This is a genomic window from Nocardia harenae NBRC 108248 (genome assembly GCF_001612885.1).
In the GTDB taxonomy this organism is placed as follows: domain Bacteria; phylum Actinomycetota; class Actinomycetes; order Mycobacteriales; family Mycobacteriaceae; genus Nocardia; species Nocardia harenae.
Map to the genome: position 1 here is coordinate 619640 of NZ_BDBH01000004.1, position 57421 is coordinate 677060.

The 57421-nt window shown below is 71.5% G+C and carries 55 protein-coding genes and 1 pseudogene (1 of these 56 only partly in view); 41 read left to right on the forward strand and 15 right to left on the reverse strand.

Annotated features, from left to right (window positions below; all coding sequences use genetic code 11):
- The 3 genes in view from NH2_RS09015 to NH2_RS09025 are tightly spaced (at most 42 nt apart) and all read left to right on the forward strand, a layout consistent with a single transcriptional unit that may run on beyond the window.
- Positions 1 to 769, forward strand: the 3' portion of a protein-coding gene (locus tag NH2_RS09015) for an acyl-CoA dehydrogenase family protein (RefSeq protein ID WP_067651085.1). 494 nt of this gene lie to the left of the window's left edge; only the last 769 of its 1263 coding nucleotides appear in the window; its start codon lies off the left edge, out of view; its stop codon occupies positions 767 to 769.
- Between the two features lie 42 nt (positions 770 to 811).
- Positions 812 to 1159, forward strand: a complete 348-nt coding sequence (locus tag NH2_RS09020) for an ArsR/SmtB family transcription factor (protein ID WP_067651088.1) — start codon at positions 812 to 814, stop codon at positions 1157 to 1159.
- On the forward strand, positions 1156 to 1830 hold the full coding sequence (locus tag NH2_RS09025) for an SRPBCC family protein (protein WP_067651092.1): 675 nt from the start codon (positions 1156 to 1158) through the stop codon (positions 1828 to 1830). Before NH2_RS09020 ends, NH2_RS09025 begins: the two co-directional genes overlap by 4 nt.
- Positions 1831 to 1936: 106 nt before the next feature.
- On the opposite strand, the gene NH2_RS09030 is transcribed toward NH2_RS09025, so the two are convergent.
- Positions 1937 to 2446, reverse strand: a complete 510-nt coding sequence (locus NH2_RS09030) for a TspO/MBR family protein (RefSeq protein WP_439951740.1) — start codon at positions 2444 to 2446, stop codon at positions 1937 to 1939.
- 218 nt (positions 2447 to 2664) lie between these two features.
- On the opposite strand from NH2_RS09030, the gene NH2_RS09035 reads away from it, so the two are divergent.
- Positions 2665 to 4785, forward strand: coding sequence for a hypothetical protein (locus tag NH2_RS09035; RefSeq protein WP_067651096.1), 2121 nt, complete (start codon positions 2665 to 2667; stop codon positions 4783 to 4785).
- Here the strand turns inward: NH2_RS09035 and NH2_RS09040 are convergent.
- A complete protein-coding gene (locus tag NH2_RS09040) occupies positions 4748 to 5575 on the reverse strand; it encodes a DJ-1/PfpI family protein (RefSeq protein WP_067651099.1) in 828 nt (275 codons plus the stop codon). The genes NH2_RS09035 and NH2_RS09040 overlap by 38 nt on opposite strands.
- Before the next feature lie 85 nt (positions 5576 to 5660).
- On the opposite strand from NH2_RS09040, the gene NH2_RS09045 reads away from it, so the two are divergent.
- The 3 genes from NH2_RS09045 (at position 5661) to NH2_RS09050 (ending at position 7207) form a co-directional block, all read left to right on the forward strand.
- On the forward strand, positions 5661 to 6305 hold the full coding sequence (locus NH2_RS09045; protein ID WP_067651102.1) for a GntR family transcriptional regulator: 645 nt from the start codon (positions 5661 to 5663) through the stop codon (positions 6303 to 6305).
- 132 nt (positions 6306 to 6437) lie between these two features.
- Positions 6438 to 6584, forward strand: coding sequence for a hypothetical protein (locus tag NH2_RS29480; RefSeq protein WP_218021677.1), 147 nt, complete (start codon positions 6438 to 6440; stop codon positions 6582 to 6584).
- Entirely contained in the window at positions 6581 to 7207 is a 627-nt protein-coding gene (locus NH2_RS09050) for an alpha/beta fold hydrolase (RefSeq protein WP_218021678.1), read from the forward strand. The genes NH2_RS29480 and NH2_RS09050 overlap by 4 nt, the downstream gene beginning before the upstream one ends.
- A gap of 122 nt (positions 7208 to 7329) precedes the next feature.
- Here the strand turns inward: NH2_RS09050 and NH2_RS09055 are convergent, their stop codons facing one another.
- The gene (locus tag NH2_RS09055; RefSeq protein ID WP_067651105.1) at positions 7330 to 8082 is read right to left on the reverse strand and encodes a MerR family transcriptional regulator; all 753 of its coding nucleotides are present in this window, start codon (positions 8080 to 8082) and stop codon (positions 7330 to 7332) included.
- A gap of 265 nt (positions 8083 to 8347) precedes the next feature.
- On the opposite strand from NH2_RS09055, the gene NH2_RS09060 reads away from it, so the two are divergent.
- Together NH2_RS09060 and NH2_RS09065 are read left to right on the forward strand one after the other, a co-directional pair.
- Positions 8348 to 9610: a PucR family transcriptional regulator gene (locus NH2_RS09060; protein ID WP_067651108.1), complete on the forward strand. Its 1263-nt coding sequence runs from the start codon at positions 8348 to 8350 to the stop codon at positions 9608 to 9610.
- 75 nt (positions 9611 to 9685) lie between these two features.
- Positions 9686 to 10783: a zinc-binding dehydrogenase gene (locus tag NH2_RS09065; RefSeq protein ID WP_067651111.1), complete on the forward strand. Its 1098-nt coding sequence runs from the start codon at positions 9686 to 9688 to the stop codon at positions 10781 to 10783.
- Between the two features lie 87 nt (positions 10784 to 10870).
- Here the strand turns inward: NH2_RS09065 and NH2_RS09070 are convergent, their stop codons facing one another.
- The gene (locus tag NH2_RS09070; protein WP_245650477.1) at positions 10871 to 11584 is read right to left on the reverse strand and encodes a TetR/AcrR family transcriptional regulator; all 714 of its coding nucleotides are present in this window, start codon (positions 11582 to 11584) and stop codon (positions 10871 to 10873) included.
- A gap of 84 nt (positions 11585 to 11668) precedes the next feature.
- Between NH2_RS09070 and NH2_RS09075 the strand changes: the two genes are divergently transcribed.
- The 7 genes from NH2_RS09075 (at position 11669) to NH2_RS09105 (ending at position 19070) form a co-directional block, all read left to right on the forward strand.
- Positions 11669 to 12148: a PPOX class F420-dependent oxidoreductase gene (locus NH2_RS09075; protein ID WP_245650478.1), complete on the forward strand. Its 480-nt coding sequence runs from the start codon at positions 11669 to 11671 to the stop codon at positions 12146 to 12148.
- Between the two features lie 297 nt (positions 12149 to 12445).
- Positions 12446 to 13075, forward strand: coding sequence for a PadR family transcriptional regulator (locus tag NH2_RS09080; protein WP_369690034.1), 630 nt, complete (start codon positions 12446 to 12448; stop codon positions 13073 to 13075).
- 198 nt (positions 13076 to 13273) lie between these two features.
- Positions 13274 to 14467: an FAD-dependent monooxygenase gene (locus tag NH2_RS09085; protein ID WP_067651121.1), complete on the forward strand. Its 1194-nt coding sequence runs from the start codon at positions 13274 to 13276 to the stop codon at positions 14465 to 14467.
- 108 nt (positions 14468 to 14575) lie between these two features.
- Positions 14576 to 14968: a Fur family transcriptional regulator gene (locus NH2_RS09090; protein WP_281202023.1), complete on the forward strand. Its 393-nt coding sequence runs from the start codon at positions 14576 to 14578 to the stop codon at positions 14966 to 14968.
- 33 nt (positions 14969 to 15001) lie between these two features.
- On the forward strand, positions 15002 to 17227 hold the full coding sequence (gene katG, locus NH2_RS09095) for a catalase/peroxidase HPI (protein WP_067651127.1): 2226 nt from the start codon (positions 15002 to 15004) through the stop codon (positions 17225 to 17227).
- Between the two features lie 254 nt (positions 17228 to 17481).
- Complete coding sequence (locus tag NH2_RS09100; protein ID WP_157103707.1) at positions 17482 to 18135, forward strand: hypothetical protein; 654 nt, start codon at positions 17482 to 17484, stop codon at positions 18133 to 18135.
- Between the two features lie 203 nt (positions 18136 to 18338).
- Positions 18339 to 19070 carry a hypothetical protein gene (locus tag NH2_RS09105; protein WP_067651133.1) on the forward strand — a complete coding sequence of 244 codons (732 nt, stop codon included), beginning with the start codon at positions 18339 to 18341 and terminating at the stop codon, positions 19068 to 19070.
- Positions 19071 to 19074: 4 nt separating this feature from the next.
- Here NH2_RS09105 and NH2_RS09110 read toward each other — a convergent pair whose 3' ends face one another.
- Positions 19075 to 19467, reverse strand: coding sequence for a hypothetical protein (locus tag NH2_RS09110; protein WP_067651136.1), 393 nt, complete (start codon positions 19465 to 19467; stop codon positions 19075 to 19077).
- A gap of 20 nt (positions 19468 to 19487) precedes the next feature.
- Here NH2_RS09110 and NH2_RS09115 point away from each other — a divergent pair, with 20 nt between their 5' ends.
- From NH2_RS09115 to NH2_RS09150, 8 genes are all read left to right on the forward strand, one after another.
- On the forward strand, positions 19488 to 20090 hold the full coding sequence (locus NH2_RS09115) for a TetR/AcrR family transcriptional regulator (protein WP_067651139.1): 603 nt from the start codon (positions 19488 to 19490) through the stop codon (positions 20088 to 20090).
- 197 nt (positions 20091 to 20287) lie between these two features.
- Positions 20288 to 21694 (forward strand): sensor histidine kinase, encoded by a 1407-nt coding sequence (locus NH2_RS09120; protein ID WP_245650479.1) that lies wholly within the window; start codon positions 20288 to 20290, stop codon positions 21692 to 21694.
- Positions 21691 to 22107, forward strand: a complete 417-nt coding sequence (locus NH2_RS09125; protein WP_067651145.1) for a roadblock/LC7 domain-containing protein — start codon at positions 21691 to 21693, stop codon at positions 22105 to 22107. The genes NH2_RS09120 and NH2_RS09125 overlap by 4 nt, the downstream gene beginning before the upstream one ends.
- Positions 22104 to 22466, forward strand: a complete 363-nt coding sequence (locus NH2_RS09130) for a DUF742 domain-containing protein (protein ID WP_067651148.1) — start codon at positions 22104 to 22106, stop codon at positions 22464 to 22466. The genes NH2_RS09125 and NH2_RS09130 overlap by 4 nt, the downstream gene beginning before the upstream one ends.
- Complete coding sequence (locus NH2_RS09135; protein WP_067651151.1) at positions 22447 to 23091, forward strand: GTP-binding protein; 645 nt, start codon at positions 22447 to 22449, stop codon at positions 23089 to 23091. Before NH2_RS09130 ends, NH2_RS09135 begins: the two co-directional genes overlap by 20 nt.
- A gap of 196 nt (positions 23092 to 23287) precedes the next feature.
- On the forward strand, positions 23288 to 24574 hold the full coding sequence (locus NH2_RS09140; protein WP_084505354.1) for a cytochrome P450 family protein: 1287 nt from the start codon (positions 23288 to 23290) through the stop codon (positions 24572 to 24574).
- Positions 24575 to 24594: 20 nt separating this feature from the next.
- Positions 24595 to 25800 (forward strand): cytochrome P450 family protein, encoded by a 1206-nt coding sequence (locus NH2_RS09145; protein ID WP_245650480.1) that lies wholly within the window; start codon positions 24595 to 24597, stop codon positions 25798 to 25800.
- Between the two features lie 34 nt (positions 25801 to 25834).
- Positions 25835 to 27544, forward strand: coding sequence for a RecQ family ATP-dependent DNA helicase (locus tag NH2_RS09150; protein WP_245650481.1), 1710 nt, complete (start codon positions 25835 to 25837; stop codon positions 27542 to 27544).
- On the opposite strand, the gene NH2_RS09155 is transcribed toward NH2_RS09150, so the two are convergent.
- Complete coding sequence (locus NH2_RS09155; protein WP_067651160.1) at positions 27541 to 28431, reverse strand: Sco1979 family transcriptional regulator; 891 nt, start codon at positions 28429 to 28431, stop codon at positions 27541 to 27543. The two genes, NH2_RS09150 and NH2_RS09155, sit on opposite strands and share 4 nt — an antisense overlap.
- A gap of 351 nt (positions 28432 to 28782) precedes the next feature.
- On the opposite strand from NH2_RS09155, the gene NH2_RS09160 reads away from it, so the two are divergent.
- The 7 genes and pseudogenes from NH2_RS09160 (at position 28783) to NH2_RS28650 (ending at position 33201) form a co-directional block, all read left to right on the forward strand.
- Entirely contained in the window at positions 28783 to 29250 is a 468-nt protein-coding gene (locus NH2_RS09160) for a hypothetical protein (RefSeq protein WP_067651163.1), read from the forward strand.
- 133 nt (positions 29251 to 29383) lie between these two features.
- Positions 29384 to 30232, forward strand: a complete 849-nt coding sequence (locus NH2_RS09165; protein WP_067651167.1) for an SAM-dependent methyltransferase — start codon at positions 29384 to 29386, stop codon at positions 30230 to 30232.
- Positions 30229 to 30936: a DUF6081 family protein gene (locus tag NH2_RS09170; RefSeq protein WP_067651170.1), complete on the forward strand. Its 708-nt coding sequence runs from the start codon at positions 30229 to 30231 to the stop codon at positions 30934 to 30936. The genes NH2_RS09165 and NH2_RS09170 overlap by 4 nt, the downstream gene beginning before the upstream one ends.
- Positions 30937 to 31171: 235 nt before the next feature.
- On the forward strand, positions 31172 to 32107 hold the full coding sequence (locus tag NH2_RS09175) for a transposase (RefSeq protein WP_067651173.1): 936 nt from the start codon (positions 31172 to 31174) through the stop codon (positions 32105 to 32107).
- A gap of 183 nt (positions 32108 to 32290) precedes the next feature.
- Positions 32291 to 32404: pseudogene (locus NH2_RS29680) on the forward strand (transposase); the annotation flags it as partial.
- A gap of 69 nt (positions 32405 to 32473) precedes the next feature.
- Positions 32474 to 32782, forward strand: coding sequence for an IS3 family transposase (locus NH2_RS29485; RefSeq protein WP_067652501.1), 309 nt, complete (start codon positions 32474 to 32476; stop codon positions 32780 to 32782).
- Entirely contained in the window at positions 32779 to 33201 is a 423-nt protein-coding gene (locus NH2_RS28650; protein WP_084505356.1) for a transposase, read from the forward strand. Before NH2_RS29485 ends, NH2_RS28650 begins: the two co-directional genes overlap by 4 nt.
- A gap of 806 nt (positions 33202 to 34007) precedes the next feature.
- Here the strand turns inward: NH2_RS28650 and NH2_RS09190 are convergent.
- The 9 genes from NH2_RS09190 to NH2_RS09230 form a co-directional block, all read right to left on the reverse strand.
- Complete coding sequence (locus tag NH2_RS09190) at positions 34008 to 34385, reverse strand: carbohydrate kinase family protein (protein WP_067651176.1); 378 nt, start codon at positions 34383 to 34385, stop codon at positions 34008 to 34010.
- A gap of 69 nt (positions 34386 to 34454) precedes the next feature.
- Positions 34455 to 36188, reverse strand: a complete 1734-nt coding sequence (locus NH2_RS09195; protein ID WP_067651179.1) for a fatty acyl-AMP ligase — start codon at positions 36186 to 36188, stop codon at positions 34455 to 34457.
- The gene (locus NH2_RS09200; RefSeq protein WP_067651182.1) at positions 36185 to 36868 is read right to left on the reverse strand and encodes a 4'-phosphopantetheinyl transferase family protein; all 684 of its coding nucleotides are present in this window, start codon (positions 36866 to 36868) and stop codon (positions 36185 to 36187) included. The genes NH2_RS09195 and NH2_RS09200 overlap by 4 nt, the downstream gene beginning before the upstream one ends.
- A complete protein-coding gene (locus tag NH2_RS09205; RefSeq protein ID WP_067651185.1) occupies positions 36865 to 37623 on the reverse strand; it encodes a thioesterase II family protein in 759 nt (252 codons plus the stop codon). Before NH2_RS09205 ends, NH2_RS09200 begins: the two co-directional genes overlap by 4 nt.
- On the reverse strand, positions 37620 to 38678 hold the full coding sequence (locus tag NH2_RS09210) for an HAD-IIIC family phosphatase (RefSeq protein WP_067651188.1): 1059 nt from the start codon (positions 38676 to 38678) through the stop codon (positions 37620 to 37622). The genes NH2_RS09205 and NH2_RS09210 overlap by 4 nt, the downstream gene beginning before the upstream one ends.
- Before the next feature lie 14 nt (positions 38679 to 38692).
- Positions 38693 to 39850: an acyl-CoA dehydrogenase family protein gene (locus tag NH2_RS09215; RefSeq protein WP_067651191.1), complete on the reverse strand. Its 1158-nt coding sequence runs from the start codon at positions 39848 to 39850 to the stop codon at positions 38693 to 38695.
- Entirely contained in the window at positions 39850 to 40107 is a 258-nt protein-coding gene (locus NH2_RS09220) for an acyl carrier protein (protein WP_067651194.1), read from the reverse strand. The genes NH2_RS09215 and NH2_RS09220 overlap by 1 nt, the downstream gene beginning before the upstream one ends.
- A gap of 51 nt (positions 40108 to 40158) precedes the next feature.
- Positions 40159 to 41001: a 3-hydroxyacyl-CoA dehydrogenase family protein gene (locus tag NH2_RS09225; protein ID WP_067651197.1), complete on the reverse strand. Its 843-nt coding sequence runs from the start codon at positions 40999 to 41001 to the stop codon at positions 40159 to 40161.
- A complete protein-coding gene (locus NH2_RS09230; RefSeq protein ID WP_067651200.1) occupies positions 40998 to 45773 on the reverse strand; it encodes a type I polyketide synthase in 4776 nt (1591 codons plus the stop codon). Before NH2_RS09230 ends, NH2_RS09225 begins: the two co-directional genes overlap by 4 nt.
- Before the next feature lie 200 nt (positions 45774 to 45973).
- Here NH2_RS09230 and NH2_RS09235 point away from each other — a divergent pair, with 200 nt between their 5' ends.
- From NH2_RS09235 to NH2_RS09280, 10 genes are all read left to right on the forward strand, one after another.
- On the forward strand, positions 45974 to 47170 hold the full coding sequence (locus NH2_RS09235) for a 4-hydroxyphenylacetate 3-hydroxylase N-terminal domain-containing protein (protein WP_084505359.1): 1197 nt from the start codon (positions 45974 to 45976) through the stop codon (positions 47168 to 47170).
- A gap of 36 nt (positions 47171 to 47206) precedes the next feature.
- Positions 47207 to 48220 carry a methyltransferase gene (locus tag NH2_RS09240; protein ID WP_067651206.1) on the forward strand — a complete coding sequence of 338 codons (1014 nt, stop codon included), beginning with the start codon at positions 47207 to 47209 and terminating at the stop codon, positions 48218 to 48220.
- Complete coding sequence (locus NH2_RS09245) at positions 48213 to 49190, forward strand: arginase family protein (RefSeq protein WP_067651208.1); 978 nt, start codon at positions 48213 to 48215, stop codon at positions 49188 to 49190. The genes NH2_RS09240 and NH2_RS09245 overlap by 8 nt, the downstream gene beginning before the upstream one ends.
- Entirely contained in the window at positions 49183 to 50301 is a 1119-nt protein-coding gene (locus tag NH2_RS09250; protein WP_067651211.1) for a pyridoxal phosphate-dependent aminotransferase, read from the forward strand. Before NH2_RS09245 ends, NH2_RS09250 begins: the two co-directional genes overlap by 8 nt.
- A 94-nt stretch (positions 50302 to 50395) precedes the next feature.
- On the forward strand, positions 50396 to 51427 hold the full coding sequence (locus NH2_RS09255; RefSeq protein WP_067651213.1) for an ATP-grasp domain-containing protein: 1032 nt from the start codon (positions 50396 to 50398) through the stop codon (positions 51425 to 51427).
- A 77-nt stretch (positions 51428 to 51504) separates the two neighbouring features.
- The gene (locus NH2_RS09260) at positions 51505 to 52104 is read left to right on the forward strand and encodes a GNAT family N-acetyltransferase (protein ID WP_067651216.1); all 600 of its coding nucleotides are present in this window, start codon (positions 51505 to 51507) and stop codon (positions 52102 to 52104) included.
- Complete coding sequence (locus NH2_RS09265; protein ID WP_169811466.1) at positions 52085 to 53377, forward strand: cytochrome P450; 1293 nt, start codon at positions 52085 to 52087, stop codon at positions 53375 to 53377. The genes NH2_RS09260 and NH2_RS09265 overlap by 20 nt, the downstream gene beginning before the upstream one ends.
- Entirely contained in the window at positions 53377 to 54360 is a 984-nt protein-coding gene (locus NH2_RS09270) for an NAD(P)-dependent oxidoreductase (protein WP_067651222.1), read from the forward strand. Before NH2_RS09265 ends, NH2_RS09270 begins: the two co-directional genes overlap by 1 nt.
- The gene (locus NH2_RS09275) at positions 54342 to 55541 is read left to right on the forward strand and encodes an MFS transporter (protein WP_067651225.1); all 1200 of its coding nucleotides are present in this window, start codon (positions 54342 to 54344) and stop codon (positions 55539 to 55541) included. Before NH2_RS09270 ends, NH2_RS09275 begins: the two co-directional genes overlap by 19 nt.
- Entirely contained in the window at positions 55538 to 56854 is a 1317-nt protein-coding gene (locus NH2_RS09280) for a cytochrome P450 (RefSeq protein ID WP_067651227.1), read from the forward strand. The genes NH2_RS09275 and NH2_RS09280 overlap by 4 nt, the downstream gene beginning before the upstream one ends.
- Positions 56855 to 57421 lie beyond the last annotated feature (567 nt).

Sequence of the window (57421 nt, forward strand, 5' to 3'; positions counted from 1 at the left end):
CATGGAGACCACCGCCGTGCGCGACGGCGACGACTGGGTCATCACCGGCGCCAAGACCTGGAACACCGGCATCCACCGGGCCGACACCGACCTGATCTTCGCCCGCACCTCCGGCGAGCCCGGCGACGGCACCGGCATCACCGCCTTCCTGGTCCCGGTCGACAGCCCCGGCTTCACCGTCGAGGAATTCCTCTGGACCTTCAACATGCCCACCGACCACGCCCGCATCTCGCTGGCGGCGGTGCGCGTGCCGGACTCGGCGATCTTCGGCCGCGAGGGCCGCGGGCTCGCCGTCGTGCAGCACTTCTTCAACGAGAACCGGATCCGGCAGGCCGCCTCCAGCCTCGGCGCCGCCCAGTACTGTATCGACGAAGCCGTGGCCTACGCCAACGAGCGCCGCACCTTCGGCAAGCGGCTCGCCGCCAACCAGGCCATCCAGTTCCCGCTGGTCGAGCTGCACACCCAGTGCGAGATGCTGCGCGCGCTCATCCACAAGACCGCCTGGACCATGGACCGCGACGGCGCCTTCACCGTCTCCGCCCAGGTCTCCATGTGCAACTACTGGGCCAACCGGCTCTGCTGCGAGGCCGCCGACCGCGCCATGCAGGTGCACGGCGGGCTCGGCTACTCCCGGCACAAGCCCTTCGAGCACATCTACCGCCACCACCGCCGCTACCGCATCACCGAGGGCGCCGAGGAGATCCAGCTGCGCCGGGTCGCCGGGTACCTGTTCGGCTTCATGAAGCAGCAGGCGCCCAAGGGAGTTTAGTTCAGTCTTGACTTATATAAGTTCTTCCTGAAGTATCGGGACGTGCACGCGTTCGATGTTCTCGGTGACCCGGTGCGCCGGCGGCTGCTCGAGCTGCTGGCCGGCGGGGAGCGCTCGGCCGGTGAGCTGGCCGAGCGGGTGCGGGCGGAGTTCGGGATCAGCCAGCCCGCCGTCTCCCAGCACCTGAAGGTGCTGCGGGACAACGGCTTCGCCTCCGTCCGCGCCGACGGCACCCGGCGGCTCTACGCCGTCGAGCCGGAGCCGCTGCGCGAGGTGGACCGCTGGATCGGCCACTTCCGGCACTTCTGGGCGAGCAGGCTGCTCGCCCTCGACACCGAGATCGCCCGCGGCAAACGCATCCGGCGAACCGAGGAAGGAACCACCCCATGACCGATGATCAGGTCACCGCTCCCGTCGATGTCGACCGTCAGCTGCACGAGGTGCGGCGCGGCGTCACCATCGGCGCGCACGAGGCCGGTGCGGCCGCCGTGCCGACCATCGTCGAGCTGAGCGAGGTGTACGCGACCACCGTCGAGGATCTGTGGGACGCCTGCACCACCGGCGAGCGGCTGCCACGGTGGTTCGCGCCCGTCACCGGGGAGCTGCGGCTGGGCGGGCGGTTCCAGGTGGAGGGGAACGCGGGCGGAGTGGTGGAGGAGTGCGAGCCGCCGCACTCGTTCCGCGTCACCTGGGAGTTCGGCGGCGCCGTCACCTGGGTCGACGTCGCGCTCGAGGCGGTGGGAGACGATGCGGCCCGGCTCACCCTGCGGCACTCCGGCGACACCCCCGCCGAGATGTGGGACCAGTTCGGGCCCGGCGCGGTCGGGGTCGGCTGGGATCTCGCCTTCCTCGGGATGGCCTCGCATCTGACCGGCCACAACCTGCCGCCCGAGGCCACGCAGTGGGAGCAGAGCGACGAGGCCAAGCGGTTCATGCGCGAAGCCGCGGCGGCGTGGGGGCGGGCGGCCGTCGAGGGTGGGTCGCCGGAGCAGGCCGCGCTGGCGGCCGCCGAGCGGACCACGGCGTTCTACCTCGGGGAGGGCCCGGGCGCGGCGGGCTGAGCCGAGGCCACCACGCCCGGCGCCCGCTCGGGCGCGGGCCGTGGTGCGGACTCTGGCCGGTCCGCTGCCAGGTCGGGGCGCGAAGTGCCGGCGGCGCGACCCGGTGTCAGTGGCGGTTGCGGCCCCAGAGCGCGGCGGACAGCACGGTGGCGAAGGCGCACCAGGCCGGGTAGGCGGCCAGCGCGCGGCCGCGTGGATCCGCCGCAGCCACCCGGCGGGTCAGGTCCGCGCTGCTCGCGGTGAGCGCGGCCGCGGTCAGGGTGGCGGCGCCGAGGCGGTGCGCGCGGAAGAAGACCCAGCTCCAGCCCGCGTTCAGCACCAGGTTGGCGGCCAGCGCGCGCTGCACCCGCTCGGCGTAGCGCTCGTCGGGGGCGTTCTCCACCGCCAGCGCCGAGGTGACCGCCAGATCGGCGTAGAGCAGCGTCCACGCCACCGGGAAGGCGGCGGGCGGCGGCTGGAACCGCGGCTTGCGCAGCTGCTGATACCAGCCGCTGCCCGGCGTGGTCGCCGCCGAGCCGACCACCGCCGCGGTCGCCACCCCGAGCGTGGTCCTGGCCAGCGCGGCGGTCGCCGGCCACCGGCTCGGCCTCTTCTTCGCGTGCGCGATCGTCGCCACCTCGCTCCTTCCCGTCGTCCTGTCCGTCGCGTACCCGGAGACCGAGTACAGCAAACTGTGAGCGACCATCGGGACCACGCGACGACCCCGCCAAGACGCCGCCCTTGCGCCGCCGTATTACCGCCACCGCGGGGGAAGGCACTGGAAACGCTGCCGGCAGGGCATCGTATTCTGTTGAGGCACTGAGCCGTTCGACTTTCCCGTCCAGGGGGCGCGAGATGATCGTGATCGCGCGGGACAGCACGTTCTCCGGTCCCGAGAAACTTGTCCGGCGATGGTTCGAGAGCTGGCACGGCCCCGATCGGGGGCTCGGCGGCCTCGCCGTCTTCGGCTGCGAGCTTCCCGGCGTCGCAGGCGGGCCCGGCCGCAGGGCCGACGTCCTGGTATGGACGCCGGGGCACTGCACCGTCGTCGAGATCGCGGGGCTGCGGCGCAGTCAATCCGGGGTGCTCGATACCGGCGAGCGGTGGCGGATCGGCTCCGCCCCCGCCGATCTCGACCTTCCCGTCGCCGGCCTCACCCCCGACGTCCGTGCGGCGCAGACCGCCACCGGGCTGCGGGCGCGGCTGAAGCGGGCCGGGCTGCCCGACCTCGTCGGTGAGCTCGCCGTTCTGGTGACCGCGCCCGGCTCGGCCGTGACGCACCCCGAGCCGCTGGAGCCGGTCGGGGTGATCGTCGCCGGGCGTGCGGATCCCGACGCGGTCGAGCGGTACTTCCGGCGCCAGGGTGCGGCGCTCTGGGATGTCGCCGCGCTCACCGCCGCCTTCACCGAGCTCGAGCTCGGGGACCTGCTGCCGCCCGTCGAGGTGCTCGAGCGCGAGGGTTTCACTGCGGCAGGGGAGATTTCGGCGGCGGAGGTGGCGGCGCAGGGGGCCGGCACGCCTGCCGCCGAACCAGCGTCGGGAGGGGGTGGGGTCGCCCCTCCCGGCTCGGACGCCGGTGGTGGTCAGGGAGTGGTCGCGGAGCCGTCTGCCCGGGTCGCCGGCGAATCGGACGATGTCGCGGCCACTCCGGCCACGCGGGTGCTCGCCGACGACGCCCGCGATCCGGCTTCCGCGGACGACGACCGCGAACCGGCCTCCCCCGACGACGACATCGAACCGACATTCGCCGACGACGACCTCGAACCGGACGATCCGCGGCGGGCGAATTCCGCGGCACCGGAGCGGGTTCCGGCCATGGCCGTTGCCGCGCCCAGCCGTCCGCCGTGGCTCGCGCCGATCCCACCGCTGCCGGAGCGGCCGCGCCGCGCCGCCGCCCGGATGGCGGAGCCGAGCGCGATCACCGAGGTGGATACGCCGCGTCCCGCGCCGTCCGCGGCAGGCCGTGCCGAGCCCGTCCCCGGGGCAGCCGCGGCCGGGCAGCCCGGGTGGGCCGGGGCCCGGAACGCCGCGCCGGCGCAGACCTGGCGATCGCAGCAGGCGGCGGCCGGACCTGCGCAGTCGGCAGCGGACGCAAGCGGGGTGGCAGCGCGAGCGCCGCTCACCGGCACTGCGTCCGTACCGCATTCCACGGCCCGACCACCCGCATCCCCACCCTTCGCCCAGCAGAAACCCCACGCCAACGGCGTCCGCCTCACCCGGAACCCGGACCCCCAACCCACCCAGCGCCCCCGCCCCACCCCACCCCCCGCCGAACAACGCCCACCCCGTCGCTTCGAGTACAGCGCCGACCCCCGACCCCTGCGCCCCAGGGCCCACTACTCCCCACCACCCACGCGCGGCGCGAAACTGCGCGCGGCCTTCGACACCGAATCCTGGCCCCGCTTCCAGATCGGCGGCACCGCCGTGCTGCTCGCCCTCGCCGCCGTGGTCGCCGTCTTCTTCGTCGTCGTCCACGTGGCCGGGGAGAACCGCCCCGCACTCGCCGACTACGCGGCCATGTGCGACGAGCCGCGGCCCTTCGGCGGTGCGGCCGAGCCGAAACCGGGCCCGGTCGGGGTCTACGCGGCACGCGACCTCAACGCCCTGAGCCCGCCCAACGACCCCGCCCTGCCCCGCGCCGCCCGCCCCGAGGACGTCCAGTGGGTGGCCTGCGCGACCCGCACCGGCATCGGGCAGCCGGTCGCGACCTGCCGCAACCAGGACGGCTCCGAATTGGCCCTGATCGCGGGCCGCTACCGGCTCACCGTCTACGAGGCCCGCACCGGCCGCACCGTGTCGAGCGCCGACGTCCCCGGCGACTGGTTCGCTCCGGGCACCATCCCCATCGGCGATCCCTGCGCGGCCGCGGCAGGAGCCTCCCCCGACCAGCCGGGCCAGCGCTTCGGGCGCCCCGCACCCGGCCAGCTGCGCCAGTTCCTCACCGACGCGGCGCGGACGCGGGGGCTTCCGTCCTGACCCCGTCGAGCCCGGCACGCTCGGCGGCCCGCAGCTGCCGGGTGAAGACCGCGCCGAACTCGCGCGCCGAGTACGGGTCCTGGCCGGTGACCAGCTCCCGGTCGACCACCACCTTGCTGCCCATGGGCAGCAAGGTCTGCTCGACCTCCGCGCCCAGCTCGCGCAGCAGCCGCGCCGGGTCCGGCTCGAAGAGCCTGCCGGGGAAGCGCCGCGCCAGCGGGATCGTCTGCAGCATCGTGTCCACCACGGTCTTGAAGCAGGTCATCCGGTAGCCGGCGTAGAGCCAGCGGCCGTCCTCCTCGGGCGCGGCCGCGAGCGCGGCGGGGGCGTGGCAGATGAGCCCGGTCGGCTTGCCCGCGGCGTGGAAGTGCGCGAGCAGCGCGCCGAAGTCCCCGTTGAGTGCGGCGCCGGTGTGGGCGTCGCGGTAGAGCAGGTCCACCAGCGGGGCGTGGCCGCCGGGCACGAGGAGGCCGTCGTACTGGTCGACGGTGTGCAGCTTCTCCAGCGGGACGGGGGTGCCGAGCCCGGCGTCGAGCAGCCGCGCGAAGGTGGCGAAGGCGGCATCGCGCGCGGCCCGGGAGAAGCCGAAGTAGGCGAGGCTGCACGAGGTGCCGTCCAGCGTCGGCACCCGCCCGCCCGGCGTCGCGAAGGAGAGCCGCACCCCGGCCGCGCGCAGCGCCGCCGCCGGCGCCACCAGCTCGCCCAGGTAGACGCCGGTCGGGGCGTCACCACCGCCCTGCAGCGGCAACCGGTCGGCGGCGGAGACGACGACGAGCACGTGGCTGGGCATGGCGGGATCCTCTCGAGGGCGGGCTTTCCCCGGGGCTACCCCATCGCTTCGCCCCCACGCAGCGCCGCCTCGCTACGCTCATCCCGTGACCGCCGCACCCGACCCCGCGCCGCGGGACGCCGTGGCCGACGCGGTGCGCGCCGACATCCTCGCCGGGCGGCTCGCCCCCGGCGACCGGCTGCGCGAAACCGACCTCGCCGAGCGGTTCGGGGTGTCCCGCATCCCGGTCCGCGAGGCGCTCTCCCAGCTGCGGAACGAGGGGTTCGTGACCCTGGTGCGGTACCGGGGCGCCACCGTCTCGGTGCCGTCCGGCACCGCGGCCAGGGAGCTGGTCCAGGTGCGGCGCGGGCTCGAGGTGCTGGCCGCGCAGCTGGCGGCGCGCAGGCGCGGTGGCGAGGTCGCGGCCGAACTCGCCCGCGTGGTGGAGCTCGGCCGCGACCTCAGCCACTCCGCCGCCGCTCGCGCCGAGCTGCCGCCGCTGGTGCTGCGCTTCCACGAACTGGTGGCCGAGGCGTCCGGCAACAGCCAGCTGCGCCAGTTGCTCGAGCAGCTGCTCGGGCGGGTGTCCTGGCTCTACGGCAGGCACCTCGACACCCGCAGCGAGCAATCCTGGAGCGACCACGCCGCCATCGCCCGCGCCATCCTCTCCGGCTCGCCGGTGCAGGCCGGCTTCCTCATGGACGAGCACATCGCCAGGGACGAAGCGCTGCTCGACGAACTGGACGACTGATTTTGTATACAAACACGCCGAAAACGCCGCACCGCCCACGGTGAGTTAACGCGATTCACCCGGACGGAAATCGGCACGCAACAGAAGCTGTATACGAAATGGGCGTAGCTCAGCAGAAACCCGGAGGTCCCCGTGTCCGTACTCGCCTCGGCGGAATCCCCGTCCGCCGCCACCCTGCTCTTCGGCCTGCGCCACCCCGTGCTCGCCGACCCCGACGTGCCGGAGAGGCCGCCCGGCGGTGGCGGGATCACCGTGGTCTTCGAGGTGCCCGGCGCGTGAGGGTCGTGCTGGTGCACGGCACCGCCACCGACGGCCGGGTGTGGGCAGGAGTCGTCGCCGCGCTCGGCGACGGGTTCGAGGTCGAGTGCCCGACCCGGCCGCAGTCCGGTGATCTCGGCACCGAGATCGGATTCCTGGCGCCGCGCTGCGCCGGGGCGGTCGTGGTCGGGGTCAGTGGCGGTGCCACACTCGGGCTCGAGCTCGCCGCGCTCGGCGTTCCGTTCGCTGCCGCGGTGCTGCACGAACCGGCTGCCGGGGCGCTGGCGCCCGGGCTGCTCGCGCCGGTCGCCGCCGCCTTCGCCGCGGGCGGGACCGGCGCCTTCGCCCGGGCGCTGTACGGGGATTCCTGGCACGAGGGGCTCACCGTCGCCACCCCGGCGACCATCGCCGCCGAGCTGCGCATGTTCCGGGCCTTCGAGCCCCGCCCGCTGCCCGGCGGGGTCGCCGCACGGGTGCTGCTGACCGTCGGCGCGGACTCCCCGGAGCCGCGCTACCGAGCGAACGCCGCCCTCACCGGGCTGCTCGGGGTGCGCAGCCGGGTCGTGCCCGGCGCGCACGCCCTGCATCTCGACCACCCGGCGGCCATCGCCGACCTCGTCCGGGAGGTCGCCGTACCGAGCTGACGACGCGGCTACGACGGCCGGTCCCGCCACCCGCACGAGGCGCTCGCCTGCCTCGCCGCACGGCCCGACGGCCGGCTCGGCACCAGCGACGAGATCGCCACGCACTGGCGCGCGAGCGTCGGCTAATCGCTCTCCTTGCCCGCCGCCTCGGCGATGAGCTGCGTCATCTCGGCGATCTCGCGCCGGATCCGCCTGCGCATGGCCCGCCCGAACTGCTCGTCGGCCACGGTGCGGGCCACCGGGCGCAGCTCGGCGACGGCGCCGATCAGCCGCTCCAGATTCTCCGGGGTGGGGTCGTCGAGCATGCGGTCCAGCACGTGGTTGCGGAAGGCGTGCACGAAGGAGAAGGCCATCCGGTCGAAGGCCGCCTCGATCTCCCAGCTCATGGCCAGCACCGTGCGCAGCGGGATGCCGGCCGCCACCAGGGTCAGCGTGGCCTCCAGCAACCGGGCGCTCGGGTGGCGGTAGTGCTCGCCGCGGCGGCGCAGGTACCCCAGCTCGATCGCCTCCGCGAGCACGTCGGGGGTGAGCTGCTCGCCGAAGCGCGCGCGCAGCTCGGTGGCGGTGAGCTCGACCGGGTCGCTGCGCGCCCAATCCACGGTGGCGGCCGAGCCGAAGCCGAGGATCTCGGCGAGCCCGCGCCCCTTCTGCGCGGCGGTGAGCAGCTCCTCGATGCCGTCCAGCCGGTAGCCGCGGGCGACCAGGTCGCCGATCAGCCGCAATCGCTCCAGGTGGGCGCCGCTGTACCAGGCGGTGCGGCCCTCGCGGCGGGGCGCGGGTAGCAGCCCGCGCTCCTGGTAGTAGCGCAGCGTGCGCACCGGGATCCCGGCCAGCTCGGCCAGTTCGGCGACCCGGTACTCACGCTGCTCGTCCACCGGCCATCCTCGCGTCGCTCGATCCTGCTGCCGCGCCGCGCCGCCCGCGGTGCCGCCCGATCCTGCCACCGGGCGCCGGGGACGGCCACCGACCGGCAACCATCCCACCACGAAGTGGCAGCAAACTCTCACTTACCATAGCGTTCACTACGGAAAACCCGGAAACGAAACCTGTTCCGCCTCGGTGGACGATCACGTACCCTTCAATCGTGACAGTTGCCACTGGCTGATCAAGTCGATCGGCGACCCCGGCAGGAGGGCTACGGTGATCGAGAACGCGCCCGCCACGGCGGATCTGCTCGTATCGGGGCGGCCCGCATCCGCCCACCTGCGCGATGTCCGAACCCTGGCACGCCGCCTGGTCGGGCACTTCGCCGACAATGTGGTGCCCTGCGGCACCCTGCCCGGTGACGCGCTGAGCGGCGAGATCACCGTGGTCACCCGGATCTGCCTGGAGCTCGCGCTCGACCTGCTCGACGGCAGGGAATCCGCGGAGAAGACACAGCGGGTCCAGGAGGCCGCCGCCGACTGGGCGCGCGAGGGCATCCCGATCGACGCCATCCACAACGCGGTGCACGAGGGACTGCGCATCGGCTTCGACCTGATCCTGGCCAAGGCGGGCGCGCAGGACTCCCCCGCCATGGTCGACCTGGCGCGCCGGTTCATGGGAATTCAGGACCGGATCACCCGCGCGGTCTCCACCGCATACGTGCGCGAGCTGAAATCGGTTGTCTCCGAGCATCACACCGCCGTGCACACGCTCACCTCCGCACTGCTCGGCGGGCGCAGCACCTCCACCATGGCGCGGGAGAGCGCGGTCGCCATCGCGGACTCGTACCACGTGCTCGCGCTTGCCGTCCCGCCGCACCGCGACGAGCACAATATCGCCCTCGACGCCCAGGTCGTGGCGCGGCGCAAGCTGCGCAGGCTGCAGGCCGCGCTCGCCGACCGCTGCGGCGGCGACGCGCTCGCCCTGCTCAGCGTGGACGGCGGCACCGTGCTGCTGCCCACCGACCGCTGCACCGAGCAGACCCTGGACTCCCTGATCGACCAGCTCTCGGTCGCCGCCCAGGTGCCGCTGGTCGCCACCACCGTGCGGGCCGAGCGGGAGAGCATCCCGCTCGCCACCGACCAGGCACACGAACTGCTCGACGTGGTGCAGCGGCTCGGCTGGCCGCACCGGCTGCACCGCTTCGACGACCTGGTGCTCGAATACCAGCTGGCCCGCCCCGGCCCCGCGCGCACCGTGCTCGCCGCCGCGCTGGAACCGCTCGACGAACAGCCGGACCTGCTGCAGACCCTGCGCACCTACATCGCCAAGGACCTGAACCGGCAGCGCACCGCCCGCGCGCTGCACGTGCACGCCAATACCGTCGATCACCGCTTCCGCCGGATCGGGCAGCTCACCGGCTTCGACCCCGGCCAGGCGCACGGGCTGTGGTATCTGCGCTCGGCGCTGATCGCCCGCGCCTTCGAAGCCGGTGCCGCCGATCCGGCGCGCCGCACCCCGGATTCCGCCGCCGGATAGCCCGCCCGGCTGGAACGATGGCCGCGAGAGCCACCGGCGGGTGCGCGGTGGGAGCGGCGAGGTGAGGAGGGCGCGGTGCAGGCAGCCGTCTACTACGGTTCGGAACCCCGGCTGGTGATCGAGGACATCCCGCGCCCGGCGCCCCGGCGCGGGGAGGTGCTGCTTCGGGTCAGCGCCTGCGGGGTGTGCCACACCGACCTGCACGTGCTGCGCTCCGAGGTCGCCTTCCCCACGCCCGCGGTGCTCGGGCACGAGGTCTCCGGCGTGGTCGCCGAACTCGGGCCGGACGTCGATGGCGTCGCCGTCGGCGACGAGGTGGTGTGCAGCTTCATCATGCCGTGCGGGGATTGCAGGCACTGCGTGCGCGGCATGGAGGATCTCTGCGAGAAGTTCTTCGCCTACAACCGGTTGAAGGGCGCTCTGTACGACGGGGAGTCGCGGCTCACCGCCGCCGACGGCTCACCGCTGGCCATGTACTCCATGGGCGGGCTCGCCGAGTACTGCGTGGTACCGGCCACCGACGTGTTCCGGGTGCCGGACGGGGTCGCGCTGAACCAGGTCTCCATCCTCGGGTGCAGCACCTTCACCGCGCTCGGCGCGCTGCGCACCGCCGAACTCGGGGTCGGCGCCCGGATCGCGGTGGTCGCCGCGGGCGGCGTCGGCTCCTCGATCGTGCAGCTCGCCGCCGCGGCCGGGGCCGCACAGATCATCGCGGTCGATCTCGGCGCGGAGAAGCTCTCCGCGGTGGCCGAGCTCGGGGCGACGCACACCGTGGACGCCGCCACCGAGGACGTCGTCGCCCGGGTCAGGGAGCTCACCGACGGGCACGGCGTCGACATCGCCTTCGAGGCGCTCGGCAATGCCGCCACCTTCGGCACCGCACTCGACATCCTCGACGACGGCGGGCGCGCGGTCGTGGTCGGCATCGCCCCCGCCGGCTCCACCGGCGCCGTCGACCTGGCCCGGCTGGTGCGCCGCAAGCTGGAGATCCGCGGCTCCTACGGCGCCAAGGCCCGCACCGACATGCCCGCGCTGCTGCGCCTGGTCGCCGCCGGCTCGGTCGCCCCGCAGGAACTCATCACCCGCCGCTACCCGCTGGCCCAGGCCGACGAGGCGTACCAGGCGCTGGCCCGCGGCGAGATCGTCGGCCGGGCCATCATCGAGATGGGCTGAACCGTCGGCGCTGCCGCGCGGGCCGCTATCGAGCCGACAGCGACCCTGCGGCGGGTCGGCGGTCGAGCCGCTGATCCCGGGTGCCGGTCACGCCGGGTGCCGCGACCGGTTTCCGGTGCCGGGCGGATAGGGACGGGTAAGACGGACCATCGCCCGATAGAGAGCCCGTGGTTCCGGTGGCGGGGGTAGCGGGGGCAGTTCGGTGCCCGGTGTGGCGAAGGAATGCAGCAGGTAGCCGACGAGGCGTTGCCAGGTGTCGGGGGCGGCGTCGCCGGTGGCGGCGATGACGCCCGCGTTGGCCATCAGCAGGATCACCATGTCCCGATCGGAGAATTCCGGGCGCAGCTGCCCGCCGGCCTGGGCGCGGGTGATGAGTTCGAGCAGGCCGTTGTAGGCCTGGGCGCGGCGGGCTTCCAGAGGTTTGGCGGCGGGAAAGGTCATGGTGAGCACGTCGGCAAACCCGCGGTCGGCGGCCTGCATCGCGCAGACCGCGTGGACGTAGCCGACGAACCCGCGCCAGGGGTCGGGGTCGGCCAGTGCGGTGTCGGTCGCGGCGGCGTAGGCGTCCATGCGGTCGGCGAACACCGCGGTGATCAGCTCCTCGCGGCTGGCGAACCGCCGCGACAAGGTTGCCTTACCGACCCCGGCCTCGCGGGCGACCGCGGCCATCGACACTCCCAGGCCCTCGCACGCGAACAGGGTTCGTGCGGCGGCCAGGATGCGTTCGCGGTTGCGTTCGGCATCGACGCGCAGTTCGCGCTGCTCATCGGAGCCGGCGGCCGAGGGTTCGGGGGATGTCACAGTCACTACTCTACCCAAGTGGAACACCCTACCCACTTCCGTGGTTACACTCACCGTGCGAATCGGGAAGCCGGTGCCACTTCCGTGCTGCAACCGATGGACCAGCGAAAATCGCCGGTTGGCCATGCCCGCCATCCGCAACTGACCGAAACGAAAACCCCCGGAAAGGAACCCATGAACACCGTTCCCGACACCCACCGCGACCTGATCGACGGCGCACACATCGCAACCCTGAGCACTGTCGGCGCCGACGGCACACCGCAGGTCACCGCCCTGTGGTACCTCGCCGACGGCGACACCGTCGCCACATCCCTGATGACCAGCCGCCAGAAATACAAGAACATCGTCGCCCACCCGAAAGCGACCCTGTTCATCGTCGACCCGGCCAACCCGTACCGGACCCTCGAGATCCGCGCGACCGCGGCCATCGAACCCGACCCCGACCTCGCCCTGTTCGACCGCGTCGTCCGTCATTACGGCCAGGATCCCGACACCTTTCCCGCCCCGCGCGAGGACCGTGTCGTCCTGCGGCTCACCCCGACCCGAGTGGTCGCCCAAGGCTGAAACACGCGCCCGGAGAACACCGTTCACGGCTCGTCCGGGGCGTCGGGAGCGCGCGGCGGCCGACGTGTTTCGCCGAGATCGGGTAGATGGAAGCTGTCATGCCGTCGATGACGATGTCGACGTGCGCTCCGGCCCGGGGCAGGAGCTCGTCGTCTACCACGCCGAGCCGGGCTCGGCGAGCAGCGAGGCGCTCACCCTGCTCGGGACGCCGGCGGCCGCGCGCGGCTGGGGGTTTCCCCGGATTCCGCTTCTTTACTCGCGGGCGTATATTCGTCTGCGAGTACAGGAGGCGGGATCGTGGGAGCGCGCAAGGTCGACAATCTGCTGGCGTTGGCCGTGCTCTCGGTCATGGTCGAGCGGCCCATGCACCGCTACGAGATCGCCGCCACCCTGCGCTCGCACGGCAAAGACCAGGACATGGACATCAAGTGGGGCTCGCTCTACACGGTGGTCCGCAATATGGAGAAGGCCGGTTTCCTGGAGGTCGTGGGCAGCGAGCGCGCGGGCGCCCGCCCGGAGCGGGTGATCTACCGGATCACCGAGGCGGGCCGCTCCGAACTCGTGGAGTGGACCCGCGACCTGGTGGCCCGCCCGCAACGCGAGCAGAGCCGCTTCGTGGCGGGGCTCTCGGTACTCGCCGTGCTCTCCCCCGACGAGGTCGTGACCCTGCTCGAGCAGCGCGCCGCCGCGCTCGAGGAGACGCTGGCCGAGATCCGCGCGCAGGTCGGCGCGGTCGAGGGGCTGCCTCGGCTGTTCCTGATCGAGACCGAGTTCGGGGTCGCCATGCTGGAGGCCGAGCTGAGCTGGGTGCGCGGGCTGCGCGCCGAGCTCGCCGACGGCACCTTCCCCGAGGTCGACACCTGGCGGCAGCTCAACCGCGCCCTGTTCGACCCCGCGGCCGAGGGGTGGTCGACGGAACGAGGCTGAGCGGAAGTCACCGCGCGGGCCGCCGCCCGCGAACATCGCACACCGGGCCCGGCAACGGTGCGGCAACACCGAAGCCGAGCCCGGATCAACCGTCTCGAACCGCGCCCGCAGAGCGCACCCGGCCACGAGGCTGGCACCACGAGGATATCCGGGTGGGCGCGCGGGACGGTTCGGGCTGCCCGAATCAGGAGAATCCCCATGTCCACTTCCGCAATCCGCACCGCGATCGTCGCAGGCGGCGGCATCGCCGGAACCGTCGCCGCCACCGCCCTGCGCATGGCCGGTATCGACGCCCGCGTGTACGAGGCCCATCCGGCCGACGCCGCCTGGCCCGGCTCCGGGCTCGCGCTCGCCCCCAACGGGCTGGCCGCGCTCGACATCATCGGCGCCGGTGACGCCGTGCGCGCCATCGACGTCCCGGTCCAGCGCACCCGCATGTCGGTCGGGCGCCACACCCACGAGCTGCCCGGGCTCGACGACCTGCCGCCGCTTTCCCTGGTCGACCGCGCCGGGCTGGTCCGGGTGCTGCGCGAGCACGCGGCCGCCGCCGGTGTGCCGTTCGAGTTCGGCGCCAGGCTCACCGGCGCCGACGAGCACGAGGACGGTGTGGCTGCCCGCTTCGCCGACGGCCGCACCGCCACCGCCGACATCCTGATCGGCGCCGACGGCATCCGCTCCGCGGTGCGCGGGCTGATCGACCCGGCCGCGCCGGGCCCGGAGTACACCGGCATGCTCGGCTTCGGCGCCGTCGTGCCGTGCGAGGTCGGCATTCCCGCGGGCACCATGCAGTTCGCGTACGGCAAACGCGCCTACTACCTGTACTGCCCGCTCGGCGACGGCCGGGTCATGTGGGGCGCCAACCTGCCACACTCCGAATACCTCACCTCCGCCGAGGCGAGGGCGATCCCCGCCGAGCAGTGGCTGCGCACCCTGCGCGAGACCTATGCCGAGGACACCCCCGGCGCCGCGCTCACCCGCGCCACCACCCCGGAGACGCTGGAGGTCTGGGGCGCGCTGCACATCATGCCGCCGGTGCCGCACTGGTACCGCGACCGTCTGGTCCTGGTCGGCGACGCCGTGCACGCGCCGTCGAACAGCTCCGGCCAGGGCGCCTCGCTCGCCATCGAGAGCGCCGTCGAACTCGCCCGCTGCCTGCGCGACCTGCCCACCCCCGGCGCCGCCTTCGCCGCCTACGAGGCGCTGCGCCGCCCGCGCGTCGAGGGTATCGCCGCGCGCGCCGCGAAGATCAACCACAGCAAGGCGCCCGGTCCGGTCGCCCGGGTCGTCATGAACCTGCTCATGCCGATCGCCATGCGCATGATGGACCCGGAGAAGATGCTCGGTACCGAACAGCGCCACCGCATCGACTGGAACCAGCCCATCACAGCCTGACCCGCCGGGGGCGAGTCTTACGAGCCGACAAACTCGAGCAAACCCTTGACTGAATCCAAAGAAAGAACGAGACTCTCGGTTGTGCCGACGGCGACCGAGTTCCAGCAGATGCTGCGGGGCGTGTCGCTTCGGGTGACCGCCCCGCGCATGGCGGTGCTCAGCGCGGTGCACGAAAACCCGCACGCCGATACGGATTCCATCATCCGCGCGGTGCGCGACCGGCTCGCCGCCGTCTCGCACCAGGCGGTCTACGACTCGCTGCACACCCTCACCGCGGTGGGGCTGATCCGGTGCATCCAGCCCCTCGGATCGGTCGCCCGCTACGAGACCAGGGTCGGCGACAACCACCACCACGTGGTGTGCCGCGACTGCGGCGCCATCGCCGACGTCGACTGCGCCACCGGCCCGGCCCCGTGCCTGACCGCGACCGACGACCACGGCTTCTCGATCGACGAGGCCGAGGTCATCTACTGGGGCCGCTGCCCCGCCTGCAAGTCCTGATCGCAGCCCATCACCCCCTCAGGAAGGAACGTCGTGACATCCGATAGCCGTCCGCCCGCTCCCGACACTGCCACCAGCAGCAACAGCGAGAGCGAGAACCCGGCGCTCAAGTCCCCGACCGCGCACCCCGAGCGCCGCCCGCACACCAACCAGGACTGGTGGCCGGAGCAGATCGACCTCTCGGTGCTGCACGCGCACTCCTCGAAGTCGAACCCGCTCGGGCCCGACTTCGACTACGCCAAGGAGTTCGCGAAGCTCGACGTGGACGCGGTCAAGGCCGACGTCACCGCGGTGCTGACCGATTCCAAGGACTGGTGGCCCGCCGACTTCGGGCACTACGGCGGGCTGTTCATCCGGCTCAGCTGGCACGCCGCGGGCACCTACCGGATCGCCGACGGCCGCGGCGGCGGCGGGCAGGGCGCGCAGCGCTTCGCCCCGCTGAACAGCTGGCCCGACAACGGCAACCTGGACAAGGCGCGCCGGCTGCTGTGGCCGGTCAAGCAGAAGTACGGCAACAGCCTCTCCTGGGCCGACCTGCTGGTCTTCGCGGGCAACGTGGCGCTGGAATCCATGGGCTTCCAGACCTTCGGCTTCGGCTTCGGCCGCCCCGACGTGTGGGAGCCGGAGGAGGTCTTCTGGGGCCCGGAGGACACCTGGCTCGGCGACGAGCGCTACAGCGGCGAGCGTGAACTCTCCGGCCCGCTCGGCGCGGTGCAGATGGGGCTCATCTACGTGAACCCGGAGGGCCCGAACGGCCGCCCGGACCCGCTGGCCGCCGCCAAGGACATCCGCGAGACCTTCGGCCGGATGGCGATGAACGACGAGGAGACCGCCGCGCTGATCATCGGCGGCCACTCCTTCGGCAAGACGCACGGCGCGGGCAACCCCGATCTGGTCGGCGCCGAGCCCGAGGGCGCGCCGATCGAGCAGCAGGGGCTGGGCTGGAAGAGCACGCACGGCAGCGGCAAGGCCGGCGACGCCATCACCTCCGGGCTCGAGGTCATCTGGACCTCCACCCCGACCCAGTGGAGCAACGGCTTCCTGCAGAACCTCTACGGCTACGAGTGGGAGCTGCACAAGAGCCCGGCGGGCGCCTGGCAGTGGAAGCCGAAGGACGGCGCGGGCGAGGGCACCGTCCCCGACCCGTTCGACGGACCGCGGCGCGCCCCCGGCATGCTCACCACCGACCTGGCGCTGCGCGAGGACCCGATCTACGGCGAGATCACCCGCCGCTGGCTCGACCACCCCGAGCAGCTCGCCGAGGCGTTCGCCAAGGCCTGGTACAAGCTGCTGCACCGCGACATGGGCCCGATCAGCCGCTACCTCGGCCCCTGGGTGCCCGAGCCGCAGCTGTGGCAGGACCCGGTCCCCGACGTCGACCACGAGCTCGTCGACGAGCAGGACGTCACCGTGCTCAAGGCCACGGTGCTGGAGTCCGGGCTCTCGGTCGCGCAGCTGGTCAAGACGGCGTGGGCGGCGGCGTCGAGCTTCCGCAGCACCGACTTCCGCGGCGGCGCCAACGGCGCCAGGCTGCGGCTCGACCCGCAGAAGAACTGGGAGGTCAACGAGCCGGCCGAGCTGGCCAAGGTGCTCCCGGTGCTGGAGCAGATCCAGCAGGACTTCAACGCCTCCGCGAGCGGCGGCAAGAAGATCTCGCTGGCCGACACCATCGTGCTCGCGGGCAACGCGGCCGTGGAGAAGGCGGCCCGGGACGCGGGTCACGAGATCACCGTGAAGTTCTCCCCCGGGCGCACCGACGCCACGCAGGAGGACACCGACGTGGAGTCGTTCGCGGTGCTCGAGCCGCGCGCCGACGGCTTCCGCAACTACGTCCGCCCGGGTGAGAAGGCGCCGCTGGAGCGGCTGCTGCTGGACCGCGCCTACCTGCTCGATGTCACCGCTCCCGAGCTCACCGTGCTGATCGGCGGGCTGCGCGTGCTCGGTGCCAACTACGCCGGCAAGGAGCACGGCGTGTTCACCGACCGGCCGGGTGTGCTGTCCAACGACTTCTTCGTCAACCTGCTCGATCAGGACATCGAGTGGAAGGGCTCGAAGTCCGAGGAGAACGTCTACGAGGGAACCCGCGGCGGCACCCCGGTCTACACCGCCACCGCCAACGACCTGGTCTTCGGCTCGCACTCGCAGCTGCGGGCGCTCGCCGAGGTGTACGCCCAGAACGACGGGGCCGCGAAGTTCGTGAACGACTTCGCCGCCGCGTGGGCCAAGGTCGCCGAGAACGATCGTTTCGACCTGCGCTGATCGTCGCTCATCAATGCCGGGCCGGTCCTTCGGGGCCGGCCCGGACTCGTTCCGGCTCACCGGCGGAACACGGCGCGCACGCAGCCGTCGTCCTCGCCCCCGAGCGGATCGTCACCGCCCACCGCGGAGGTTTCCGTGGCCCGAGCGGGGGCAAGCGGGGTGCATCCGCGCCGGTTGCCGACCGGCGACCACTCGCACACCCGGAGGCTCCTGTGTTCGCTCGCCGTCTCGTCCTCGCCGGTCTCGTCGTCGGCGTGTGTTTCACCGGGGCCCCGGCGGCGGGCGCCGACCCGGCCGCCGACGGCGTCCCCGCGCGCACCGCCTTCGCCCTGCGCACCCCGCTCGGTGGCTGGGGTACCGGGAACGAGACCCAGCCGCGCACCGCGCTCTCGCTGGCCAAGCTCTACCTCGCCGACTACGCGGTGCGGCACGGCGTCCCCGCCGACCTCGCCGCCGCCGAACGCGCCATCCGCTTCTCCGACGACGCCGCCGCCGACACCCTCGGCGCCCGCTACCCGCAGGCCATCGGCGCGATCGCCGCCGAATACGGGCTCGCCCGGACCGCGGGCGAGTACTGGGGAACCGTCACCACGAGCACCGCCGACGTCGCCACCTTCCTGCTCGCCAAGCAGACCACCGACCCGAACTCCCCGCTCCTGCTCTGGATGGCCACCGCCGCCCCCACCGCGGCCGACGGCACGGCGCAGAACTGGGGCACCGCCGACGTCCCCGGCGTCATCGGCTCCAAGTGGGCCTGGTCCGACACCGGCACCCCCGAGGTCGCCTCCGCCTCCTTCGGCCCCGGCTTCGTGGTGGTCGCGCACACCACCGGCGGCACCGGCGAGCACACCGCCGATGTCTTCGCCGGGATCGCGGCGGCCGTGGCGGACACGGTGCTGCCCGGCTGAGTATGCCGGGGCCGCTGCGTCATTCGCCGCCCGAGCCGGATCGTGCTACCTTGCATCGGAGTTCGCCATCGCGGCCGAACTTCCGCGCAGCGGCACCGTGGGGGGCCGCGCCGGGGTTTCGCCGCGGCGAAACCGGGCATGCGGTCTGTACTCACCCGCGGTGACCCACCGGCACGCGTCACCGATTTCCGCCGGAGGTTTCCGTGCCTGCTCGACTGCTCTGTATCGCGCTCGCCGTCGCCGCGTCCTGTGTCCTGCCCGCACCGGTCGCCGGTGCCGAGCCTGCCCCGGTGACCGAGCCCGCCCCGGTGACCATCGCCACCGACGAGGTGCCCGCCAGGACCGCGTTCTCGGCCCGCACGCTGCGCGGCGACCGGTGGGGCTCGGCCAACGAGAACGAGCCGCGCGCCGCGCTCTCGCTGGCCAAGCTCTACCTCGCCGACTACGCCGTGCGGCGCGGCGTCCCCGCCGACCTCGCCGCCGCCGAACGCGCCATCCGCTTCTCCGACGACGCCGCGGCCGACACGCTCGACGCCGCCTACCCGAATGCGGTGGCCGAGATCGCCGCCGAGTACGGGCTGACCAACACCGGGGGCGGCTACTGGGGCACCTCGACCACCAGCACCGCCGACGTGGCCACCTTCCTGCTCACCAAACTCTGCACCGACCCCGGCTCACCGATCCTGGACTGGATGGCCGACGCCGCGCCGGTCGCCGCCGACGGCACCGAGCAGAACTGGGGTACCGCCGAGGTACCCGGCGTTCAGGGCACCAAGTGGGGCTGGTCCGACACCGGGATCTCGGAGGTGGCCTCGGCCTCGTTCGGCGCGGGCTACGTCGTGGTAGCCAACACGATCGGCGACACCGGCGAGCACACCCAGGACGTCCTCGCCGGGGTCGGCGCCGCCGCGCTCGAGGCCGCGAACTCGCGCTGAATCGTCAGGCCCGGGTCACCGGGATGCCCGGCAGCGCGGCGCCGATCCGGCGCAGCATCTCGCGCACCACGATCCGATGCCCGCCGGAGCCGATGACCAGCGCCCGGTAGACCGTCCCGTGCAACCCGGGGAACTCCGCCCAGCTCTGCGCGCGCACCCGGGTGCCATCCGGACCGAGGTCGTCCAGCTCGAAGATCAGCTCGTACCGGGAAAACCAGTGCTGGCCGCGCAGCGCGAGCCGGCGCGGCGCATCCGCCTCGCCGAGCCGGAACCCGAGCGGGACGGTCGCGGGGTCGTCGGGGTCGCGGCAGACCATGGTCAGCAGCGCGCGCCACACCCGCTCGGGCTCGGCGGCGAAGGATCTGGCATGCTCATCGATATAGGGTAAACGCTCCATATAGAAGGAACGTACTAGTAGTGGCACCTCCCCGCAAGCACGACACCGATGTGATCCTCGACGCCGCCCGCGCGCTCGTCCTCGGCGACGGCCCGCGGGCGGCAAGCGTCGCCGCCATCGCCGCGGCCAGCGGCGCCCCGGTCGGCACGCTCTACCACCGCTTCGGCAACCGCGACGGCGTGCTGGGCGCGCTCTGGCTGCGCGCGCTGGAGCGCTTCCAGCGCCGGGCGCTCGCCGCCGCCGCGGCCGCCGATCCCGTCCAGGCGGGTATCGCCATGGCGCTCGCCACCCTGGAGTTCGGCCGCGACCTGCCCGACGACGCCCGGCTGCTCCTCGGCGTGCGCCCGGCCGACCTCCTCGACGGCGGCCCCGACGCCGCCTTCCGCGCTCGCCGCGACGAACTCAACGTCCCGCTCTACGCCCGCCTCGACCACCTCGCCACCGCCCTGACCGGCGCCGCCGGCGCGCGCGCGGTCGAGGCCGTCAGCCGCGCCGTCGTTGACCTCCCCTACGCCGCGCTGCGCAGGCACTCCCCCGCCCCGCCGGAGTGGCTCGCCGAGGATCTCGCCGCCGCGGTGCGCGCGCTGCTGACCGTCCCGAACCTGGGCGTCCGACAAGGTTGATTCACCTTTCCCGCCCCGTGGGCGGTGCCCGCCCCGGTCACGGAATCTCGAGTGGCGGCTTTACCCCGTGGCCGCTATTCTCAACCGCGAAATTTTCGGATCTGCTTGCCGGGCTGCGACTTCGGTTATCCAGATCGCCGCAGCAAGGGTCGGAGGCGCCGACACGACGCCCTCCGGCGAGCGCGAAAGTGCAGGACGTGTCGGATTCTTCCAAGCCGCGGGCCGACGAGCCCGCGAGTCCAGGGTCGCGCCCCCTCGTGGTGGCGCTGCTGTCGATCGTGGTGGTCATCGTCGGGCTCGTGGTCCCGCCCGGCGTGCTGACCTCCGGTGATACCCGGGTCATCCTCTCCGTGGTCGGCGCCGCGGGCGGGCTGCTGTTCACCGTCGCGGTGCTCGTCGGGCTGCGGTTCCACCGCAAGGCCGCCGAGGCCGCCGCCGCGGCCGCGGCCGCGCAGGCCGCCGTCGAGGCCGGGAACGCGGAGGCGAAGGAGCGGATCGCCGAGGCCGAGCACCGGGCGGCCGGCGCCGAGGCCATGCGCGCGCAGGACGGCGCCGCCACCGACGACGCGGTCGGCCGGGCCAGGGAGAGCGAGCACCGCAGGGCCGCCGCCATGGCCGCCTTCGCCGGCGCCGCCGGGCGCATGCAGGCCATGACCACCAGCATGCTGGCCGAGCTGCGCGAGATGGAGCACAAGCACGCCGACCCCAAGGTGCTGGCCGACCTGCTGCACCTGGACCACCGCACCGCGCAGGCCGGGCGGCTCGCCGACAGCATCGCGGTGCTCTCCGGCGCGCGCTCCGGGCGGCGCTGGGCCAAGCCGATCGCGATGGAATCCATCCTGCGCGGCGCGATGGGCCGGGTCTCCGGGTACCAGCGGGTGCGGCTGCGCGCCGTCGCCGACGTCGGGATCGCCGGGCACGCCGCCGAGGGCGTCATGCACGCGCTCGCCGAGCTGCTCGACAACGCCTGCAACTTCTCCCCGCCCACCACCGAGGTGCACGTCTACGCGGCCGAGGTGCCCGCAGGCGTCGTCGTCACCATCGAGGACAGCGGCCTGGTGATGAGCGAGTCCGCGCTGCGCCGGGCCGAGTTCGCGGTCTCCGGCGCCGGCGCGGGCGGCCGCGGCATCTCCTCGGCCGACCTGGCCTCGCTGACCGGGACCAGGCTCGGCCTCGCCGTGGTCGGGCACCTGGCCCGCAAGCACGGCCTCACCGTCTCCTACCGGCCCTCGGCCATCGGCGGCACCGCCGTGGTGATCGTGGTGCCGCGTGACCTCACCGCGCGGGTCGACCGCACCCGCCGCCCCCAGCTCGCCCCCGCCGGACCGGCGGAGGCAGCACTGGCCGTCGAGCGCGCCGAGGCCGAACCGGCCGCGCTGCCCGCCGGCGACGCGCCGCTGCCCAAGCGCCGCCGCGGCAGCACGCTCGCGGCCGTGCACCCCGCCGGGATCGGCGCCGATGCCGCCCCGGCGAGGGCCGCGAGCGCCGCGCACAAGGTCGAGCCCTCCGCGCTCGGCGCCTTCCAGCGTGCGGTGACCGGCCGCGACGATGCCGTCGCGCCGCCGCACTCCTCCCCCTCACCCGCCCTGGAGAACGATCGATGACTACCTCCACACCCGCGCAACTGGGCTGGCTGCTGGAACAGCTGCTCGCCCGCACGCCGCACGCCAGGCACGCGCTACTGCTCTCCGGTGACGGGCTCAAGATCTGCCACACCCCCGAACTCTCGGTCGACAAGGCCGATCAGCTCGCCGCCATCGCGGCGGGCATCCAGAGCCTCTCGCACGGCGCCTCGGCCGAGTTCGGCGACGGCCGCAGCGGGGTCAGGCAGTCGATGACCGAGTTCTACGGCGGCATCCTGTTCATCGTCGAGGCCGGGCGCGGATCGCACATCGCGGTGCTCGGCGACGAGGAGGCCGACGCCGGGCTGGTCGGCCACAATATGCGCGAGATCGTCGAGCAGCTCGGCGAGCACCTCGCGATGGCACCGCGGGTCACGGGAGCGAGCCTGTCGTGACCAGGCCAGGTCGCGACGACGACCCCGATCGGCTCTATACGCTCACCGGCGGCCGCACCCGCCCGGACTCCGACGCCTTCGATCTGGTGACCCTGGTGGTGGGCGAGTGCGACCCGGCGCCGGGCATGCAGTCCGAGCACACCGCCATCCTGGAGCTGTGCCGGGCGCCGATCGCGGTGGTCGAGATCGCGGCCGAGTTGCGGCTCCCGGTCGGCATCACCACGATTCTGCTGTCGGATCTGTTGCACGCCGGGAAGATCACGGTGCGCCATCCGCACGGGGCGGACGGCGCCTACCGGATGCCGCCCGCAGACTCGACCACTCTGGAGAAGGTGCTCGTTGGACTCCGCAATCTCTGACCACCGGCCCAGCCGCGCCGACGCCCCGCTGCTGGCCAGCACCAATCAGGGGCTCAAGATCGTGGTGGTCGGCGGATTCGGCGTCGGCAAGACGACGCTGGTGCGCGCGGTGAGCGAGATCCGCCCGCTGGACACCGAGGCCACCATGACCGACGCCGGGCTCGGCATCGACGACACCACCGGCGCGCCGGGCAAGACCACCACCACCGTCGCCTTCGACTTCGGCCGCATCACCATCGACGCCGAGCACGTGCTCTACCTGTTCGGCGCGCCCGGCCAGGAGCGGTTCTGGTTCCTCTGGGACCGGCTCTTCGCCGGCGCGCTCGGCGCCATCGTGCTGGTCGACCGGCGCCGGATCGCCGACTCCTGGTACGCCATCGACCGGCTGGAGGCGCAGCGCACCCGATTCGTGGTGGCCTGCAACAACTTCGGCGGCGCGTCCCGGCTGGAGGAGGTGCGCGACGCGCTCGACCTCGACCCGCACGTCCCCCTGCTCGACTGCGACGCGCGCTCCAGGGATTCGGCCAAGCACGTCCTCATCGCCCTGGTCGAGCACCTGCACGGCACCGCCACCGGCGTGGCGTCGCCCGGACGCGGCATCGTCGCCCCCGGGGCGCGGTTTTGACCCACGCCGAACACCGGGCGGTGCCGCCGGTCGGCCCGCGCCTCCACACCGACCCGCAGCGGCACTACCCCCGCCCGGTGAGCGGCAGCCCGACCCCACCCCCTCAGCTGCGGCCGCCCGGCCGCCGGACCCGCCGGAGAACCATGGTGCCCGACCTCGTCCCAGCCCTGGCCGCACCGGTGCGCGGAGCGCGCCCGTGACGCGCCCGGAGAACACCGCCAGGATGGCGGGCTGCCCGGTGAGCCCGCAGGCCGCGGTGCCGCTCAGCGGCCCCCGCTTCCACACCGACCCGCACCGGCTCTACGGCGAGATGCGCCGCGACCACGGCCCGGTGGTCGCCGTCGAGCTGCCGGGCGGGGTGCCCGCCTGGCTGGTCATCGGCTACCGCGAGCTGCACCAGGTGACCAGCGACCCCGACCTCTTCCCGCGCGACGTCGGGCTCTGGAACCAGTGGCCGAACATCCCCGAGGACTGGCCGCTGCTGCCCATGGTCGGGCGGCCCATGCCCTCGATCTACTTCAGCGCGGGCGCCGAGCACCGCAGGCACCTGGCCATGGTGGAGCCCGCGCTGGAGGCGGTCGACGGGTTCGGGCTGCGCCGCACCTGCGAGCTGCTCGCCGACCGGCTCATCGACGGCTTCTGCGGCCGCGGCGAGGCCGACCTGGTCGCGGAGTACGCCGAGCCGCTGCCGGTGCTCGCGCTCGCCTGGATCCTCGGCTTCCCCGACGAGGACGGCGCCCAGCTGGCCTGGACCATGAAGACCCTCGCCGACGGCGGCGCCGACGCCCAGGCCGCCTACGGCGCCTTCGGCGAGCTCATGCAGAACCTGCTGGCGCTGGCCAAGTCCCGGCGCGGCGACGACCTGGTGGCCCGGCTGCTGCAGCACCACGAGCGCTTCACCGACGAGGAGTACGTGCTCGACCTGATGGCGATCACCGCCGCCGGGCACCTGCCCACCGCGGACTGGATCGGCAACTCGGTGCGGCTCATGCTCACCGACGACCGCTTCGCCGCCGCGCTCGGCGCCGGGCGGCACAGCATCGGCCAGGCCATGAACGAGGTGCTCTGGGAGGACACCCCCACCCAGATCCTGGCCGGGCGCTGGGCCGCCCGCGACACCAGGCTCGGCGACGAGACCATCAGGGCGGGCGACATGCTGCTGCTCGGGCTGGCCGCCGCCAATGCCGACCCGCACGTGCGCCAGCACGCCGACGGCGCGGGCGGCAGCACCGACCCGACCCACTCCGGCAACAACGCGCACTTCGCGTTCAGCCACGGCGAGTACCGCTGCCCGTACCCGGCGCAGCAGATCGCCGAGATCATCGCGCGGACCGGGCTCGAGGTGCTGCTCGACCGGCTGCCCGACCTCGATCTGGCCGTCGCCCCCGGCAGCCTGGTGCGCAGGCCGTCGGCGTTCCTGCGCGGAATGACCTCGCTCCCGGTACATTTCACGCCAGTCCCCGCAGTCGGAGGTTTTCTGTGAGTTCATCCTGCCCGCATGCCGTGCCCATCGATCCGATGGTCGGCGATCTCGCGGGTGAGACCGATCGGCTGCGCGCGGCGGGCGCGCTGACCCGCATCGAGCTGCTCGGCGTGCCCGCGTGGACGGTGACGCAGCACAACCTGGCCAGGCAGCTGCTGACCGATCCCCGGCTGGTCAAGGACATCGGTGCCTGGAAGCTCTTCAGCGACGGCGTGGTCACCAGGGAGTGGCCGCTGATCGGCATGATCGATGTCAAGCGCTCGATGTTCACCGTGGACGGCGCCGAGCACCGCCGGCTGCGGATCAAGACCACCCAGGCGCTCTCCCGGCGCAGGCTGGACGCGCTGCGCCCGATCGTCGAGCGCTACGTCGCCGAGCTACTCGACGACCTGGAGGCCGCCGGTGCCACGGGCGAGCCGGTCGACCTCAAGCAGGTCTTCGCCTACCCGCTGCCCATGCGCGTGGTGAGCGAGCTCATGGGCGTGCCGCGCACCGACCACGAGCAGCTGCTCACCTGGTACAAGGCGTTCTTCTCGCTGCTCACCCCGCAGGACGAGCGGCTCGCCACCATCGACCGGCTCACCACCTACTACACCGCGCTGGTCCGGGAGAAGACCGCCACCCCGGCCGACGACCTCACCTCCGCGCTGATCCACGAGAACGGCGACGGTGAGGAGCCGCTCACCGAGGAGGAGGTGATCGGCAACCTGGAGGCGCTGGTCGCCGCGGGCCACGAGACCACCGTCAACCTGATCCTGGCCACCGTGCGCGCACTGCTGAGCAACCCCGAGCAGCTGGCGCGGATCCGCGCCGACGAGGTCTCCTGGGCCGACGCCGTCGAGGAGACGCTGCGCTTCGACGGCCCGGTCATCCACCTGCTCATGCGCTTCGCCACCGAGGACATCGTGCTGGACGAGGGCACCATCCCCGCGGGCGACGGCGTGGTGATCTCCTACCGGGCCATCGGCCGCGACACCGGCGTGCACGGCGTGGACGCCGACGTCTACGACAGCGCCCGCCCCACCGCGCACCGCAATATCTCCTTCGGTTACGGCCCGCACATCTGCCCCGGCGCCACCCTGGCCCGGCTGGAGGCGACCCTCGCGCTCCCCGCGCTCTTCGCCCGCTTCCCGAATCTGCGCGCGGCGGGCGATCTCGCGGCGCTGCCGAACATGCCGGTGCTCACCCAGAACGATCTCTCCGCGCTGCCGGTCCTGCTCAGCTGAGTTTCGTTGCCGCGCAAGCGGGAAATGCCCGGCGGTGCCCCGAAACGACACCGCCGCGCAGCGACGCGAACGAGGCGTCGCCGCACTCTGGCGCGCGGGAAAGGCCGCCGTGCGGCGCGGCAAGACCGGTCCGGCCGCGCGGCGGCGCGAACTCTGCCGGGTCGCGAAGCGAACCTTCGGCTGGCCGGAGCTGCGCGCCGCCCAGCTCGACGCCATGCTCCCGCTCACCGCGGGCCGCGACGTGCTCGCGGTCATGCCGACCGGCGCCGGGAAATCCGCGGTCTACCAGGTGCCGACGCTGCTGCTGGACGGCCCGACGCTGATCGTCTCCCCGCTCACCGCGCTGCACCGCGACCAGGTCCAGCAGCTGGCGCGGACCGACGCGCCGCTCGCCGTCGCGATCAACGCCACCCAGTCCGCCGCGGCCACCGAGCAGGCGTGGGCCGCACTGGCCGACGGCACCGCGAAGTACCTGTTCCTCGCCCCCGAGCAGCTCGCCAAGGCCGAGCTGCTCGACCGGGTGGCGGCGCTGCGCCCCGGGCTCTTCGTGGTGGACGAGGCACACTGCGTCTCGGCCTGGGGCCACGACTTCCGCCCGGATTACCTGCGGCTCGCGCACGCCGCCGAGCGCGTCGGCAGGCCGCCGGTGCTCGCGCTCACCGCCACCGCCAACGGCCCGGTCCGCGAGGACATCACCCGCGTGCTCGGCCTGCGCGACCCGGCCACCATCGTCGCCGGTTTCGACCGGCCCAACCTCGCGCTCTCGGTGCGCGCCACCCACACCGCCGACGACCGCGACGCCGCCGTGCTCGACCTCGTCAGCACCGGCCCGGCCCTGGTCTACACCGCCACCCGCCGCGACACCGAGCGGCTGGCCGCCGCCTTCCGCGAGCGCGGCGTCGACGCCGCCGCCTACCACGCGGGGATGAATGCCGCCGAGCGCAACGCGGTGCACGAGCGCTTCCGCACCGACCGGGTCGCGGTGGTGGTCGCGACCTCGGCCTTCGGCATGGGTATCGACAAACCCGGCGTCCGCGCCGTCGTGCACGCCGCCGTCCCGGACTCGCTGGACTCCTACTACCAGCAGATCGGCCGCGCGGGCCGGGACGGCGATCCGGCCGAGGCGATCCTGTGCTTCCGCGCCGAGGACCTCGGGCTGCAGCGCTTCCTCACCGGCCGCCGGGTGGACACCGACGGCCTGCGCGCCCTCGCCCGCACCCTGCACCGCAGGCCGGACCCCGCGACGCTCGCCGAGCTCACCGCGGCGAGCGACCGCTCGCGCCGCCGCACGCTCAACAACCTGAACCTGCTCGAGGCGGCCGGGCAGGTGGAGAGCACCGCGGACGGCCGCTTCCGCGGCACCGGCGCCGACCCGGAGACGGCGCCCGAGCGCGCCGCCGAGATCGCCGAGCGCCGCGCCCGGCTCGACCGCTCCCGGCTGGAGACCATGCGCGCCTACGCCGAGACCCCGCTGTGCCGCAGGCAGTTCCTGCTCGGCTACTTCGGCGAGGTGCGCGAGGAGCGGTGCGGCAACTGCGACACCTGCCTGGCGGGCACCGCGCCGCCGATCGAGCGCGTCGCGGGCCCGTTCCCGGCGGGCGCGGCGGTGCGGCACCCGGAGTTCGGCGACGGCGAGGTGGTCCGGCGCGAACCGGAGACGGTGACGGTGCTCTTCACCGAGGCCGGGTGCCGCAGCCTCTCGCTGGCCGCGATCGAGGAGGGCGACCTGTTGCACGAGCGCTAACCCCTCCGCATCTCGCGCAGCAGGTCCTCCAGGAAGCCGGTGCTCTCCGCGGGCGAGAGCGCCTGCACCGCGAGCCGGTTCATGACCGCGAGGTACAGCTCCACGTCGCGCTGCTTGTCCAGGTAGATGGAGCTGGTGAGCTGCTCGGTGTAGACGATGTCGGGCAGCTCGGGCTCGGGGAAGCGCAGGATGCTGAACGGCCCGCCCGCCGCCGAGTGCCCGCCCGCGGCGTAGGGCAGCACCTGGATCCGCACGTGCGCGTGCTCGGCCATCGCCACCAGGTGCGCCACCTGCTCGCGCAGCACCTCGGCGCCGCCGACCGGGCGGCGCAGCGCGTTCTCGTCCAGCACCGACCACAGGGTCGGCGGGGCGGGCCTGGTCAGGATGCGCTGCCTGCGCATGCGCATGTCCACCCGGCGATCGGTCTCGTCGGAATTGCCCAGCTCGATGACGGCGCGGGCGTAGTCCGGGGTCTGCAGCAGCCCGGGGATGAACTGCGCCTCGTAGGTGCGGATGGTGGTGGCCGCCTGCTCCAGCCCGATGTAGGTCTCGAACCAGCTGGGCAGCAGGTCGCTGTAGCTCTGCCACCAGCCCGGGTCGTTGGCGCGCTTGGCCATCTCCAGGAACGGCTCGCGCGCCACCGGATCGTTCACCCCGTAGAGGGTGAGCAGATCACGCAGGTCCCGCTCCTTGAACCCGGTGCGCCCCAGCTCCAGCCTGCTGATCTTGGCGTGCGAGCCGCGGATGGCGTACCCCGCCGCCTCCCGGCTGATCTCGCACTCCTGGCGCAGCTGGCGCAGCCTGCTCCCCAGTGCGACGCGCAGCACCGTCGGCCCCCGCTCGGCGGCGAGGAACTCGGCGAAGCCGCTGTTGTCGTCGTTGGTCATGGACCGCCTCCGGCCGGTGAACGAATACCCCTGCACGCGAAAGTCGCTTCCGGCACCCGCCATCCCCCGCGTCGCGCGCCGATACTACCGCCTCGCACCGCCCCCGGAGCGCCCGGTTTCCCTTGGTATTAGCGTGAATTCGCGTACCGGGTGTTTTCGAGGACGTGTCCCGTACCGACCGGCCCGATTGTCGGCTACCGCGAAACCCGCTCTCCGGCAATGCGATCGGTTCCCCGGTTATCGAGCGGAGCGCGCGGCGGGTGCGTAAAGTGCCCGGCAAGCGGTGCCGGGGCGGGGTACTCGGGCATTCTCACCGCAGCTCTACCAGGATCGAGTGCCAGGGGGCCGACCGTGACGTCGAACGAACTCCAGCTCACCGATGGCGAGGTGGCCGAGCGGCTGTCCGCCATCCTGACCAGCACCAGCATCGATCTCGCCACCTCGAGGGCGGGCGCGAACTGGTGCTCCACCGCCTTCTTCGCCGAGCGCTCCGGCGATCCCTTCCGGCTGCTGATCGTGCTCGAGGCGGGCGGCCGCACCCTCGACGCGCTGCGCGCCAACCCGAGCGTCGGGGTGAAGGTGGTGCCCACCGGCTTCCTCGGACCCTTCGCCCAGGGCGTCGGCACCGCGGCGGTGCGCACCGAACCGGAGACGCGGGACGAGATATTCCGCACAGTCGTGGCGAAGGAGCCCGCGCTGCGGCCCTTCCTCGCCGCCCCGGTCGAGGCGGTGGAGATCACCGTGGACTGGTGGCGGGTCACCCACGTCGGCGGCGGCCTGCTGCCGGGCCGGGTGCTGGAGCGCCCGGCGCCGCACTGATGTCGAACCCGAATCAGCAACTCGCCCAGCACATTCGGCTATTGCCGCGGTGTCGGCGGCGCTTCTAGGCTGAGCCCGCCGCGGCGCATCGGCGCCCGAGCCCGCGGCCTCGCACCCGCACAGAGAGGTCCCCATGCCCGAAGCCACTCCGCAGACCGGCGTCCGCGCCCCGGTCGGCGTGGACACCACGAGGGCCAGCATCGCCCGCGTCTACGACGCCACCCTCGGCGGCAAGGACAACTACCCGATCGACCGCGAGGTACGCGACCGGGTCGCCGAGGTCGCGCCCCGGCAGAGCGACGTGGCCAGGATGAATCGCCGCTGGCTGCACCGGGTGGTGCGCTACCTGGCGGGCACCGTGGGCATCGACCAGTTCCTCGACATCGGCGCCGGGCTGCCCACCGTCGGCAATACCCACGAGATCGCCCAGCAGCAGAACCCCGAGGCCACCGTGGTCTACGTGGACAACGACCCGGTCTGCAACGCGCACGGCCGGGTGCTGCTGGAACAGAACGAGTTCACCCACTTCGTCCCGGCCGACCTGACCGAGCCGGACACCCTGCTGCGGCACTCCGAGGTCACCGCGCACCTCGACCTGCAGCGCCCGCTCGCGCTCATCCTCTGCGGCATCCTGCACCACGTGGACGACGCGCTCGACCCGGCAGGCATCATGCGCTCCTACATCGAGGCGCTTCCCCCCGGCTCCTACGTCGGCATCACGCACTTCTACGACCCCGCCGACGGCGGGCCCGCGCACGACATGGCGCTCGAACTGCAGCGCCGCTTCACCGAGATGGGGCTCGGCTCCGGCTGGTACCGCACCGCCGAGCAGATCGCCACCTACTTCGGCGACCTGCAGATCGTCGAGCCGGGGCTGGTCGAGCTGGACGACTGGTGGCCGCCGGGCCCCGCGCTGCGCCCCCGGCTCACCGAGGAGCGGCTGCTGCTCGGCGGCCTCGGATTCAAGCCGGGCGCGCGATGACCGGCTACGACGACTTCGCCGGCGGCGCCGTCGACCCCGCGCGCTGGCAGTTCCTCGAGGTCCCGACCGGCCCCGGCGAGGCATGGCGCTACGCCGACCCGGCCGCCGAGGTCACCGTCGCGGGCGGCGCCGTCGCGGTGCGGATCCCGGAGTTCACCCTGGCCTGCCCGGCGGCGCAGATCCTGGACAACCCCAAGTTCCTCATGGTCTCCACCGCGGAGTTCGACCTCACCGCCGGGCCGCGCACCTTCGGCGTGCGGATGGCCGCCACCAATCTCGGCGCGGACGGCGCCGACTACCGCGACGGCTTCGCCGCCTTCAATGTCCTGGACATGGCGACCGCGCAGGTCTTCGACGCCATCGCCACCGGGCGGCACGCCTACGCCATCCACGAGCGGCTCTTCGTCCCCGGCGTCGTCGACCCGGCCGACGCGTTCACCCACGTGGTGCACGCCCCGCTGGTGGGCGAGGCGGTCAAGGCCGGGGAGTTCCAGCACTACGCGGTCACCATCGACCGCGCGGCCGAGCGCGTGGAGTGGCGGGCCGCCGGCACCCCGATCTACGCGGTGCGCGCGGCCGCGCTGCCGGAGCGGGTGCGGATCGGCTTCGGCATCATCACCCTGCACCCGCTCGCCGACGGCCGGAGCACCTCGCTGCGCGGCCAGGGGCTCGCCGCCGCCTGGCGCGACTTCACCGTCGACTGACTGTGATGATGATCTTGGTGACGCTGCGGGCGGGTCTGACCCTCCGACTGACTGACGTCTTCGACTGTCCGGTTTGGGATTTGTCGACTCGCTCGGGCGTCACCACGCACGCGGCCGGACGGGTGCTTGTGACTTCATAGGAGCTTGGTCCAGAAGCCCCGCCACAGTCTTGTCCACCCGCCCGACCGGCGCGTGCCGCCCTCGGAACGGATGAGCAAGGACGGACACGACAAGCATGACCCACAACGACATCGCGGTCACCGGTGGAGTCGATACCCACGGTCTCACCCATCACGGCGCAGTGATCGACTCGGTAGGAAGGCATCTGGCCGATCGGGAATTCCCCGCCACCATCGGCGGGTACCGTGCGCTGCTGGGTTGGATGCGGGGCAAGTCGGACCCGATCGACGCCTATGCCGCCGCCACTGCCGTGTTGTCAGGCCGGGCTACCGGCATTCCGAAAAGCCGCGACGGCATCGTCGAATCCGTGCGAGTGCTTCGGGCCGCACCCCGCAGCGCGGTCAAGGCCCGCACCCAGGCCGTGAACCAGATCCGGGGACTGCTCGTCTCCGCGCCCGCGAGGCTGCGCGAGCAGACCATGGACATGGACCGAGCCACCCTGATCCGCACCCTCGCCGCACTGCGCCCCGGATCCGACCTGTCCGACCCGCTCACCGCGACACGGGCGGCCCTACGCCGACCGGCGCGCCGCCATCTCGGGATGGACACCGAAATCACCGAACTCGACACCCAGATCGGTCCACTGGTCCGCCAGGCAGCCCCCGCCCTGCTGGACATGTTCGGCGTCGGCGCCGAAACCGCAGGACAGCTGCTGGCCACCGCTGGCGACAACCCGCAACGCATGCGCTCAGAAGCCGCGTTCGCCCACCTCGCGGGCGTCGCGCCCATCCCCGCGTCCTCCGGACGCACCCACCGCCACCGCCTCAACCGCGGCGGCGACCGCGCCGCCAACAACGCCCTGCACACCATCGTCCTGGTCCGCATGCGCCACGATCCACGCACCCGCGCCTACGTCGAACGCCGCACCAAACATGGAATGTCGAAGAAAGAGATCATGCGATGCCTCAAACGATTCGTCGCACGCGAGGTCTACCGCATACTGACCAGCCCACCCACCGAAACCATCAACAAGCCCGCTCCAGCCGCTTGACATCTATAGGAGCATCCCCGGCCGGTCAGGCGGCGCCGGGCTGTCGACGGCAGGTGAATACTGGATCTGGCCCAAATTTCGTGATGCCGGGGTTCGTCAGTTGCTGAGAGCTCCTAACATGATCGTCTGAGTGGCGGCGAGTGTCGTTGTGGTGCAGCATGTTCGGTCGTGGCAGCACCTTGGATCGTGGACGACGAGTTGTGGGCAGTGATCGAACCGCTACTGCCGATCAAGCCGGCGGGAACACCAGGCCCGGCGCGGATGGACGATCGGCTGGTGTTCCAGGGCATCTTGTTCGGGGGCTGCTGCACGGATGGGTGACATCGATCTGGCTTGCCAAGAGGCCGGCCTGGAAGGATGTTCATCGTGCCCAAGCCCTACCCCCGAGAGTTCCGTGACGACGTGGTCCGGGTCGCCCGCAACCGCGAGGACGGGGTGACCCTGGAACAGGTCGCCGCGGATTTCGGGATCCATCCGATGACGCTGTCGAAATGGATGCGCCAAGCCGACATCGACGAGGGCAACAAGCCCGGAACCAGCAGCAGCGAGTCCGCTGAGCTGCGGGAACTGCGGCGCCGGACCCGATTGCTCGAGCAGGAGAACGAGGTCCTGCGCCGGGCCGCAGCCTACCTGTCCCAGGCGAATCTGCCGGGAAAAGGCTCTACCCGCTCGTGAGCGAGCTCGCCGCCGACGGGATCCCCGTGGTGGTGACGTGCCGGGTACTGAAGCTCGCTCGCCAACCGTTCTACCGGTGGCTGGCCCGACCGGTCACCGCCGCCGAGCTCGGTGAGGCCTATCGCGCGAACGCCTTGTTCGACGCTCACCGTGACGACCCGGAGTTCGGGCACCGGTTCCTGGCCGACGAAGCCGAGACGGCGGGTGAGCCGATGGCGGTGCGGACCGCGTGGCGGATCTGCTCGGTCAACAGGTGGTGGTCGGTGTTCGGCAAACCCCGCCGCGGCAAGAGTAAACGGCCGGGTCCACCGGTCCATGACGATCTCGTCCTCCGTGATTTCACCGCTGACCGTCCGAATACGTTGTGGCTCAGCGACATAACCGAACACCGGACCGCTCCGATGCATCATCCGTCATGACAACACCTTGTCGCTCAACAGCGTGGGTACCGGCCAGGATATGGGCGATCCGGTCGGCAGCCGGGAGTCGTAGGTGGCGGCGATGCGCCGATGCCCGCTCCCGGCGTCCCAGGACCAGCTCTGCGGGCCGATTCGGGGATGACGACAGCGACGGCGCAGCCGAGCTGCGCCGCGGAGGTCAGGTCACCGACGCACAGGCGGACATCCAGGAACCCCGGCGCGGAAGGCATGGCCCGGCCCGGTCGGATCTAGCCGTTCCGCCGATCAGGCCCCCGGATGGCCGTGCCGTCCAGGAAAGGGGTTCCGGTAGTAGTCGCCGAAAATCGGGCGGATATGGCGGTGCTGTCGGTCAGCGGCGGCGGTCGGCTCCCGGTCCCAAGATCGAGGTCAGCTCGCGCATCGCCTGTGGGGATGGTTTGAAGTATCGGCGCAGGTTCTCGGCTTTGCGGTGCCGGGATTTGGCCATCAGTTCGAGCAGGCCGGCGCCGGATTCGCCGAGGTGGGTCAGGCCCGACTGCCGGAGTTGGTGCAGATCCCATCAGGTTCCTGGCCCGTGTGTCGCGGTGGCGGCGTCGAGCAGGTCGCGGGGCTCGGCGGCCCATCGCGGCCAGGAACCGGCGCCGCTCCGCGGGCAGCATCGACAGATCCAGACGATCCGCGCCCAGCCCGCGCCCCGACCGCGGCCCGGGTCCACGAACGCCAGATCCGCCCGAGTCAGCGTGAAGAACCGGAACAACGCCTCGCGACTGATCTCCGGGCCCCCGCAGACGCTCCAACTCCTCGTCCGCGAACATCCGGCCAGCCAGCTACGCCATATCCGCCCGATTTTCGGCGGTTACTACCGGAACCCCGGAAAGCCAGCCGCTGCGCCGGGTCCGCGGCGAACGAAATACCGAGGCGGCGGCAGTCGGCGGTGTGCCGGAGACCGCCGGATCATTGGCGTCGATCACCACCAGCTCCGGCGGCCCGTGCCGGTCGGCGGGTTCGGCCACCGATACCTCGGCCGCCCGCGCCATCGCGCCGGGGTACATGCCGGCCAGCTGCGCCATATCGACATCGGTCGTGCAGGTGAACCGTGCCGTGTGCGCGCCGCCTATCAGCCGGACTCCGTCGAGAGCTACCCCGCGCGCCGCCAATGCTCGTGCGTGCGGCGCGAAGTCCGGGCCGACGCCGCCGAGCAGCATCGACGGCCTGCCGAGTTCGGCCAGGCCGTAGCACCTATCGGCACCGACGGCAGCGGGTTCATGGTTCTCCTAGGGGTCGAACGGCCGGATGTGAGGCAGATCGGGGATCGCGCCGTCGCGATACCGTTCGCGCACGGCGAAGCGGCGCACCTTGCCGCTCGAGGTCACGGGAATGGAGCCGGCCGAGGTGAGGACGACGTCATCGAGCCGCAATCCGTGGCCGGCGCCGACGGCGGCACGCACCGCGGCGACGATACCGGCCGGATCGATGGTATCGGCGGCGTAATCCCGGTTCAGCTCGGCGACCACGACGAGGCGGGGGCGTTCGTCGTCGAGCACCTGGAAGGCCGCGCATCGATCGGCCCGCAGCGCCGAATGTGCGGCCGTCGCGGTGTTCTCGATATCGGAGGGGTAGTGGTTGGCGCCGTCCACGATGACGAGATCCTTGAGCCGCCCGGTGACGTACAGCCGGTCCTCATACACGAATCCGAGATCGCCGGTACGAAGAAACCGCCCTCGGTAGCCGGTCACGGTAGCGCCGAAGGTCGCCGCCGATGCCTCCGGCGCATCCCAGTACCCGAGACCGATACTGTCTCCGCGCAGACAGATCTCACCGACCCTGTCCGCCGCGGCGGGTGTATCGGACCCGGGATCGACCAGGACGAGGTGGTAGCCGTCGTCGGGTCGCCCGCTCGCCACCAGGGTGCGGCCGCCGCCTGCGACCGGCAGTACCCGGCCTCTGGTCAACGCGAGCGGATCGACATCAACGGTGCTGAGTCCGGTGCCGCGCGGGCCGCCGCTCACGAACAGCGTCGCCTCGGCGAGGCCGTAGCAGGGGAACAGGGCGGCGGGATCGAATCCGGCAGGCGCGAAGTGTTCCGCGAATCCGGTCAGCGTGTCCGGGCGGACGGGCTCGGCGCCGCACAGCGCCACCCGCAGCTGGGACAGGTCGTAGCGCTCCACCCGCGCGGCCGTTACCCGGCGGGCGGCGAGGGCGAAGGCGAAGTTGGGCGCGACCGTGTGGGTGGCCCGGAAGCGCGACATCGCGGCTATCCAGCGGGCCGGGCGCTGCACGAAGGCCAGCGGCGACATCCCGATGACGGTGGAGTCGCTATATACCGGGTACGTCACCATGGTGAGCAGCCCCATATCATGGAACACCGGCAGCCAGCTCACCCCGACCCCCGGCCCGATCCGGGCGGCGACCATGCTCAGGTTGGCGAGCACATTGCGATGGGTGAGCACGACCCCTTTCGGCTCCCCGGTCGATCCGGAGGAGTACTGCAGGTAGGCCACCCGATCACCGGTGATACCGGGGTCCCGGTAGCGATCCGCCTCGGCCCTGTCGATTCGGTCGGTGACGACCATCCGCAGCCCGGCGAACTCCTCCGCCGCCAGGATCGCGGTCACCGGTTCAGCGATGTCCGAGGCCGTGAGCAGCAGGCGGGCACCGGAATTGCGGGCGATCGACGCCAGCCGGGCCAGCCCCGCCTCCGGTTTGCCCGGGTGCGGGGGCGCGACCGGAACCGCGATCACCCCGGCGTAGAGGCAGCCGAAGAACGCGGTCAGGAACTCCAGGCCGGGTGCGTAGAGCAGCAACGCGCGATCCCCCGGCTGCGCCGTCTGCCCCAGGTGCGCGGCCACCGCGCGGGCGCCGAGCTCCAGCTCACCGAACGTCAGCGCCGCAGTGGATTCGTCGCCGTCACCGAGGAAGCGGAACCGCACCTCGTCCGGGGTGGCCGCGGCGCGGGCAGCGAGCAATTCGACCAGGGTCGCGATCCCGACGGGGGAGACAGTGGTCATCCGCGTGCTCCTGACGTGCGATGGAATTCCGCCGGGCGTGGCGAGCTGTACGGAACGTGGTGGTCGTAGACGAAGGCCCCGACGTAGCCCGCGCCCAAATCGAAGTGATGGAGGTAGCCGGTTCGGAGTCCGCCCTCGACCTCGGTCACCACGGCGCGCCCCTCGGTGTCGAGCCCCGTTTCGAGCGTGTCCGGCGCGATCGTCAGCCCGCTCCCCAGCCATTTCAGGTAGCTCTCCTTGGCCACCCAGTACCGAAGGAAGCGGCGCCGGTCGGTGCCGGCGGCAGCGGCTTCCCGTGCCGTGAGCACCCGCGGCGCCAGCCACACCGGGACCGCGCCGGAGTCGACCGCCTCGACGTCGACACCGAGTGATCCGGTCGCGGCGACCGCGACCACGGCGAGCCCCCGGGTATGGGTGAGGTTGAAGCTGACCGCACGGTCGGACAATTCGGGCTTTCCGCGCTTCCCCTCGGTGAAGACAAGGTCATCGGGCCGGCGTCCGGTGCGGTCGGCGAGCACGTGGCGCAGCATCGCCCGCGCACGCACGAAATCGGCCGCGTGCTCGGCTGACCAGAACCGGGTGCTGCGCGCGATCTCGGCCGGGGACAGCACCCGGAGATCGGCGGCCGCGTGTGTCCCGGTCAGCGCGCACCACCGGAGCTCGACGTCGCCCCCGGTCACGCCGGGCTGCCCAGCGAGTGCCGAATGTGCCCGATGACGGCGTCTTGGTGGGTGATCGGGAAGAAGTGCCCGCCGGGAATCATCCGGATGTCGACCCCCGCCACGCCGTACTCCGACCACTGCAGGAGTTCGGCGGGCAGCACGTGGGTGTCGCCACTGCCGCCGAATACGGTGATCGGCAGCGCCAGCGGCGGCCCCGGCTGATAGCGGTAGGACTGGTCGACCGACAGATCCGCGCGCATGAGCGCGAGCACCGAGCGGCGCATCCGATCGTCGCCGAGTATCTCATCCGGGGTGCCCCCGAGCGCGCGGACCACATCGAGCACGGTCGATTCCGGCGCGGTGCGCAACGGCGGCAGCCGGGACGGCAGGTGTGGCGCACGCCTGCCGGAGATCAGCAGCCGCACCGGCCGTGGCCCGCGGGAAACCAGCAGCCTGCGAGTGAGTTCGTAGGCCAGCAGCGCGCCGAGGCTGTGGCCGTACACCGCGAACGGCTCCCGCCAGTGGCCGTCCATCGCCGCCACCAGATCATCGAGCAGATGGTCGATGTGCTCGAAGGGTTTCTCGCGCAACCGGATCTCGCGGCCGGGTGGTTGCAGCGGCACGACGTCGACTCCGGGGGCGAGCTGCCTGCGCCACGGGAGGTAGGCCGAGGCGCCCGCACCGGCGTGTGGCAGGCAGTACAGGGCGGTGGCGCCGCTGCCTGCGGGCGGGTACGGCATCCACCGGCGAATATCGATCGCCGACGCGTTCACGCCCCACGCTCCAGCGCGGGCGTTTGCACGATGAGGTAGGGCGGTGGTGGCGGCGGCGGGCCGGGCGGCGCGGCGAGCAAGGTGATGCCGTCGTGCTCGCCCGCCTCTTCGAACCCGGCGAACCGATAGGTGATGTACATGATCCGATTACGCTCGGTGCCGACGAATTCGGCGATCAGGCGGGCCCCGGCGGCGCGGGCCAGAGCCGTGACGTGGTGCAGCAGCACCGTCCCGACGCCGCGCGAGATCACCCGGCACGACATCAGCAGCAGCTTCAGCCGCCACTCACTGATCCCGCGCTCCGCCAGCGCCAGGCCGATCTGGCCGTAGCTCCCGTACCGATCCTCCAGCTCGGCCATCAGCAGGACGTGCTCATCGGAGTTCGCGTAGGCCGCCAGCTCGTCGGCGGAGTACATGATCCCGGTGGAGTTCAGCTGGTTGGTCCGTACCACCAGTTCTTCCGCACGGCCGATGTCCGCGGCGGTGGCGGGGCCGATCGTGAAGCGCATCCCCAGGGTGGCCAGGAATTCCTCGCTGGTGCCGGTGAACTGTTCCTCGGCCTCGGTGCGTTCGATGCTCGCCCGGTACAGGTGCCGCCTGCGCCTGGCGTCCGCGCTCACCGCGCGCGGCCGGAGCTCCGCGCGACCGGCCAGCCCTGCGGCCTCCTCCGCGTCGATACACAGCACCTCGGGATGGGCGAACCGCACCTCGTCCCGTTCGAGTTCCTGGTCGTCGACGAAGGCGAGCGTGTCGATGCCGATACCGAGCCGCTCGGCAATCGTCGCTACCGACACCGATTTGCTCTGCCAGCCGATCTGGGGGTACAGGAAGTAGTCGGCGATGCCGAGCTCGGCCAGCGTGGCCGCGACGGCGCTGGGATCGTTGCGGCTCGCGATCGAGTGCAGTATGCCGCGCTCGTCCAGGGCGACGAGCGTCTCCCGGATTCCGGGCCGCAGGTCGGTGATCTCGGCTCCCTCCAACAGGGTTCCGTCCCAGAGAGTGTGGTCGAGATCCCAGACCACGCACTTGATCTGGCGCTGACGTATCGAATTCATCGCAAGCCCCCGCTTCACTCGACGATGACCACGCGGGCCCGGTTGCGGCATGCGTCGTCGGCGATCAGGACATGCTGCATCTGGGTGCTGCCCTCGATGATCTCCATGACCTTGGCATCGCGGAGATAGCGCCCGACGGGGTAGTCGTCGCTGCACCCGCGGGCGCCGTGCAACTGCACCGCGTCGTTGGCCGCGGCCACCGCCGCGGTGGCGGCGAACTGCTTGGCGATGCAGGTCGCCATGATGGTGTCCGGGCTGCCCTCGTCCTTGAGCCGCGCGGCCTGCCCCACCAGGGCGCGTGCCGCCCTGGTGTCGACGGCCATGGCCGAGATCAGCTGCTGGACGAGCTGGTGGTCGCGGAGCGGCGCACCGCCCTGGCGCCGGAGGCCGGCGTAGTCGACGCAGGCCCGCAGGCAGGCCTGCAGGATGCCGACGCAGCCCGCGGCGACGCTGAACCGCCCGATGTCGAGTACCCCGGTGGCGACGGCCAGCCCCATGCCTTCGGGTCCGACGATGGCGTCGAGGGGCAGCTCGCAGTGGTCTAGCACGATCTCGGCGACCTGGCTGCCGCGGGTACCGGTGACCCCGGGAACCGGGATCCGGCGCACGCCCGGGTTCGCGGCGTCTACCACGAACGCCGCGGGCCCGGTCTGCGTCCGGGCGAAGACCAGCAGGACGTCGGCGAGCTGACCCCCGGTCACCCACAGCTTGTGGCCGTCCAGGATCCAGCCGTCCCCGCGCTGCCGGGCGGAGGTGCGAATCGCGGCGAAGTCGCTGCCCGCCTCGGCTTCCGTCAAGCAGAAGGCGCCGAGCGCTTCACCGGCAACCAGCGCCGCCTGCCAGCGCTGCCGCACGCCGTCGGTCCCCCACCGGTGCAGCGCGTACAGTGCCATGGAGTGCACAGTCAGCAGGCTGCGCAGGGCGGAGCAGCCCCGGCCGGCCTCCTCGTGTAGCCGGGCCAGCGCCACCATCCCGACGCCGGTGCCGCCCTGGGCGACCGGCAGCACCGCGCCCCACAGCCCGCGTGCGGCGCACGCCGACAGGACATCCGGATCGATCCGGCCGGTGCGATCGGCCTCGGCGGCACGCGGCGCCACCACCTCGTCGACGAATGCGCCGAGTTCGCCCCGCGACCACGCGAAGCCGGACTGCACACCGGTATCGACCGCCATCACACCGCCTCCGCCGCGTCGTGGCGCAATCGGCGGACGAGCGCGGCCATCACGTCGATGGTGCGGAAGTTGTCGAGCATCAGGTCGTCGTTGGGGATTCGCGCGCCCAGGTGCTGCTCGATGAACATGACGAGCTCCATCGCGAACAGCGAGTTGACAAAGCCGCTTTCGAAGATGTCGCGGTCGTCGCGGAGCAGGTCCTCGGGCACTCGCTGCGCGACGAATTCACGGATCTGGGCGTGGGCGTCGGTGAACATGGGCTGCGGTCCTGTCGATAGCGGAGGCGGAGGTCCGGGTAGCCGAACCGGCTAGGGGTAGGAGAAGAAGCCGCGGCCGGATTTTCGACCGAGCAGTCCGGCGTCCACCATCTCCCGGAGCAGCGGGCAGGGCTGGAACCTATCGTCGCCGTAGTGCTCCCGGAGCCCCTCGATGCTGTACAGGATGGTGTCCAGGCCGATGAGGTCGGCCGTCTCCAGCGGGCCGGAGGCGTGGCCGAAGCACGAGCGGAAGACGTCGTCCACCGAGCCGGGCTCCGCGACGCCGTCCCGTACCAGGGCGATCGCCTCGTTGATCGTGAGCATCAACACCCGGTTGGACACGAAACCCGGCATATCGCCTACGAGGATGCCCCGCTTGCCGATCTCGGCGAGCAGGGTCAGCGCGGTCGCGACGGTGGAATCGGAGGTCCGGCTACCGCGGATCACCTCGACGGCGGGCTTCATCGGGACCGGGTTCATGAAGTGCATCCCGATAATCCGATCGGGGCGTTCTGTTTCGGCGGCGATCCTGCTGATCGGAATGCAGGAGGTGTTCGCCGCGAAAACCGTTTCGAGCGGGCAGATCCGATCCAGCCGCGGATACAGCTCCGCCTTGCGCGACCAGTCCTCGGTGATGTTCTCCACCACGAATTCCGCAGCACCGAGATCGTCCAGCTCGGTGCTGTACCGCACGCGCTGGGTGAGGTCCCCGTGCTTGCCGGTGTCGTGCCCGAACAGCCGCCCGGTGCGGTAGTACCGGACGACCTCGGCCTCCGCGCGCTCCAGCTGGGCACGCACGTTGTCGACCAGGACGACCGAGAAGCCGTGCGCCGCCAGCGTCTGCGCGACACCGGCTCCCATCACGCCCGCACCGACCACTCCGAACAGTTTCATACCCGGGACTTCCTTTCCGTCGCGGTCGCCGTGCGCAGGTACTCGGCCATGTCCGCCACCGTCGGAGCCTCGAAAAGCGTCTCGGTGGGAACGGCCACCCGGAACTGCCTGTTGATCGCGGTGACCAGTTGCAGTCCGACCAGGGAATTGCCGCCGTACTCGAAGAAGTCGTCGTGCGGGCCCACCCGGTCGATGCCGAGCGCGTCCTGCCACAATCGTGCGAGCCGCTCCCGGTAGGCGTCGATGCCCGTCGGCACCCCATCCGGCGCCTCCGCGACGGGTGCTTCGAACGGGTCGCCGCCCGCCCACGCATCCAACCGCTCGCGCAGTCGGCCCGCGGAGACCACCGCTCGGGCGGGCCCGTCGGCCACGAGCCGGTCCAGCACCGCCAGCGCCGCGTCCGGGGGGAAGGAATACTCGGTCAGCGAGCCGGGTGTGCCGCCGTCCCCGGCGGGGCGGACGGTGTCCTGCCAGGTGTCCCAGCACGCCGCGCGCCATGCGGAGCCGCCGGGCAGGTTGCGCAGGGTGACGAAGTGGTCCTGGAACGCGTTCGCGGCCGCATAGGTGGCGAAGCCGATGCCGCCGAGCACCGCCGCCATGGACGAAAGCAGGACCACGAAATCCGGGCGTTCGCCGTGCAGCGCGGCGGCCAGCGCCAGCGTGCCGTCCACCTTGGCCCGGAAGTGCGCCGCCCTGAACTCCGGCCGGGACGCCGCGATGGTGGTGAAGGCTTCCGGTGCCAGCACTCCCGCGGCGTGCACCACTCCGTCGATCGGACCGTACCGGCGCCGGACGGCGGCGACGGCGGTGGCCGCCGCGGCGGCATCCCCGATATCGCAGGGCACGACCTCGACCCGGGCGCCGGACTCGCGGAGTTCCCGGAGCGCGAGCGCCCGGGCCCGGAGCTGCTCCGGCGCGGCGCCGAGCTGCTCGTCGTCTTCCGGCAGCGGGCTGCGCGCGAGCAGTACAAGCGCGATATCCGTGGCCGCGTGAGCCAGCCGCGCCGCGACCCGGAGCCCGATCTGTCCGGTGCCACCGGTGACCAAATACACGCCGCCGTCGCGGACGTAGCGAGCGGGCGGGTCCAGCGCCAACGGCCGAAAGCGCCGCGCCAGCCTGCGTCTGCCGCGCTGGGCGAGCACCGTATCAGTTCCAGGCCAGCAGGTTTCGCCCACCACGGCGGCGGCGACGGCGGGCCACGAAACGGCCGGGTCGTCCACCGGCGTCAGCACGTCGAGCAGGCGCACCGACAGGCCCGGGTGCTCCTGGCCGGCGACCAAGGCGGGCCCGATGACGGTTGTCTTCCCGGGATACAGCACGTCCGCCGGGTCGATGAGCTGCGCGTGGTCGGTCACGACCAGGACCCGGCACCCGTCCACGCAGTGCCCGCCGAGCGGCGGGACCAGCGCCATCAGGCTGTCGAAGCCGCGCCGCCGGTGCGCGTTCACGCCTTCTGCAGTCACCGGGTCCACCCGCGTGCCGCTCACCGACCACAGGTGGATCACGGTCGCGGGCAGCAGATCCCGCTCTGCGAGTGCGCCCAGCAGCAATTGGTGATCGGCCGCGTTGTCCGGCCGGACCCGATACCCGTCGGAGCCGTTCTCCTCGAAAGCGGTGCCGGGAACGACGGTGACGCAGTCGGCACCGTCCAGTTCCTGCAGTACCAGTGCGGCGAGTCCGACCGCGCGGGTGCCTGGGTCGGTGAAGACGAGGTAGGGCCCACGACCCGGCACCGCGCTTCCTGTCGCGGGTGCCGCGGCCCAGTGTGGTTCGAGCACCTCCGGCCCGCTGCTCGCGGCCGCGACCGCAGGCCCGGCATCCGGCCAGAACCTCTGGTGCTGAAACGAGTAGGTGGGCAGGGATATCGATGCTCCCCGGGCGCCTGCGCGCGGCCAGTCCACCTCCGCACCGGCCGCCCAGAGCCGGCCGATGCTGCGGCACAGAACCTTCGGTCCCGGGTCGGGGACGGCGGCGCCGCGCAGCGTGGGGATGGCCACCACCCGGTCGGCGACATTCTGCCCGACCAGGCTCGCCAACTGCCCCGCGCCGAGGTCGACCGCGACGCACGGGTCCGAACCGACCAGGGTCTGCACGCCGTCGGCGAACTGGACGGGTGAGCACAGGTGCTCCGCCCAGTAGCCAGGGTCGCGGGCCTGATCGTCGGTGATCCAGGAGCCGGTCAGGTTGGACACCAGCGGGATCCGCGGCTTGTGCAGCGGAACGTTGTCGAACAGCGCGCGCAGTTCGGCACGAAGCGGATCCAGCAGCGGTGTGTGCATGGCCCGGGTGGCCGGCACCGCCCGGCTCGCGATGCCGTCAGCGGAGAGGCGATGCTCGAGCGCGGTGATCTTGAGTTCCGGGCCGGCGACGACGACGGTGGTGGGGCTGTTGAGCGCAGCGCAGGAAAGCCCGGGCCGGAGATAGCCGACGATGCGCTCCGCCGAGGTCGCCACTGTCAACATGGCACCCGGTGCGGCGCTCGCCACGAGCCGCGCCCGCCGCACCACCAGCGGGAGTGCGACCTGAAGTTCGATGACTCCGGCCAGGCACGCGGCCGTGTACTCGCCGAGGCTGTAGCCGAGCAGGCCGGTGGGCTCGATACCGTATGCCTGCCACAGCTGCGCGGAGGCGTAGCCGAGCGCGAAGACCACGGCGTGGGCCAGGTCGATCCGGGTGACGAGTTCGCCGGTCGGCGCGGCCGGGCCGCGGCGCAGCGCGGCGAACGGGTCCGGCGCGGCCACCGAGTCCTGTGGATAGAGCGCCGCGCGCAGGTCGCATCCCAGTGCGTCGGCCGCGACCTCGGCACACTGGTCGAGCGCGGTGCGGAAGGCGGGCTCCGACCGGTAGAGCTCGCGAGCCATGCCGGGAAACTGGTCGCCGGTGCCTGGCACGACGAAACGCACGGCAGGCGGAGCACCGCGGGGCACCGCGCGCACCGGTATCCGGCGGCCGATCTCGTCGAGTTCGCGGACCGCCTCCGGGATCGTGCGGAACGCGACGGCGGCGCGATGCGGCATCGGGGTCCGCCCGGATTGCAGCGTGGCGGCCAGGTCGGCCGGGTCCACCCCGGGGTTGGCGCGCAGGTGCTCGGCGACCGCCCGCGCCGCGTCGGTGACCGCCCGCGGTGCACGCCCCGACAGCGGAAGCACATGCCACCGCCCGGATCCGGGGTCCGGCTTCGCGGCCGGCGGCGCGGCCGCGAGCACGACGTGCGCGTTGGTGCCCGACCAGCCGAACGAACTGACTCCGGCCACCGGAATCTCCGTCCCCGGCCAGCGAATGTTCTCGTGCGGCAGACGAACCGGCGCGGCAGTCCAGTCGATGGTCGGATTCGGCAGGGACAGATGCAAATTCCGAGGGATGGTGCGACGCCCGAGCACCAGGACGGCCTTGATCAGCCCGGCGATACCCGCCGCCCCGGTCAGGTGGCCGATATTGGTCTTCACCGCACCCACGTACAGCGGCCGGCTCGCCGCTCGGCCGCCGAACACCTCGGTCAGCGCGGCGATCTCCATGGCATCACCGAGCTGGGTTCCGGAGCCGTGTGCCTCGACGTACCCGACATCATCGGGGTCGATTCCGGCCCCGAGATGCGCCTCCCGGACCACCGCCACCTGTGCGGCCGGGTTCGGCGCGGTGAGCCCGTTGCTCGTGCCGTCCTGATTCACCGCCGAGCCGCGCACCACAGCCAGCACCCGACGCTGCCGCGCGGCGGCGTCGCCGGCCCGCTCGATGACGACCGCGCCACATCCCTCGCCGAGGAGAAAGCCGTCGGCAGCCGCGTCGAAGGTCTTGCAGCGGCCATCGGCCGCGAGCATCCGCATCTTGCAGGCCTGCAGGAAGGTGTTGGGGTGCACCGTCGCGCCGACCCCGGCGACCACTGCCCGATCGCAGTCGCCGTTCCGGATGCTGTTCACCGCCAGGTGCAGTGCCACCAGCGATGACGAACAGGCGGTGTCGATGACCACGCTCGGTCCCCGCAGGTCGAGCAGGTAAGACAGCCGCCCCGCCACGACGCTGGAGGCGTTCCCCAGCCCGAGATACGGGTCATCGAGTTCACCGTGGCCGCCACGGTCGACGAGCAGATTCGCGTATCGGCCGTCTGCCATCATGCCGACGAAGACGCCCGTGCGCGTGGTGCGGAGCCGATCGGAGGACAGGCCGGCGTCCTCCAGCGCTGCCCAGCTCACCTCGAGCAGCATCCGCTGCTGCGGGTCCATCCGCGCCGCTTCGCGGGGGGAGATACCGAAGAATCGGGCATCGAAGCCCGCGAGATCGTCGACGAACGCGCCCCTGGTGGTGTAGACGGTACCCGGCCGCCCGGGGTCGGGGTCGAAGCAGGCGGTGGCGTCCCACCGGTCCGGCGGCACCTCAGCCGCGGCGTCGACACCGTCGGCGAGGTTGCGCCAGAACAACTCTGGGGAATCCGCGCCACCGGGAAACCGGCATGCGAGCCCGGTGATGCCGATGACGGGGTCATCCGGATGCGATCTGGTGCCGATTCCGGCCGGTCGAGCGGCTGCGGTGGGTCCGGCCAGCGCTGCACTCACCGACTCGATGGTCGGGAACTCGTACAGCAGCGTTTCGCTGAGTGTGCGCCCGAGCATCTCCTCCAGCTCGCCGGAGAGGCCGACGGCATCCGATGAGGTCAGGCCGTAGTCGGCGAAGGCAGCCGTGCGGTCGACGGCGGCCGCTTCGATCCCGGCGATCTCGCCGATCCGCGCGGCCAGCCAGCTCTCGATAGCGGGCCGGTCGATGGCGGCGGCAGTCATCCCGTTCGGCAACACCGATACCCCCTCCGGACCCGGGAATGGCACAAATATTCGGTCGAACATATTCTCTGTGAATTCGCGGGACCATCAACCCCCCGATCGGGGGGATTGCGGCAACCGGCCTGTCGTCTACCGTGGGACCGAGCTGCCGAAAACCGGCACAACCAAAATCCGATCGCGGGCCAGCGCAAGGATAACCATTGGAAACTCAGCAGGTCGCGACTTCGACCGAAATATCTCCCTTCGGGAGAACCCTGGGGGGATTGCGCGCCGATCCCGCGCTGACGACTTTCTGGGAGAGTATCTGGACGGCACCGGCGACCGAGAATGAATTCCTGACGTACGTGGGGGAGATTCGGCGTTTCGCCGAGTACAGCGGCGGCCTGCTCGGCCGTAGCCCGGATTTCCTGGCTGGCATCGTCTCCGCGTGGGCGGTGAATGCCGCGCATTTCGGTGCGGGCGCCGACCGGGTGCGCGAGTTCCACGCCGAGTGCCGGGCTCGGGGCCGGGTCCTCACCCATGCGATCTCGGATGTCTCCGAGCGGGGACAGGTCGACGGCGCCCGGCTGCTCCGGGTGGTCGACCGGGATGCGGACGGCGTGTACCTCAGCGGTTTCAAGCAGCTGGCGACCCTGGCCCCGTACGCCGATCTGCTGCTGATCTACCCGTACCGGATGCTGTCCCCGGCGGAGGCGCCGGCCGCGCTGTGCGTCGCAGTCGAGCCGGATACCGCGGGGGTGATGATCCATCGGCGCCCCGGATTCCGTGGGGCGCACGAGCTGCCGGACGAATCCATCGACGTGCTCGACGAGCAGGACGCGATCGTCGAGCTGGAGCACGCGTTCGTCCCGCACTCCCTGGTCTTCCTCGACCGCGCGGTCGAGCGCTGCAACACCCTGCGAGCGGGCACCGGGATGACCGGCCCGGCCTGGATCCAGGCGCTGGCCCGGATGGCGGCGAAGGCGCAGATGTACCGCGCACTGGCCGCCCGGGTGCTGGACAGCGGACCGACCTCCGCGAAGGAGCCCGGGATCGCCCTGGCGAAACTCACCCGCTTCGCCGCGAATACCGAGCGGGACTTCCAGGCCGCGCTCGAATCGGCGGGCTTCGACGAACGCTGCGGATTCTGGGCCGCGGATCGGGAACTTTTGTTGCACGGAATCGCTAATTTTACCGAACGCATCGAAACCGCGACTGCGATTCTTGCCTCGATCGCCGGCCTCGATCTTATCTGCGCGAAACCAGGTAGGGCGAACCGGACCGGGCTGATTCCGGCGGCGCCGCAACTCTCCGATTGGACACTCTTCACGAATCTGTGCTCGGGCGCCTACGGCTACCGGCAGAACAAATACGAACTCGCGTTCGTGGGTGATCCCGACCGGCTCGCCGCCGGCTGATCCGCAGAGAATACTGCGAAAGAAGAGGTACACGACATGCTCACTCGGAATCGTCTCATCGACGCGCTCGAGCCGTTCAGCGGATTCGTGCAGTCGGCGGTGCTGTACAACCTGCTCGAACACGGTGTCGTGGAGCAGCTCGTCGTGAACGGGGTTTCGGCGCGCAAAGCACTGGAATCGGTGGTCACCACCCCGGAACGGGTGGACGCGCTCGCCCTGTTCCTGCGCACCGCGGGGTACGTCGTCGATGACCGGGCCACCGACAAGCTGGTGCGGATCTGGGAGGCACGCGGCTGGTACCAGATGATGATCGGCGGATACGGCCGCACCTTCCTGGAGATCGGCCGCGGCTTCGGCTCCCCCGCCGCGGTCCCGCGGGACGGGCGGATGGTCGGCATCGGCAGCTGCGAGATCAGCGTTCACGACGCGATCCCGCTCATGGACCGGGTCCTCGATCGGCGCGGGCGTAGCTATCGCAGCGGCATCGACCTCGGCTGCGGCAGCGGCATCTTCCTCACAACGCTGGCAGCGAAGTACCCCGGGATGCGCCTCACCGGTATCGAGCCCAGCCCCGAAGGAGCTGCTGCGGCAGCGGATTTCGTCGGCGAATCACCGTATGCCGACCGGATCGACATCGTGACCGCCGACGCCATCGGCCATTTGGAGAATACCGGAGCCCGGTATGACTTCGGCATCATCAGCTTCGTCATCCACGAAATCCTCGGCCAAAGCGGCGAAGTCGGGGTGCGGGCATTTCTGCGCGCCCTCTTCGATACCAATCCGGACATCGAGCTGCTGGTCATCGATATCGACTACTGCTGGGACGATGCGGAGCGGATGCGTGATCCACACCGCACGAACTACTACAACCACTACTTCCTGCTGCACCCGTTCACCGACCAGCGCCTCGCGACCAAGGAGTACTGGACCGACCTGTACGGCAGCGCGGGGCTCACCGTAATCGACGCCGACGCCGACACCCCCGGTCTCGACGAGACCGGGATCGTGACCGCGACCCTGCTACGACGCAGCGGGACCGGCGATGACTGACTACACCGACAGCCAGGCTGTCTCCCGCCTCAGCTCCGGCCCGCGCACCTTCTTCCGGCTCCCGCACCGACCGGTCGCCGAGCTGAGCCCCGAATCCGGTGTGGACGCGGTAATCCTCGGGGTACCGGTCGATGGCGCCACCGGCTATCGGAGTGGCGCCCGCTTTGGACCGGAAGCGGTACGCGCGGCGAGCACGCTGGCCCGATTGGGCAGCCGTGAGCGGGAACTGGTCATCACCGATGTCCTGCGCGTGGTGGACGGCGGCGACGTCCATGTCGTGCCCGGCTACCATCTGCGGACCCTGGAGCTGATCGAGTCCGCGGTGGACGCTGTACACGAGACCGGTGCGCTGCCCATCCTGGTCGGGGGCGATCACAGCCTGGCCATCGCCGAACTGCGCGCGGCGGCCAGGCATCACGGTCCGCTCTCGCTCATCCAGCTGGACGCGCACCGAGACGTGCTCGACGACTACTTCGGCGTCGCGCATTTCCACGGCACGGTGTATCGCCGCGCGGTGGACGAGGAACTCGTGGATCCGTCGACCAGTATCCAAATAGGGATGCGCGGCAGCGTTCCGCGCGAGGACCTGGCCGAGGACGGCCTCGGATTCACCGTCGTGCACAGCGACGAGGCGATGGAGCTCGGCTGCGCGGAACTCGCCAGGCGTATCGCCGAGACGGTCGGCTCGAATCCGGTGGCATTGACCTTCGACATCGACTTCGTCGATCCGTCCTGCGCGCCCGGCACCGGCACACCCGAGGTCGGAGGCCCCAGCTCCGCCTTCGCGCTGCGGCTGCTCCGGAAGCTGGAATTGCCGGACATCCGAACCGTCTCGGTCGTGGAGATCGCCCCGCCGTACGACACGGCCGACATCACCGCCCACCTCGGGGCCGCGGTGATCTTCGAGATAATGGCGCTCGTCGCGGCCCGGCGGAGCCGGCAACGTCAGGACGGCGGCAGCCATGCGTGACAACATCACCGATCTCGAGGTCAAGGCGCTCGTCGAGGGGGTGAACCTCTCCGACGGGCACCCGCGGATGTCACTGTCACCCGGACAGGCCGAGATCGTGCTCGGCTTCCCCGACATCTTCGCGTCGACCCGGCGGATCCCCGTCGGTGTGGTGGAACGCGAGGCGCGCGCGACCTTCCTGACCTCGATCGGACAGCACGGCGCGCTCGCCGACGATATCGAGTTCCGGAGCTGCTACTCCTCCTCGACCGCCATCGACATGGTGGGCAAGGCGATCCGGATCACCGGAAGGCCGGTGACCATGGTCGAACCGACCTTCGACAACCTGCACGATCTGCTCGCCGGCCACGGGCTGCGGATCCATCCGGTCGCCGAATCCGCGGTCACCGCGGGGCCGCTCGGCCAGCTGCCGCCGACCGGGGGGGTGCTCTTCCTGGTGTCACCGAATAATCCGACCGGCACCGTACTGGATCCGGAACGGCTCGCGCTGATCGCCGCCGCGTGCGCCGAGCGTGACACCGTCCTGGTCATCGATTCCTGCTTCCGGGCCCAGGATCTACGCGCCCAGTACGACATGTACGCCACGCTCGCCAGGCACGAACCGGACTGGGTGGTCATCGAGGACACCGGCAAGCTCTGGCCGCTCCAGGAGCTCAAGACCGGCTTCCTCAACTGGAACACCGGGAATCCGCTCCCGTTGGCGCGGATGTACTCCGATCACATGCTCTCCGCATCACCGTTCATCCTGCGGGTTGTCGAGTTGTTCGCCGAGGACGGCAGGCGCGGGGGTTACGACCGGTTGCGCGCGCACATCGGACACAACCGCGCCCTGGCGCGCGACCACATCAAGCTCTCGCCGGCCTATCCCGACTCCCGGATCTCGGTCGACACCTTCCAGCTTCCGGAGGGGGTCGAAGCGCACGCGCTCTACACCGCGCTGGACGCGGGAGGGGTGCATGTGCTCCCCGGTGAGCTGTTCTACTGGGACCGGCCCGACCGCGGCACCGACCTGATCCGGATATCGCTGGCGCGCGATCCGGAGTCTGTCATCGCGGGCTGCCGGCGCGTCGACCAGCACCTCGAGACGTGGAGGCGTGTTGTCACCAGCTGAGCGCGCGACAGTAGTTCTGCTCCAGGCGAAACAGTCACTCGGCAGCGTCGGTCTTACGGACTTCGCCGCGGCGGTGCGGGGAGCCGGAGCCGATTTGCGGATTCTCCGGACCGGCGAAACTCCGCTGGTCCGCGACGCCGACGTGGCGCTCGACGGCATCGGCGACGAGCGGATCGCCGACCCGGCCGAGTGGCGGGCACTGCTACCCGACTCGACCGTCGCCATCGTCACCAACGACGAGTACCTGCTCGACACCGCCCGCGCGCTCTGCGACGAACGGGGGCTGCGCACTCCGATCCCCGGGTCGTGGAACAACTATCGGGACAAGGGCGTGATGCGGAGGGCGCTGGAGGAGGCCGGGCTGCCGGTCACCGAGTCGCTGATCGTGACTGCCGGAATCGTGACGAAGGCCGGGAATTTCGGCGGTTTCGACCCCGACGAAATGGTAGTCGTCAAACCGGCCGCCGAGGCCAACCTCCGCGGCATCCGGATCGAGAGATATGCGGACGTCGATCTCTTCGCGCTCGACAACGGCCTCGTCGAGCGGCTGCTGGACGGCCCGCAATACCATTCTGAAGTGCTGGTGGCCGACGGTGCGGTCACGCACCTGTTCTCCGGCCGCTACGTCCGCTCCCTGCTCGATCTGACCCGCGGCGGTCCGTCCGGCTCGGCCCGGGCCGACACGTCGACCGAGCCCCTCCTCGCCCAGCTCGCCGTGCGCACCTGTAGGGCGCTCGGGCTGGACGGCACGTTCACCGCCCACGTCGAGTATCTCGCGGGCGGCACCGCGCCGGAGGATATCGTGGTCAGCGAGGTCTGCGCCCGCGCGTCCGGTGGCGAGGTGCCCTTCCAGTCCCGGGCGATCACCGGCGTCGATCTGGAACTGCTCAATCTCTCGATCCAGGCCGGGCTGCCGTGGAAGATGCCCGTAGCGGACGCAAAGGCGTCCGCCGCGTGGCTGTGGCGGGTGCGGGAGCCGATCACCGGCGCGGAACGGATCGGCCACCTTCCGGTGCGCGCCACCTTCGACTGGATCACGCTCGGCGGCCGGGCCAGAATCACCGGCCCGACCGACAGCGTCCTGACCGCGCTGGAGCTGCTGGCGATCAGCAATGAGGCACCGTGACGACCGGGCTGCGACGACCGATAGATCGCACCCGGCGCTACGGAGAACCGCTGGGTGACTTCGCTTTCCGACCCTGGGTGCCGATCACGCTCCCGGCGCCGTGGGAGCTGACCCCGGTGACTCCGCACAGCGCGGCTGAGATCGACCAGGTGTCCCGGTGGATGGCCGAGCCGCACGTGAAGCTCGCGATGAACAAGGACTGGGGGCGCGACGGGTGGCAGCAGGAGATCGAGTTCCAGTTCTCCGACACCAAGACCAGGCCGTTCCTGGTGGGACAGGGCGGCCGCCGGGGCGGCTACACCGAGCTGTACCGGGTCGCGCTGGACGTGGTCGCCGACTGCTATGAGACGCCGGAATTCGATATCGGCATGCACGGCTGCATCGGCGATCCGGAGTACTTCGGCTTCGCGCTGCCCTTCTGGGTCGCGCTGATCGCGGGGATCTTCGCGGCGCACCCGGACTGCACCGGAGTGGTCTCCGATCCGGCCGCCGCCAATCGGCAGGTGCGCGCGCTCGACCGCGCGGTCTGCGCGATCGCGAATGGGCGGGAGCTCGGCGAGATCGACCTGCCACACAAGCGCGCCGCGTTGTTCCGCTTCGAACGCGACGATTTCTACGCCGCGATGACCGAACAGGGGGGTGTCGACAATGTACTTCGTGAACTCGCTGCTCAGTGATCCGGTTCGCTGGTTCCTGCTGCACGGCCCGCTGCGGCTGCTCCCCGACGCGTTACTGGGCGACCGCGACGACCCGGGCAGGCTCGTCCTGAGGCCGCCCGCGAAGGGTGACCCCTATCGGGCCATCCTGACGAAGCTCGGCGCCGAGCCCGGCGTGCATCGGAGCGCGGCGGGACTCGTGGTAACCGGGTACCGAGAGAGCGAAGAGATCCTGCGCAGTCCGGACTGGTCGGCCGAACAGCCGGTGGCGATCCCGGCCGCGGCCGGGCTGTATCGCCGGCTCTCCCGGCGGGCGGTACCTATCGCGCTCGATGCGCCCGCGTTGGTCTTCGTCGACCCGCCCGAGCACACCCGGCTGCGGCGCATCGCCTTTCCGCTCTTCACCAAGCGCGCGGTGCTCCGATCGGTCGACATCATCACTGCGCACACCGACGCGGTACTCGCGGAGCTGGACGGCCGCCGGGAGATCGACCTCGTAGCGGATTTCGCGCGCAAGATCCCGATCCGCGTAATCTCCGATTTCCTCGGCATGCCCCAGCTGGACGCCGACCTGCTCGACGCGCTGGGCAGCCGCGGCGCCAAACTGCTCGATGTCGGCATCCCCTACCTGGACTACCGGCGCGGGATGACGCAGGCGCGCAAATTCACCGATTTCGTCCGCGGCTGCGTCCTCGAGCCCGGACAACTCCCCGACGGGTTCCTCTCGGAGTGCGTTCGCCTGCATCGCGCGGGCGAACTCACCTTCCCCGAACTGCTCACCCTGGTCGGCTTCGTCTTCGCGGCGGGCTTCGAGACCACCGTCAGCTTCATCGCCAACGCCATCGTCGCGGTGCTCGAACACGGCATCGCCACCGACGTTGTCGCCGACGGCGTGGTGACCGATGCCTGGTTCGAGGAGTTGCTGCGCTACGACTCCCCCATCCAGCTCACGCACCGCACGGCCCGGGTCGACACGGTCGTGGACGGTAAGGCCGTCGCGTCCGGCACCGGTGCACTGATCTGGGTGGGTGCGGTCAACTACGACAGCCGGATATACCCCGACCCGGGCCGGCTCGACGTCGGAAACGTCGCTGAGCACACCGGCATGAGCTTCTCCACCGGTGCGCACCGCTGCCTCGGCGCCGCGCTTGCCAAGGTGCAGGGCCAGGTGGCCGTCGGCCGCTTCCTGTCCGTGTTCCCGGACGCCGTGCTGTTGCCCGGCAGACAATGGCGCGACTCCGTGGTGCTGCACGGCCACGTCCGGGTTCCGCTCATGCTCATCGGAGGTTCCTGATGCGAGCCGTCACCGTCGATCGGTCGACGCTCTACTGCGTGGGCAGCTCCACCGACCCCGAGGTCGTCGCCGAGGCGCTGCGCGGCCATCGCGTACGGGTCGAGCCGGTGGCCCCCGGCACTGCCCTGCGAGGCAGCATGGTCGCGCTCGCCGCACACGACCTCAGTGGCGCGCAGCTTCGCCACATCGCCACCAGCACGAGGGGCTCCTGGGTCCACCTGGTGTCGTCCGCCCCCGACTATCCGCACGTCCCCGCGCTCGCCAGGCACAATGTGGTGACCCGGAGCGCACGTGCCTACGCACCCTCGCTCGCGGAGTACGTAGTCACCCAGCACGTCCTGCGCACGGCCACCGCCACCGCCGTGCCGAAGCCGTTCCACCGCCGCGCCGCCGTCGTCCTCGGGTACGGCGCCGTCGGGCGCACCGTCGCCGACGTCCTCGCCCGGCTCGGTGCCCGGGTAACCGTGGTCCGTCCCCGGTCGCGCGTCGCGATCCGGCTCGGCGCGGCGGATTCCGTTCCGCTCGATGAACTTCCGGACCGATTCGCCGATCTGATGGTGGTGGCGCTCCCCGGTGTTTCCGCGCTGTCGGATTTCGCCGGCGATACGCTGCTGCGCTGCCTCGCGCTCGACGGGCATCTGATCAACCCGGCCCGCTCCGCGCCGGTCGAGCGGGCCGCGCTGCTGCGCTGGCTGGCCGCCGGGACGGGTCACCTGACGACCGACGTCGACGATGGGGACCAGGCCAGGGCACTCGCGCCGTGGGTCGCCTGCGGCCGGATCACGCGGACCCCGCACATTGCCTGGCGGCCCTGGGACGGAGATCCGCTGTACCACCGCGACTGGGCCACTATCTACGCCGCCGCCGCTACCGGTACACCGTGCGAGCAGTGGCTGCGGGTGGATCCCCGGGTGATCGACCCCGATTTCCTCGTCGCGCCACCACCGACACCGCAGGAGCCCCGATGCCCTTCTGGTTGCTGACGGTCACCTTCGCCGTTTTCGTCTTCTATACCGACGACTATATGATCGCGGGTGTACTACCCGAACTCGCCGCTGATCTCGGCGTATCGGAATCCACCGCGGGACAGCTTGTCTCGGTGTACTCACTGGTGCTAGTCGCCGGTGCGCCGTTTTTCGCCTTCGTCACGGCGCGGTGCAGCAGGCTCGCCGTCTTCGCGACTGGCTCGAGCGCTTTCACCGTCACCAATCTGCTGTCCGCGCAGGTTGATTCTTTCACCGCGCTGCTGATCCTGCGCGTACTGAGCGCGGCTGCCGCGGCAGCCTGTCTACCCGCCATGTTTGCGGTGGTGCCGACGCTCGCCCCACTGGAGAAGCGGGGCGCCTACATCGGCGTCGTCTCCTCCGGCATGGTCGGTGCGCTGGCGATCGGAGTGCCACTGGGCACGGTTGGCGCGAGCTTCTTCGGCTGGCGGGGAAACTTCCTGGTCTTCGCCGGGCTGAGCGTGGTTGCGCTGCTCCTGCTGTGGACCGTCCGGGGGCACCTCGCCGTGCCCGGCGAGCGGGTATCGGCACGAACTCACGTGGCCGCGCTGGCGAGCCGGCCGGTCCTGGTCGTACTGCTCGGCAATACCGTGCTGCTGGGCGGCTCGCTGATGCTGTTCACCTACTTCGGGCCGTTCGCGCACGCCTTCGCCAATTCGTCGCTGCGGCAACGGGGGCTGCTGTTCGCGGTGGCCGGGCTCGCCGGGCTGGCAGGCACCGTCGCCGGTGGCATCTTCGCGGACAAGCGAGGCGGCCCGGCGGCACTGCGCGTCGGATTCGGCATCTTCCTCGGCACGATGGTGGCGCTCTCCGCGCTGACCGCAGTGGCTCCGGTCCCGATGACCGTCCTGGTCCTGCTGACTCTCGTCTGGTCGCTCTCCCTCTACTGGAATGCCCCGACGATGCAGACCATGTTGCTCGATGCCGCGCCGGAATCGGCAACGCAGGTGCTGGCACTCAACTCGTCCTCGACCTACCTGGGCGTGACGATCGGCAGCATCGCCGGTGGCCTCACGCTCTCGGTGCTCAGCCCACTGGCACTGCCGATCTGCGCGGCCGCGCTGGGCGCGCTCGCTTTCGCCCTGCTGGAGAGCCACAGCAGGCGGACGGCAGCGCCACCCGGGAAGCATCGCGACCCGGCGGAAAGGACCACCCCGTGACCCGTACCCATCCCCCGGCACCACGGCTGCCGCGGCTGATACAGACCGTGCTGCACACCACCAGGCACGACCGGTTCCTCGCTGCTCAGCGCCGCCGCTTCGGTGACGTCTTCAGCGTTCGGCTGGCCCCGCCCTACCCCGCCCGCACGGTGATCTTCTCCCGGCCCGCACACATCCGGGAGATCTTCGCCGCCGACCCCGCCCAGCTACACGCGGGCGCCGCCTACCGAGAACTCGCCATGATCATGGGCGAACACTCCGTGCTGGTCACCGACGGAGCCGCACACGCGCGGGCGCGCAGGCTGCTGATGCCGGCCTTCACCGGCCCGGCGCTGCAGGGCTATCGCTCGCTGATCGCGGAGATCACCGCCGCCCAGGTCGAGCGATGGGCCGAGGGAACCGTTGAGCCGATCCTGCACCGCATGGAGGAGCTGACGCTCGAGGTGATCACGCGAGTGATCCTCGGGGTCACCGACGCGCAGCGCAGAAGCGAGCTGATCCCCAAGCTGCGTCGCATCACCGGAGCCGGGCCCGCAGTGCTGCTGGGATGGAAATGGCGCCCGCTGCGCCATTTCGGGCCGTGGCGCCGGCTCGGCGCGGCACTCACCGACCTGGACGGGCTGCTCTACGCCGAGATCGCCCGCCGACGCGCACGACCGGACGCCGACCCGCACGCGGACGTACTGGCCCGGCTACTGGTGGCCGGCTCCGGCGACGCCGCGGCGACCGAGCCGCTGAGCGATGCCGAGCTGCGCGATCAGCTCGTCACGCTGCTGCTCGCTGGGCACGAGACCACCGCATCGGCGCTGTCGTGGGCACTGCACGAGCTGGCTGCGGCTCCCCGGATCCAGGACCGTGCCCGGCTGGCGGCCCGGGACGGGGACGACGTCTACCTGGAGGCGGTGCTGAAGGAGGCGCTGCGCCATCGCATGGTGATCGGCCGGGTGCAACGCCAGCCGAGCCGGGACATGACCATTGGCGGTGTCCGGTTGCGCCGCGGCACCCGGGTGTCGGCGTCGATCGTGCTCGCCCACCAGAATCCGGCCGAGCATCCGGAGCCCGGCAGGTTCCGGCCCGACCGCTTCCTGGATGGCGGCGTGGCGCCGAATACCTGGTTGCCGTTCGGCGGCGGCGCGCGCCGCTGCGTCGGGGCCGGCTTCGCCCTGATGGAGGGCACCGTCGTGCTGCGCGCCGTGCTGACCCGCTACCGGCTGACGCTGCCGGGCCCGCCCGAGCGCGGCCGCGTCCGCAACATCACCAATGTCCCCGCCCGAGCGGCCCGCGTGCTGATCACCGGGTTGGCGCCCGACTGATCCACCGGGGCGGCGTCCCGTCCCGGGAAGACCGGCCCGGAGTGGACGACCATATTGTTTTCGATTGCAGCGAAATTCGCCCTCGGCCTGCTCGTCGCGGCTGTCGTAGTCGAACCTGGAATAGAGAATGCCCGGTGATTACTGGTGAGCACGCTGTCTACGCCGCGCTCGGAGGAGCGGGAGCAGAGCAGCCCGACCCATATCCGAACTATCGATGTGAAATAGTAGTTCCTCGTTGGTCGGGTACCCTGGGTCGAGGCGTCGGCGAGATCCCCGACTCGGCAATTTTGGATATCAGCGCACCGGAACCCGCGGAGCACATCGAATCCGCGGCCGTCGACGAGTTCGCGGGACACCGCAATGCCGGCCCTAGTCCGCGAATATCACCCCGAATCTAGCGCGAGTGTCCACCGGGAGGGATCGGTGAAGTCACAGCCCTCCCATGCGGCGGGCCCGGTCAACAATTCGATACAGATGAGGTTGAATTTCTGATCCACAGCGCCACCGAAGAGGAGAAAATTTCCGCATGATCGGCAATGCGAGAAGTGCCGTCCCGGGCGGCGTTCC

What these genes read in the sequence shown, in the direction of transcription:
- NH2_RS09025 (WP_067651092.1), top strand. Translation starts at nt 1,156, where the DNA reads ATGACCGATGATCAGGTCACCGCTCCCGTCGATGTCGACCGTCAGCTG.
- NH2_RS09035 (WP_067651096.1), top strand. Translation starts at nt 2,665, where the DNA reads ATGATCGTGATCGCGCGGGACAGCACGTTCTCCGGTCCCGAGAAACTT.
- NH2_RS09040 (WP_067651099.1), bottom strand. Translation starts at nt 5,575, where the DNA reads ATGCCCAGCCACGTGCTCGTCGTCGTCTCCGCCGCCGACCGGTTGCCG.
- NH2_RS09085 (WP_067651121.1), top strand. Translation starts at nt 13,274, where the DNA reads ATGTCCACTTCCGCAATCCGCACCGCGATCGTCGCAGGCGGCGGCATC.
- NH2_RS09090 (WP_281202023.1), top strand. Translation starts at nt 14,576, where the DNA reads ATGCTGCGGGGCGTGTCGCTTCGGGTGACCGCCCCGCGCATGGCGGTG.
- NH2_RS09110 (WP_067651136.1), bottom strand. Translation starts at nt 19,467, where the DNA reads ATGGAGCGTTTACCCTATATCGATGAGCATGCCAGATCCTTCGCCGCC.
- NH2_RS09125 (WP_067651145.1), top strand. Translation starts at nt 21,691, where the DNA reads ATGACTACCTCCACACCCGCGCAACTGGGCTGGCTGCTGGAACAGCTG.
- NH2_RS09155 (WP_067651160.1), bottom strand. Translation starts at nt 28,431, where the DNA reads ATGACCAACGACGACAACAGCGGCTTCGCCGAGTTCCTCGCCGCCGAG.
- NH2_RS09165 (WP_067651167.1), top strand. Translation starts at nt 29,384, where the DNA reads ATGCCCGAAGCCACTCCGCAGACCGGCGTCCGCGCCCCGGTCGGCGTG.
- NH2_RS09170 (WP_067651170.1), top strand. Translation starts at nt 30,229, where the DNA reads ATGACCGGCTACGACGACTTCGCCGGCGGCGCCGTCGACCCCGCGCGC.
- NH2_RS09175 (WP_067651173.1), top strand. Translation starts at nt 31,172, where the DNA reads ATGACCCACAACGACATCGCGGTCACCGGTGGAGTCGATACCCACGGT.
- NH2_RS09190 (WP_067651176.1), bottom strand. Translation starts at nt 34,385, where the DNA reads ATGCTGCTCGGCGGCGTCGGCCCGGACTTCGCGCCGCACGCACGAGCA.
- NH2_RS09195 (WP_067651179.1), bottom strand. Translation starts at nt 36,188, where the DNA reads ATGACCACTGTCTCCCCCGTCGGGATCGCGACCCTGGTCGAATTGCTC.
- NH2_RS09210 (WP_067651188.1), bottom strand. Translation starts at nt 38,678, where the DNA reads ATGAATTCGATACGTCAGCGCCAGATCAAGTGCGTGGTCTGGGATCTC.
- NH2_RS09215 (WP_067651191.1), bottom strand. Translation starts at nt 39,850, where the DNA reads ATGGCGGTCGATACCGGTGTGCAGTCCGGCTTCGCGTGGTCGCGGGGC.
- NH2_RS09220 (WP_067651194.1), bottom strand. Translation starts at nt 40,107, where the DNA reads ATGTTCACCGACGCCCACGCCCAGATCCGTGAATTCGTCGCGCAGCGA.
- NH2_RS09225 (WP_067651197.1), bottom strand. Translation starts at nt 41,001, where the DNA reads ATGAAACTGTTCGGAGTGGTCGGTGCGGGCGTGATGGGAGCCGGTGTC.
- NH2_RS09230 (WP_067651200.1), bottom strand. Translation starts at nt 45,773, where the DNA reads ATGACTGCCGCCGCCATCGACCGGCCCGCTATCGAGAGCTGGCTGGCC.
- NH2_RS09240 (WP_067651206.1), top strand. Translation starts at nt 47,207, where the DNA reads ATGCTCACTCGGAATCGTCTCATCGACGCGCTCGAGCCGTTCAGCGGA.
- NH2_RS09245 (WP_067651208.1), top strand. Translation starts at nt 48,213, where the DNA reads ATGACTGACTACACCGACAGCCAGGCTGTCTCCCGCCTCAGCTCCGGC.
- NH2_RS09250 (WP_067651211.1), top strand. Translation starts at nt 49,183, where the DNA reads ATGCGTGACAACATCACCGATCTCGAGGTCAAGGCGCTCGTCGAGGGG.
- NH2_RS09270 (WP_067651222.1), top strand. Translation starts at nt 53,377, where the DNA reads ATGCGAGCCGTCACCGTCGATCGGTCGACGCTCTACTGCGTGGGCAGC.
- NH2_RS09275 (WP_067651225.1), top strand. Translation starts at nt 54,342, where the DNA reads ATGCCCTTCTGGTTGCTGACGGTCACCTTCGCCGTTTTCGTCTTCTAT.